Origin of the sequence: Mesorhizobium sp. M0208 (assembly GCF_040322015.1) — a bacterium.
GTDB lineage: Bacteria > Pseudomonadota > Alphaproteobacteria > Rhizobiales > Rhizobiaceae > Mesorhizobium.
In genome coordinates, this window is the sequence record NZ_JAMYSP010000014.1 from 111158 (window position 1) to 160320 (window position 49163).

The window sequence follows — 49163 nt, forward strand, 5'->3', positions numbered from 1 at the left end:
GTGCTGATCAACGCTGCCTTGATGCTGTTTTATTCCTTCGGCGCCATCGGCGGGCCGTTTGCAGCCTCGACGGTGATGCAATTTTTCGGGCCGAGCGCGCTGTTCGTGTTCAGCGCCACCGTCTATGCGATCTTCGTGGCCGTCATCCTTTACCGGATGCAGGCGCGCTCCGCCGTGCCGGCCACCCATCGCAGCCGTTTTACGGCGCTGTTGCGCACGTCTACGGTTTTTGCCCGGTTGGCGAAGCGGAATGCCGATCCCGATGAACCCGCAAAGCCTGGATAGAGGTGCTTGCGCTTGACGAAAGCGCGCGCGGCTGAAATTGAAAGAGACCCTATCCCTTGCCAAAAGCGATTTGATGCACGTCATCACCACTCAGAAAGAACTCGAGACCGTTATTGCCGCTTTCGAAAAGGCGGAATTCGTCACCGTCGATACCGAATTCATTCGCGAAACGACCTTCTGGCCGATCCTGTGCCTGATCCAGATGGCAGCGCCCGGGGTGACGGCGCTGATTGATCCGCTGTCGCCCGACATCGACCTGAAACCGTTCTTCAGGCTGATGGCCAACGAGGCGATCGTCAAAGTCTTCCACGCGGCGCGGCAGGACATCGAAATCATCGTGCATCTCGGCGATCTTGTGCCGCATCCGGTGTTCGACACCCAGGTCGCGGCAATGGTCTGCGGCTTCGGCGACAGCGTTTCCTACGACCAGCTGGTGCAGCGCATCACCGGCGCGCGGCTCGACAAGTCCTCGCGCTTCACCGATTGGCGCCACCGTCCGCTGTCCGAAAAGCAGCTCGACTACGCGCTCGCCGACGTCACCCACCTGATCGAGGTCTACAAGCATCTCAGCGCCGAGCTGGTGCGGGAAAACCGCGCCCACTGGCTGAACGAGGAGATGGACGTGCTAACCTCGCGCGAGACCTACGATCCGCATCCCGAGGATGCCTGGAAGCGGCTCAAGATGCGGCTGCGCAAGCCGCAGGAACTGGCGATCGTGCAGGCGGTGGCCGCCTGGCGCGAACGCGAAGCGCGCGAGCGCGACGTGCCGCGCGGCCGGGTGCTCAAGGACGATGCGATTTATGAAGTGGCGCAGCAGGCGCCGCGCGACGCTGCGGCGCTGAGCAAGCTGCGTACCACGCCGAAGGGCTGGGAGCGCTCGTCGACGGCGACGGCACTGCTAGGCGCGGTAAACGCTGCCCTTGCCCTGCCCAGGGAAGAGATGCCGAAGCTGCCGAAGAGCTTCCAGCCGCCGGAGGGGTCGAGCGCCGCTGCGGAGTTGCTGAAGGTGCTGCTGCGGATCGTCGCCGAAAAGGAGGGCGTCGCATCCAAGGTACTCGCCTCCAGTGACGACATCGACCGCATCGCTGCCGAGGGCGAGGAAGCCGACGTGCCGGCATTGCAAGGCTGGCGGCGTGCCGTCTTCGGCGAGGCCGCGCTCAAGCTGGTGCGCGGCGAACTCGCCATCAGGTTCGACAAGCGCAAGATCGCGGTGTTCGATTTGTAGCCTTGAGCTTGCTCAGACTAAGCCGAGCAGATGCAGCGCCAGCCATATCCAGCCAAGTGCGAGAACGACCGCGCCCAGGTAGAATGCCCTGCTGCGCAGGATTAGCCGATTGCTGGTCAAGTGGACCGATGCGTGAAGATAGCGGGAGACGACAAAGATCCACATCAGTGCCAAAGTCAGATAATTGACGCCATTGGTCACGTGCAGCGTCAAGCATAAGACGTAGAAAAGCACCGGCAGTTCGAACTGGTTGCTCAGATTGTTGGCGACGGTGATACTGGACCCAGGCTCCGTCGAGCGCGTCTTGAACTGGCGGGTCTTGGCTTCGCCCGATCTGACCGCGCCATGGCGGCGCCGGCCCATTACGACATAGACGATATAGACCAGCAGCACCTGCGCCAGCATCGGCCAGAAGATCGCGGTCTGGTTCAAGACGCCCCCTGTCGTTGTCACCCAGCCTTCAAGGCCGTTTCTGAGCCATCAGAATGAAAGCCGCAATGACGGTCACTGGTATCGCCAGCAGGGCGAATTTGGTGACGATCAGCGCCGAGGCGAAGGATAGCGAATCCGGATTGGCCGACAGAAAATCGGACAAAAGACGAGCCACGGCGATGTTCTGGGCATAGTCGGCAAGCGTGTACGGCAGCACCAGCACAGCTGCAAATGCCGCCTGCGTTTGCGCAGGCAGTGCATGGAAATTCTTCAGCCGCCGGCCCGTGGCCAGGATCAGGCTGACCATCGTCAGCGACAGCAGCGCCGGAAACAGCAGGTCGAAGGTCAGGTAATGCCAGACGAGGATAATCTCGCTGCCGCGCCGGCCGAGAGCCGTTAGCCAGGCCATGCCCTCATCCGGGGTGAAACCGGCATAGCGCATGTCGAGCGACGGCAGACCGCCGCTCAATCGGCGAAAATAGAGGAACTCCATCGCCGTCATGATGATGAAAACCGCCACTGTGGCGACACTGAGTGCGGCCGCGTGGCGCGACAGCCGCAGGATCATTGCCGCCAGATTGCGCCAAGACGCATGGCGATCAGGCTCCGCCAGGATAATTCGGGCTTTCGCGGGTAATCGTGACGTCATGGGCGTGGCTTTCACGAAGTCCGGCATTGGATATCCGCACAAAAGTGGCGCGCTCGCGGAAATCGGCAAGGTCGCGGCCACCGACATAACCCATAGCGGCTTTCAGGCCGCCTGCAAGCTGGTGCAGCACGCCAGACACAGGTCCTTTGTACGGCACCTGCCCTTCGATGCCTTCGGGGACCAGTTTCAGCGTGTCGCGCACCTCGGCCTGGAAATACCGATCGGCGGAGCCGCGCGCCATCGCGCCGACCGAACCCATGCCGCGATAGGCTTTGAAGGAGCGGCCCTGATGCAGATAGACCTCGCCGGGGCTCTCGTCGGTGCCGGCCAGCAGCGAGCCAATCATCGCCGCGCTGGCCCCGGCGGCCAGCGCCTTGGCGAGATCGCCCGAATATTTGATGCCGCCATCGGCAATGACCGAAACGCCCGATTTCTGCGCCGTCTCGACTGCCGACATGATTGCCGAGAGCTGCGGCACGCCGACGCCGGCGACGATGCGGGTGGTGCAGATGGAGCCTGGTCCGATGCCGACCTTGACCGCGTCGGCGCCGGCATCGATCAGCGCCAAGGTGCCTTCCGCGGTGGCGACGTTGCCGGCCAGGATGCGAACCGAGTTGGACAGCTTCTTGGCCCGCGTCACGGCATCCAGAACGCGCTGCGAATGACCGTGCGCGGTGTCGATCACCAGAAGGTCGACGCCGGCGTCGATGAGGCGCTCGGCCCGCTCGAAACCGTCATCGCCGACACTGGTGGCGGCGGCGGCGCGCAAGCGCCCCTGCGCATCCTTGGTGGCGTGCGGGTTGAGCTGCGACTTCTCGATGTCCTTGACCGTGATCAGCCCGACGCAATTGCCGTCCCGATCGACCACAACCAGCTTCTCGATGCGGTGCTGATGGAGCAGCCGCTTGGCCTCGTCCTGATCGACGTTCTCCTTGACCGTGATCAGGTTCTCGCGGGTCATCAGCTCATAGACCTTTTGCGCCGGATCGGACGCGAAGCGGACGTCGCGGTTGGTCAGGATGCCGACGAGCCGGTCGACCGTGTGGCCGCCGGTGCCGCCGTTCTCGACCACCGGAATGCCCGAAATGCTGTAGGTGCGCATCAGACCCAGCGCATCGGCAAGCGTCGCCTCGGGACCGATGGTGACAGGGTTGACCACCATGCCGGATTCGAATTTCTTCACCTGCCGCACCTGCTCGGCCTGTTCGGCCGGCGAGAAATTGCGGTGGATGACGCCTATGCCGCCGGCCTGGGCCATGGCGATGGCGAGTCGCGCCTCGGTGACCGTGTCCATGGCGGCCGACAGGATCGGCACGTTGAGGTCGATGTCGCCGGCGATGCGGGTGCGGATGTCGGTCTCGCCGGGCATGACCTCGGAATGACCCGGCTGCAGCAGCACGTCGTCAAAGGTCAGCGCCAACGCGCCGGTGGACGTCTCGATGATTTTTGCCATGGCCAGCCCTCGGAATGCAGGAAGGCGCTCGCCCTGATGGACAGCGCCGACTCGTCTTCTTCCCTTTCAGGATTGGCGCTGGCTCGTAACACGTCCCGTCGCCGTTGAAAAGCCGATGGTTGTGTAGTGGCAAAGCTGCATTTGCCGCAGGTGCTGCACGACTTGCGGTCGCACAAACGTGACGGCAAATTAATGCGACATCCGGGCCAAGCCATGATAACCGCCCTATCTGTCGGTTTGGCCCCCAAGGCCGGCAAGCAATCGCGACGCACATTTCAAGGCCGGATCCATCGTGAACCGCACCATTCCGCTCATCCTGGCGGTCGCTCTCTTCATGGAAAACATGGATTCGACCGTCATTGCGACATCGTTGCCGGCGATCGCCATCGACATCCACAGCAGCCCGATCGCGCTCAAGCTGGCGCTGACCGCCTATCTGGTATCGCTGGCGATCTTCATTCCGATCAGCGGCTGGATGGCCGACCGCTTCGGCGCCAAGAATGTCTTCCGTGCCGCGATCGCCGTGTTCATCGTCGGTTCGGTCGCGTGCGCCATTTCCAATTCGCTGCCGGCTTTCGTGGTCTCACGCTTCCTGCAAGGCATTGGCGGCGCCATGATGACGCCGGTCGGACGCCTGGTGCTGGTACGCGCGACGCCGAAAAGCGAACTCGTTGCCGCCATGTCGTGGCTGACCGTCCCGGCTCTGGTCGGCCCGCTGGTCGGCCCGCCAATAGGCGGCTTCATCACGACCTATTTTTCCTGGCACTGGATTTTTCTGATCAACGTGCCGATCGGGCTGATCGGGATCTGGCTGGCCATGCGTTTCCTGCCAAAGACCGACGCCGCGCAGACGCCGCCGCTCGATTTCACCGGTTTCGTGCTTAGCGGACTGGCGGCATCGGGCATCGTGTTCGGCCTGTCGGTGGTCAGCCTGCCGGCTCTGCCGCCCGTTGCCGGCTTTGTCACCGTAGCCGTCGGTCTGGCGTCGGCGGTACTCTATCTGCTGCACGCGCGGCGCGCCAAGAATCCGCTGCTGGCGCTCGAGCTGTTTCGCAATCGGGTGTTCCGCTCGTCGGTGCTCGGCGGCGGACTGTTCCGCATCGGCATTGGTGCCGTACCGTTTCTTTTGCCGCTGATGTTCCAGATCGGTTTCGGGTTGACGCCGTTCCAGTCCGGCATGATCACCTTCGTCTCGGCAATCGGCGCCATAGGCATGAAATTCGTCACCGCGCTGATCTTCAGGGTCGCCGGCTTCCGCCGTGTGCTGATTTCAGGCTCGCTCATCGCTGCCGCGTCCATCGCCGTCAACGGCCTGTTCACACCCGACACGCCCTATGGGCTGATCCTCGCCATGCTGCTCGCCGGGGGCTTCATCCGCTCGATGTTCTTCACCGGCATCAATGCGCTTGCCTACGCCGAGATTTCGGCCGCCGACACCAGCAAGGCGACGCCGATCACGGCGGTGTTCCAGCAGTTGGCGATCGCGCTCGGTGTGGCGCTGGCCGGCGGCATCCTGGAAGTGTCGACCACGATCCATGGCGGCCCGTTGACGCTGGCCGACTTTCACACCGCCTTCTTCATCGTGGCGGCGGTGTCGGCGGCGGCCTCGCTGTCGTTCATGCGGCTGGCGCCGGACGCCGGCAATGCCGTGTCTGGACATGGCCGACTGACACCGCCGAAGACGCTGGAGCCGGTGAGCCCGCCGGGGAGTTGACCTTTCCTCGTGCTTACGGACGCCGGAGGGACAGCGCCTCCCTCTGGCCTGCCGGCCATCTCCCCCACGAGGGGGGAGATCGGACGTGACGTCGTTTTTCGCCAATCTCCAGTGTTGCAGGATTAGGCGGCGCGCCGAAGCTGCCAATCTCCCCCCTCGTGGGGGAGATGTCCGGCAGCACAGAGGGGGCGCGAAGGACCGCTACAGAGCGATTTTTCACGCCGTGCCGTTTCCGCCTTTAAAATCTTTCGCCAAGAGATAGAGCTCAACCGATTCGTCGCGCGAGGCCGGCGGCTTGACGTGATGGACCGAGCGGAAATTCCGCTTGAGTCTCGCCAGCAATTCGTTCTCGGCGCCGCCCTGAAACGTCTTGGCAAGGAAATGTCCGCCCGGCTTCAATACCGACAGCGCGAAATCGGCCGCCACCTCGCACAGATGCATGGTGCGGATGTGGTCGGTCCGCTTGTGGCCGGTGGTGGGTGCGGCCATGTCGGAGAGCACGATGTCCGGCTGACCGCCCAGCGTCTCGGCCAGCTTCTCAGGCGCCTGCGGATCGAGGAAATCCATCAGCAGCACCGGCGCGCCCGGCACCGCGTCCATCTCCAGGTAATCGATGCCGACGACGTTCGGGTGTTCCGCGGTAGATTTGGTACGTGCGGCGGCGACCTGGCACCAGCCGCCGGGTGCCGCACCAAGGTCGATCACCTTCATGCCGGGCTTGAGCAAATGGTGCTTGTCGTCGATCTCGATCAGCTTGTAGGCGGCGCGCGAGCGATAGCCGTCGGCCTTCGAGCGCTGGACATAGGGATCGTTGATGTGGCGCTGCAACCAACGGCGCGACGATTCCTTCAAGCCGCTTTTCTTCTTGATCTTCGTCTTCAGCACGCGAATGCCGGCGGAGCTCGGTCTTTCCGGTTTTTTGGTCATTGCTTGATTACTTGTTTGAGCATGATCTTGTCCGAAAACCGGCAGCCACTTTTCGGGATCATGCTCTGCCTCGCCCGCTGTTGCGCCAGACGCCGTCATCGGCCATCAACTCGCTCAGTATGCCCTCGCGCAGGCCGCGGTCGGCGACACGCAGCCGTTCGGACGGCCAGACGGCGCGGATCGCCTCCAATATGGCGCAGCCGGCCAGAACCAGGTCGGCGCGGTCGGCGCCGATGCAAGGGTTGGCGACGCGCTGCTGGAAATCCCAGCCGACCAGCTTTTCGACCATGCGGTCGACGCTGTCGCGATCCATCCACAGCCCGTCGACGCGGCGGCGGTCATAGCGTTCGAGATCGAGATGGACGCCGGCAAGCGTCGTCACTGTGCCCGATGTGCCGAGCAAATGGAATTTCGGGCTGGACAGGAGGTGGCTCAGCCGGTCGCGCCCGTCGAAGGCGCGCAGCCGCATTGCGACATCCTCGACCATGGCGCCAAAGATCTCGCGTGTCACCGTGCGGCCGCCAAAACGCTCGGCCAGCGAGACGACGCCGACCGGCAGCGACGTCCACGAGACGATATGGTTGGCAAGCCTTGGCGAGCGCTGACCGGTGAGGTCGATCAGCGCGATTTCGGACGAGCCGCCGCCGATGTCGAACAGCACGACGCCTTGCGTGTCGCGCTCGACCAGCGAGCCGCAGCCCGACACCGCCAGCCGCGCCTCGGTCTGGCGGTCGATGATCTCGAGCTTCAGGCCGGCCTCGCGCTCGACGCGCTCGAGGAACTCGACGCCGTTGGCGGCGGTTCGGCAGGCCTCGGTGGCGATCAGCCTGGCCTTCCTGACCTTGCGGTTGCGCAATTTGTCACCGCAGATCTTCAGCGCCTCGACCGCACGGTCCATCGCGGCCTCGCCAAGCCGACCATTGGCGGTAAGGCCCTCGCCCAGCCTGACGATGCGCGAGAACGCATCGATGACGCGGAACTGGCCATGACGCGTCGGCACCGCGACCAGCAGACGGCAATTGTTGGTGCCGAGATCGAGCGCCGCAAACACCGGCAATTCCTGCAGCGGTGGCGGCGTGCGGGCACCTTGCTCCGGCCTTGCCGGGGCTGAGGGCGGAGGCGCATAAGCCGCTGGCTGGGGCGGACGCGCGGCCGGGGCCTCGTTGGCGGCGGGCAGCGAAGCGCCGGCCGCCAGCGGACGAGCCTCGTCGCGTGCGAAAACCTTGCGCCCGCGCCGGCGCTTGCGCCGCTTCTTGGGTTTGCCGTTCTGATGCGGGCCGTTCTGACCCTTGTGATCGTGGGACGTGTCGCCAGCCTGTCCATTGCCGGACCGGGGCTGCACCTGACGGCCGTAGCGTCCGGCGGATGGGCTTGCCTGGCCGGACGGCGGCGGCGAACCCCTGGACACGCCCACTTCCGGCGCGCCAGCGCCGGCGTCGTGGTCTTCCACTGTCGTTCCTTCCGGCGCCGCGCGAACCGAGACCGGACGCAGCAGGCGCTTTTACATGTTCAAGTTGCCGCCAGACTATCAGCGCACGGCCGGGTCACCAAGAGTGCTCGCGGCGAATTTTGCCGGCGGCATGAAAGCCGGCGACGTCGGTGACCCCTTCTCCCCTTGTGGGAGAAGGTGGCCGAGCGAAGCTCGGTCGGATGAGGGGTGCTGGACGGATCGCGGCATTGAAGATGTAACCCCTTCAAATCATCCTATTTTTTCGAGCCGAGCTCCTTCCGGCACCCTTATCCGGCTCGGCGCTGCGCGCCGATCCACCTTCTCCACAAGGGGAGAAGGGAAGGCGCGAGCGCCACAACGCGCCTTCCCGGTTGAATAGCCGGCTTCAATGAGGCATTTCTGAAATGAACCATTCGGCAACGCGGGCGGTTTGCCTGCTGCGAACCGGAAAACGGGTACGGGCTGCAACGCATGATCGTCAGGCCATGAACTGGAGGCGCTATTTTTGGCCCGTCATCGGCATCGCCGCGGTGGTGTTCTCGCTGTGGCTGCTGCTGCACGAATTGCGCGGCATCTCGCTCGACGATGTCTGGGCCGGCATAATCGCCATCCCGGCGCGCGGCTGGGTGCTGGCGGCGCTGAGTTCGGTCATCGCCTATGCCTCGCTCGCCGGCTACGACCACATCGCGCTGCTGCACATCGGCAAGAAAGTATCGTGGCTGTTCGTCACCTTCTGCTCGTTCACCACCTACGCACTGTCGCACAATATCGGCGGCTCGGTGTTTTCCGGTGCGGTGATCCGCTACCGCGCCTACGGCACCAGGGGCCTGACCGGGCAGGATGTCGGCATTCTGGTGGCGATCTGCTGGATCACCTTCGTGCTGTCGACGCTGTTCGTCTCAAGCATCGTCCTGCTGCTCGAGCCCGAGGTGATCGACCGGTTTTCCGGCATACCGCATCACCGGCTGTCGCAAGCAGCAGGGCTCGCCATGCTGCTCGTGGTGGCGGCCTACATATTCGGCAGTTGGCTGCATCTGAGACCACTCAGGATCGGCAGCTTTCAGCTGCACTACCCGGCGCTGCCGATCGTGGCGCGGCAATTGCTGGTCGGCCCGATCGAGCTGCTGGCAGCGGCGGCGATCATCTTCTTTGCCCTGCCCGCCGCCGGCAATCCCGGCTATTTCGTCGTGCTCGGCGTCTTCCTGGTGTCGTTCTCGATCGCGCAGATCTCGCATGCGCCGGGCGGGCTCGGCGTCTTTGAGGTGGTGTTCCTTGCCGGCTTGTCGCATATGGACCAGGTCGGCGTGCTGGCGGCGCTGCTGGTGTTCCGGCTGTTCTATCTGATCATCCCGCTGCTGATCGCGCTCGGCGTGGTGCTGCTTTTCGAGCACTCGCAATACAGCCGCAGCGAGAGTTGAGACATCAGGGGGCAAGCGCTCCAGACTGCGCGTGAAGAATGGGCAGAGGGTCGCAAGGCCAGGCGCGGCCTGCTGTTTCAAAGCTGCGAAGCTCGAAGGTCACGGCATGGATCCTAGGGTCTCCGCTACGTCGCTTCGCTCCTGCTCCGCCCTAGGATGACGAGGGCGTGTTGGCTTTTGGCTAATCGCAGCTGTTGGAAATTGGCACTGGGACAGTCGCAAATGTCTGGAAACTGGCGCAAATCACAATCCTGGAGATTGGCCGAAATAACACTCCGTTCGTCATCCTAGGGCGGAGCAGGAGCGAAGCGACGTCGCGGAGACCCTAGGATCCATGCCGTTACAGTAGCCGAAGCGCGCAGCGATCCAATGATTTCACTGTCTCGCCACGAAATGTGTACGGATGGGAGGCAACTTAAAAACCTGAAGCAATCGTGTGCCGATTGAAATGCCTACGGCAGGGTTGACTATTTTCCGGCGGCGGCTACAAGGCACGCGCGGCGACATCGCCGCCCTGCCGCGTGGTTTTCAACAGCCGCGCCTGCTGGGGAATAGGTTAACGGTAGACCCACGGACTCTGACTCCGTTAGTCCTGGTTCGAATCCAGGTTCCCCAGCCAACACTTTTTCAAATGAATTCAGAAACTTAGACCGCTCGGTGTTTTCATTTTCCGCGATTTCGTGCCGCGACACGTTGCGACACGTTCCCCTTGATTTGCAACGGTTCCAAATCATTCCCGGCAACTCGACGCGACATGGACGCGACATGAAAGGACATCGTCATGGTCTGGTCTGACCTTCTTCTTTTCGCCCCTGGTATCCTTGGCGTCGGCGCCATGGGCTTGGCAAAGTTGCCCCGATCTCATCGACGTCATCTTCGATACCCCCCGGCCAATCCGATTTCGAACGCTACATGACAGACGCCGGCCGGCGCGGGCTAAGTTATTCGGATTCGATGCGGGAGCTTGATATCAGAACGATCTTCGCCCGGTTGCGGCGCGAGGCCAGCGACGCGGTTGCGCTCGATGTCAGGAATTGGAAACCGATCCTGGATGCCACGGTCCAGAAGTGCCTTACCGACAATCCCGACCATGCCCGAGAACTCATGGGGATGATGGCCGGCTTGAGCTATAGCCACATTCTGTATCCGGCAGAGGCCGCCATGGTGGATGGGCTTTACACGGGACACCGGCGTCGCCGGGGCGGCCTGTCTATCGATGAGCGAGCCGGTCTTCGGGTTTCGAGCTAGGCGGCAAGGAGGTCGAGGACATCTGCTCCAATTTCTATCAACGTGTTTGAATCCGCCAGCAGCATTGCGTGGAAGACAACGGGAGTTGCCGGCTGGCCCCAGGAATGTTGGATGAACGGAAGGAACCGGCGTAAGGCAAGCTGCTCTCTTTCCAATTCTTGATGCTTCGGTATATCTCCGTGAAACAAGGCCTCCAAACTCTGCCTGCCGAGGTCAGCTTCGAGCCCGGCCTTTTCGGGATCGACGGCATAGGGCGGAATATACGGCGCGATGCGGTGTGCGAGCGCATGCCGATAGTCTTCGTGCTGACCGAACCAGCCATCATAACCGGCCAACTTCTTTTGCAATGCGTCCGGGAGAGATTCCCGCACGATGGAATTGCCGGGCCTGAATCCAATGTATGAGGAATTCAGCGGATTGCCATTTGGTTTGATAATCTCTCGTTCTTTCACCCAAACCAATGCAAGGTTGTCGAGCGCGCCGTATACGGCCAGGAGGAAGGCGTGGATGTGGAGTTCCGCGTCCTTCCTGGCGTCATCGTTCGGCACCCCTTCCAGGTCTACCGGGATCAAGTCGAAAACTCGGCTCACACAGCGCCTACACGTATCAAGCCGTCGCCCAAAACCTTGATACGCGTACTCTCTAGCAACGTCAGATGCAAAACCGTGACTCAACGCCCGCGCCTGGAGGTCACGGAGACCACGCAAAACAGGGCTCAATCCTCCTTTAAGCTGTTCGATCGACTCTTCCGAGAAATAGCTTTTCGACATCTGGCCCTCTCAGCATTCCAGGAATCCATTTGAGTGGACCATGCGAACGACTGCCTACTCGGCAAGTTCCTTTACGATCGGATCGAGGCCCGCGACAGATTGAAGACCGTACGCAAGCCTTATTCGCGCCGCCAACCGCACCGCCTCCAACCCTCGCTCTTTGGCGGCGGCATGGTAGTCGAATGGGTTTTGCTCCCAGGTCGAAGCGTAATTCGCGTAGGACTCGGACACTTTTGTAACATTTGAGAACGACAATACCTCATCGGCGATCATAGGCGACAACGCTTTCCAATCCACGTCGGCCGCAATTTCCGGTGGGGTAGGAAGGCGCGTGGAACTCACCCGCTCAGAATACTGAAATTCGCCTTTACCCATGATGAAAGTGTGCCAGCAGTCGACCGCATAGCGCTCCAGTTCTGTTGCGCAGCGCATTGCGCCGTAACGAGCCGCTTGCTTCCTGCCGTACCAACCCTTGAAGATCTCTACGCACCAGGAAGCAACGGCGGATATGATGCCGGTCGCAATGATGGCTGTGATTATTTCCTTGGTTGTCCAGATGCTGTTCACAAGAGATTTCCCCCAAGACGGCGTGGGCGGAGTCGGCGCCCCTGGCTACGGCTTCGTCTCTTCATCAAGAAATGCGGAACCCAGGCCGAAGAGCCCTCCGAAAATTGACGCGGTGTCTGTGACTGAGTCCTTAGCTCCCGTTGCCGTCATCAACGCCTCAGCGACGCGCTGGAGGGACGTCTTGTTCTCAAGTGACCTCAAATCATTGTCGATTTGATTGATATCATCGATGTGCGCAAGGAAATCCTCAATCGACAAGTCCATGGCGGGGAATTCCAGTTTCTTAGCCGCTGATACGAGGAAAAACTCGACGCCATCCGACTTGGGACTCTGTCGGAACGGCGTATGAGCTATGCGATTCCGAAGTTCGCCGCATTTTCGGGCACGCGTCGCCAATGCGTCAAATTTCTGAGCCTGCTCCTTGCCAACGATGAAGAAGTCTACCAGCGCCCTCAGCGTCTTGATCTTTTCATCGAAACCCATGTTTCGACCAACGATCGTAAGACGCGCGCCCTCGATTCCCATCACCTGCCCAATTGCTGCATTGATGCCGACTTCGAGCAGAGCAAAGTACCCCATGAATGCGCCAACCAGCGTGAACGCTCTAAGGTCAGGATCAAGCGTGAGCAGGTGAGACTTGGTAAGCATGTGGCTTCCCCAGGTGACGATCAGGGCCGGCATGGAATGGAACCCTCGTAGCCGCCTTACTTGAGCAGCGTTCTTACTTTAATTGCGCAATCCGATTGCTCTTCATCTGCAGTTCAAACATGGCGCCGCCTTTTACGATCTCTGCCTGCTTTTCAATGGTGATCCAGAGGGCCAGAAGCCGTTCCATCTGCTTCGTCACCGGGGCCTTGTAGAGGCCCTTTGAGAGGAAGAAGCCAACCAGCCGAGAGTTTCGAAAGGCATTGTATTCCAGAGCGTTCCTGGTGATACGCCGGTCGCCTGAAATTACTACCCATCGCCCCTCGGCGCTGCTGGATTGAATCCAGTCGATGTCCTTCACACCCGGACCGTATTTTTCCCGAATATGGATGACGTCATAAAGACCTACAAACAATGCATTCAGGGATTTGGCCAGCGCCGGTGAAAGGTTCTCATCGATGAGGACTTTCACGCCGCTTTCAGGGCGTGTTCGAAACTCACCGCATCGCGGACGACCGCTGGCGGAACTTCATAGAGCCGGGCGACGCGCTCGATCGATCCTTCGGCCTCGACTGCGTCTGCCAGCGCCACGGTAGGCACCCCGGATTTCGCCGCGATAGGCTGGCCAAACGACCGTTCTGGATCGATCACGATTGACGCCCGGCCGTGATATGGCCGCCACCGTGCAACGGCATCGTTCTCGATGTCGAGATCCTTGAATGTGCGGTCGATCACCTGCCGAAAGACATACTGTTTCTTCCGCAGGTCGAGCAACTCGGCCTTCCCGCTCCGTTCGATGCTATCAAGGAAAATGGTGCGCCCATCGGTCTGGAAACGCCGTGTCGAAAATGGCCGGTCGTCTTCGACGCATTCCCTGGCGTATTCAATACAATTTCGGATGGCTAGAAGACCGACGCCGGCTTGGATAAAGGCTTTGACGAACCGTAGTTCGATGAGATCCCGGAACCCGATTTCGAGATGGTCATCATTCTCAACCGGAACCTGAGATTGCCAGAGCGGTTCGATGTCATGGACGACATCGTTCCGGCGATATGAATAGCCCTTCAGCCACCGGTTAACGTTCCTGGCAGACGTCTTGATAAGCAACGCCGCTTCCTGGGCGGAGTACGACCCCACACCAAAAAGAATCGTCCCGTCGCCAGCCTGCCTTACGTTCATGCCTATAGGGTATCCTGATTGTGATTGGCCGCAAGATGGCGGCTCAAAGTTTGCATTCCGAATGGCCTCTCCCGGCGTGATCGGCACAGGGGGCGAATACGCAAGCCTTGCGGATCTGCAAAGTTGGAACACGTTCCAACTTTGACGCCGGGCAACCGTCAACCGGGTGAACGAATTACGGTGACAGTGCACTTTTTACCAGGTCGCCCTCGCCGTTGTGTCTAGATTGACCGCATGGTGCACCCTGCCCGCGTTCCCGGTCTGCCGCCTCCCCCAGCACCGTACGGACGAGCCAAAGTGTCTTCACGTCAGAAGACTATGTGTCCTGCAAGAACTGCTCATCGAGTATTGCCGCGTCGCCGATGTCGCGGTTTTCGATGCGCCCGTGGGCCGCGAGCATCGCCGGGCAAATCGGCAAAGCCGCGAAACCCGGAAAACGAGGCAGGCGAAAGGAAATTAGTGCACAGTCACCGTAATTCCTAGAACCTCTCCGGCAACCCTTCTACTCCCCGACAATGGACGTCGGCGGGCGTGCCGAGGTTATCGGATCGGCATGACGAAGGACGATCCTCCACGCGCCTTCCTCGCGCCGGAATATGGTGGTGACTCGAAGCGCAATCGGCACCAGTTTGTTGCCACCACCGACCTTGGATTGGAACCGCTCGACCTCGATGATGTATCCCAAGTCGGCTGTCGCATACTCCGAGATGCGCTCAAAGCCGGTGGCCTTGCCGTGCCGGTAATTGGTGGCGGCCCGTTCCATGATCTCAGCGGCCTTTCTCCATCCCTTCGCCGGCGGGCCAAAGGGATTGGCAATAATGACGTCGTCCTGTCGCGAGTAGAGGTTTTTCAAGGGCTCGGGATCGCCCTTTACGAAGGCATCCAGAGCCAGATGATCCTGCTCGATAAATTTCGTCAGGTCGGAGGCTAACATCATAACATCGCCACATGACTAAAAAGAGAACTGTATCAAGCGCTTCATCCGCCCTTGCCGTAGGCGTTCGGGCTGGTATCCGGAGTATAGATCAGAATTGCGGTGAGTGCACTTTTTACCACGTCGCCCCGCGGCATGGTGCACCTTGTCGGCGTTCCCGGCCTGCCGGCTCCCCAGCACCGTATGAGTGAGCCAAAGTGTTTTCACGTCCGAAGACTATAAGTTCCGCAAGAACTGCTCATCGAGTATTGCTGCGTCGCCGATGTCGCGGTTTTCGATGCACGCGTGGGCCGAGCATCCCCGGGCAAATCGGCAAAGCCGTGAAACCGGGAAAACGAGGCAGGCAGCGGAAAGAAAATAGTGCACTGTCACCGGAATGCGGATGAAGGGGATTGCAACGGAGGGTTCAGAGCCATCCGAAAAAGGCAGTGCTTGGCTAGGCTTACTGCAATAGCACCGCTCACTAAATTTTTACTGAGACATCAACGTTATTGGAGCACATGGTTTTTCATCTGCAACATGACCTCTACCGCTGACATAAGTGTAGCTTGTACAAATATTCTCTGAACTAATTTGACCAACACACCCAAATGTCGCCCAACCACCAGGCGCATAATGATTTGTCGCCTTCGGGCACTTATACAACTGTATCTTTGACAAGCTTGTTGTAAATCCTTCTAGTGACTGAATTCGGATTTCAGTTCTAACTACTGCTTCACCGATTCTCACCGTTTCCTGCATCAGTTTTTCCGACTCACTAAATTTCAGATCGCTGACGCTTGGCAGTGTGATGAAGGGAGTTGAGCCACCAGAGGTCTGTAACGCTATTCGTACACCTTCGTCGCCCGCTTTCTCGCAAGCTATAGCGGTCCCGGCAGTTTCAACATTTATGGGGTTCGACGGAGGGTCACCAGGCTCATAAACTATTCCACCAATATTGCATTTAACTGAATTTTTTGCTCTTCCGACAACCGAAATACCGGTAATTTGCCTATTCAAAGAACCCGTATTTGCTGTCACACGTAGCGTTCCTGCAAAATCTTGTCCATCCTTAGATACAGTGTATTCAATATATAACGCATTTTCAGAAGACTGGCGCACGCATTCGAGCCAAGACTTAACAGCAATGCTCGCTACAACTGACTCATAGTCCCCAGAAAATGCCGATTTTAGATCAGATGCTGTAGACTTGCAGAACGTAGTCTCTGATATGTTCCAACGACCAGTTGACGACTGTTTTGCGTCCGAGGCATCAATTGAAAGTAGCTTGTATCCCAAGCTAAAACCACTATTTCTTGCTGTAGACTGCGCCTCTCCCACATTGCTGTATTCTCTGCTACACAAATCATCTCTTGTAGAAAACGCAAGCGTGGAATTTATGTTTGACGAAATTTTATCGTAGGCTTTTTCTGTCAAGGCCACGCTGCAATATGACGGGTTTTGCGCGTGAGCATAAGGCGTAACCATAAGGAAAACACTACTCAGAAACGTTGCGCGATTTAACATGCTGATGCTCCTTTTGAGGAACTCAAGAATACCCTGCTCATGAAGCTGCCTGCCACAGGCTTCTTTTGTGATCGATAAACGGCACCTGCCTCCCACGCCGAACCAGCAACGAACGCCCAATCCCCAAGATCTTCCGCACACTCGCGAGTGCCGCCTCGTTCACATCGATATACGCGACGATGTACCACTCGCCGTTTTCTTCCCTGGCCATGCCCAACGGCTCGGCCCGCCATTTGAGCGCGCCATGGTGTGGCATGAAGTAGGTTTCCTGGATGCCGCCGACGGCGCCGAGGCCCTCGTCGAGAGCGTATTCCATCACCGCGCAGCACAGTTGTGTGAGCGTGCCGCGCAGCCCTGCGATGCGCTTGTCGGGAACGACGAATGTGCGCGTCCATTCGGCCCAATCGGGACGCCTCGGGACGCCCGATTTTTCGCACATGTGAGAAAAAACCTCCGAGACCATATGCGGCTCGCTCGTTGGGATCAATCGAGCCGAAGTCACCACGCGACCATCTTCGATACCCAGCAGGTAAGTCGCCGCGTCGGTATCGAATTGGTCTAGCTCGCGACCGTCCGGGCTCGGAGGGCGCCAATGTTTCTGGTGCACGAAGAAATCGTGCCGGCGGCGCAGAAACTCGTCGAATTCGTTTTCATAGAGATGCTTGTTATGCGCATTGACTACGTGGGCCGTTATCATGGCGCGATCCCCCGATCGTTCTCAAAGGGATACTCGCAGTCGCGCTAATATACGTCACCTGTCCGATGGGACAGTTGACGCGCTTAGGGATGGATCAGGCGCCGGCGCACCGCTTCGACGACCGCCTGCGTGGTCGTTGCGACGCCAAAAGCCTCGCGAGCCCGTGTCGAGTGCCATTTGACCGTGCGCTCGGTCAGGCCAAGGATCTGCGAGGTTTCCGACGAGGTCTTGCCGGCCGCGGCCCACAAGAGCACTTCTTTTTCGCGGTCGGTCAGCACGCCCTCATGGTCGTCATCGTCATTGGCCAAGGCCTGGATCGACATGCCCGCGTAGACCGCCATGGTCACCAGTTGCACCTGATGGCGCGGCGAGAGGGTGCAGCACTTCGCGGAGGAGGCGAACGACAGCACGGATTGCCAGTGGTGAATGCTGAGCATCGGCACAGCGAAGCCGCTCCAGATGCCGAACTCCGTCGCCTCGCCGGCGACGCGTCGGGAACCTTCCGTATCCGACCACTTTGCCGGAACTTCGGACCAGAGGAACGGCTTCAGGGTCTTTGCCGAGTAGATGCAAACACCATCAACCGCGGCATGCTCGGCCTCGACATAGCGTTCGAACCAGCCCGCCGGCCAGCCATTCAGTTCAACCATCGGCGCAAGTTTCTGGCCACTGAGCGGCACACCGCTCAGGATAAGATGTTCGAAGCCGAGATTCCTCACGGTATCGAGAAGGTCGCTCAGCAGCGGCCCGGTGGCTGTATGTTTCCTGCAGCGTTCGACAAAGTCGAACACGTCTGAATCGATCATCACAGAGACCCCCGTCTCCACGCCCGAAAACAAAGTTTAACTCAAATTAGCAACTTCGAATACTCCCAATAAGTGTGTCCGCCACGCAGGACGCGTGGACCAAAATCAGCTAAATCAGCCGGATTGTGATCACCAACTGACAGGACCCAAGCATGACGCCAGCATTGCCGAAACGAAACGAGCCGTTCCGGGCCGGCGAAACCGCGCTGCTCTTGGTCGACATGCGGCGGGTCTGGCTCGAGCCGGGTGCTGATCCGGCGCATCTGGAGCGCGGGCCCGATCACTATTTCTACCGGCAGGCGGCGTCGCAAACGATCCCCAACCAGGAGCGCCTGCTGGCGGCGCGGGCCAATGGCGTCGAGGTGATCCACACCATCATCCAGAGCCTGACCGAGGACGGCCGCTTGGTTCCAGCGGCAGCATTCCGGTGCAATCGGAGGACACGGACATCCCCGGCAATGTCGGCCTCGATCCGGAGGAACGAAGCCGGCGTGCCGAAATCATGTTCGCGCCGTTTCATGACCGCGTGGCCGCCCATCTCGACGAGCAGGCGAAGCAGGGCAGAGCGACGCGGATCGCGACGATTCATTCCTTCACCCCGGTCTTCCTCGGTGTTGGCAGGCCCTGGCACGCCGGCGTCCTTTACGACCAGGCAATCGAGTTCGGCCAGGCAGTGCTTGCCGGCCTGAACATCGACGGTGCGCTCAATGTCGCGGCAAACGAGCCCTACGTGATCAGCCGCGACGGCGACTACGCCATACCGGTCCATGGCGAGGATCGCGGCATTCCCGCCGTCCTCATCGAGATCAGGCAGGACCTGCTGGCGAGCCGCACCGGCATCGAGGAATGGGCGAAGCGCCTGGCCGCAGCGTTGCCGGCGCGGCAGAGGCAAGCTTCGTGAACAGACTCGGCTGCGTAAGCGTAACGCGTGAACCCAGGCGCTGGTGAAAAGCTTGGCGAAGTTCCTTAGGAGAAGATTTGCGACAGTTCTTCGACGCTGGTGCCTTCCTTGACCTGACGCAGTTCGACATAGCTGACCGCCGTGGCCACCGACAGCACCATCGACAGTACGGTCGACACCAAGGCTGCCAACACATCTGCAATGATCCCGCCAAACATGACGATGACTGCAAGCATTACCCACTGGATGACCATTGCGATGACCATCAGGATCAAGAAGAGGCCAAATAGCGGCCAGCGGTTGCCCTTGGTCAGGACGCGGCTGCGCGACATCGAACCGAACACGCCAAGCCGCTCCTGGATCAGAACCGGCACCGCCACGCACCATCCGAGCCATAAGATGATGCCGGGAACCAGCAAGGCTATCGACGCCAGGCCTACACCCAGGCCGACGAGCAGGCCAATACCAAGGGTCGGCAGCAAATTGCGGATGGCTATCTGAATGCAGTCGCCAAACGTCGGCCGCTTGCCATTCAAGTCCTCGATCGTCGCCCGCACCAGCGCCGACTGGAGCAGCAGCGCGAAAACGAACGATAGCAATCCCGTAATAACCGTAATCCATGAATTCTGAAACACCATAGAGGGATCGGCCGCGGCGCCGGGGTCGCCATGCAGAACCGCATCTATTTGCGGTTGGCTCCACAGCCGAAGAATAATCGCCGGCAAGCCTGAAAACAGCAGCGCGAGCCCAACGCACAAGCCGATGTTGCGGCCGATTACGGCGAAGCTGTTGTTGAACACCCTGCCGATCTCGAATTTCTCAGGCCGTTCCAGTGTCGTTGAAGCCATGATTTCCCCCCGTGTTTCGCCGTAACAGTATCACGGCGCCCTAACAGTAATTCTGCCAAGATTGACGGTCGCCGTCCAGCCCACTTGCAATTCTTGTGCTGCATTGTCAGTGTCGGCTGGGAACCACAGGTTGCAGGGGAGCGGGTGGCGGTGGCACAGCCAGGCACAGCGGAAGCCGAACGGCTGACCAATCTTCACAAGCAGCTGATCGCCGATGAGTCGATCCAGTTCGACCTGCCGGCCTATATGCCGCCAAAGCCACCCGAGTGGCTGAAGCCGCTGCAGGATTTTTTGTCGTGGCTCGGCCCCTACATGATCTATCTGTTCTGGGGGGCGGTGATATCGGGCGTCGCAATCATCCTGCTTTTGGTCTTCCTCGAGGTGAAAGGCATCGCCTGGCGGCTGCCGTGGCAGCGCGCGCGGCCCGAAGTCGAAGACGAAGAAGCCTGGCGCCCCGACGCCGGCGCCGCGCAGATCCTGTTGTTGCAAGCGGATGCGTTGGCCGCACGCGGCGACTATGACGAGGCGGTTCACCTTTTGCTTCGGCGCAGCGTCGCCGATATTGCCGGCCGGCTGCCGGACTTCCTGCGCCCGTCGCTCACCGCGCGCGACATCGCCAATGCCCCTTCCCTGCCGGGAAGGGCACGCCATGCGTTTACCGAGATCGCCCGCATCGTCGAGGCGGCGCTGTTCGCGCGCCGGCCGGTTGGCGCGGAAGGCTGGCGGCAAGCACGCGGCGCCTATGAACGTTTCGCCTTCCGGGATGCCTGGACGTGAGCGCACCGGCGGTCGAGGCGCAGGAGCCGTTCAATCGAAAGACACTGTTTTGGGGGATTTTCGCCAGCCTGCTTGCGGCGGCCGGTTTCTTCCTGCTGTCCACCTATGCTCCCGATTTCCGGCAACCCCGCAATGGCGGCGCCACGCCGCTGTCGAAGAGCGGCGTCGGCTACGCCGGTCTGGTGGAATGGCTGCGGCTCACCGGTGAAGCGCCCTTGATGGCGCGGACCGAAGATGATCTTGCCAGAGATATACTGCTGATCGTCACCATCTCGCCCGACAGCGACCAGGAGGCGCTCGACCGCATCCTCAATCTTCGCCAGGACCAGAACACGCTCTTCGTGCTGCCCAAATGGCAGATCCTGCCGCTGCAGGGGCATGAAGGCTGGAACATGAAATTCGGGCGATTGCCCGGTTCGGTGGTGAACGAATGGCTTGGCCGCATCGCCGATGCGAAGATCGGTGCCGGCCAGAGCACGGCAAAGCAACTCGACATCGAAGGCAACATGGTTGCCGCACCCGAAGAATTGCAGTGGGTGGCCGACAAGTACCCTCTCATCGCAGCCGGCAATGACAAGGCCGTGCTTACCGAACTAGACGACAAGCCGTTCTATATCCTGACTGACCCCGACCTGATCAACAACGCCGCCCTCAAGGATCCCGAAAAGGCAGCAGCCGCGCTCGGGCTGATTGCCTTGCTCCAGCCCGACGACGGTCCGGTGATGTTCGATCTGACGCTGCACGGCGCGGGGCGGAAGTATGATCTGGCCAAGCTTCTGGTCGAGCCGCCGTTCCTGGCCCTGACACTGACGATCCTGATCGCGGCGGCCCTGGCGTTCCTGCATGGCCTTGGCCGGTTCGGCCCGGCGCGCGCCGACCAGCGTGCGATTGCCTTCGGCAAGCGTGCGCTGGTCGATACCACGGCGATGCTCATGCGGCGTGCCGGCCGGCTGGACGAGCTGGGAGGCCGCTATGCGGCCTTGATGCGGGTGCGCGCCGGCGCGCTGCTCGGGGCACCGCACGGACTGCAAGGCAAAGCGCTCGACCGCTGGCTCGACTCTCGCGATAAGGGGCAAGCTGGCGGCTTTACGACGCGTTCGCAAGCCGCCGGCGAGGCGAAGAACCTGACGCAGATGCAACAGGCAGCAGAGCGGCTGCACGACTGGACGGCAAGGAGGCTCGGTGAACGTCGATGATGTGAAGGCCCTGGCGACACGGATCAGGGAAGAAGTTGCCAAGGCGATTACCGGGCAGCACGATACAGTCGACCTGATGCTGACCGCCTTGTTTGCGGGCGGGCATATCCTGCTCGAAGGTCCTCCCGGCACGGCCAAGACCATGACCGCGCGCTGCTTCGCCCAGGCGCTTGGGATCGCCTACGGGCGGATCCAGTTCACGCCGGACCTGATGCCCGGCGATATCGTCGGGTCGAACATCTACAACTTCCAGACCGGGCAGTTCACGCTGACGCGCGGCCCGATCTTCTGCGATCTCCTGCTTGCCGACGAGATCAACCGCACGCCGCCCAAGACGCAGGCCGCACTGCTCGAGGCGATGCAGGAACATGCGGTCACCTTCGACGGCACCACGCATTCGCTCGGCCGCAACTTCATGGTCGTCGCGACCCAGAATCCAATCGAGCACCAGGGTGTCTATCCGCTGCCGGAGGCGCAGCTCGACCGCTTCCTGTTCAAGCACCGCGTCAGCTATCCCGGCCCCGAAGAAGAACGGGCCATCATCGTCCATCACGGCGGCGGCTCCGCCTCGCACGAGATCGCGCAATACGGCATCACGGCGCAGACAGACCGCGAGACGCTGCAGGAGGCCCTTGAAGTCGTCGGCTCCGTCACCCTTGTCGACGATGTCGTCGGCTACATAGCGGCGCTGGTTCGGGCTACGCGCGAAAATGCCGATCTGGAAGTCGGAGCGAGCCCGCGCGCCGGCGCCATGCTGGCGCGGGCGGCGCGTGCCCGGGCGGCGCTGGACGGACGCGCCTATGTGATCCCCGACGACGTCAAGGCGCTGGCGGTGCCGGCACTGCGCCATCGCGTCATCCTTTCGCCTGCCGCCCAGATCGACGGCCGCCTGGTCGAGCAGATCGTCTCCGACCTGGTCGACCGGACGGAAGCACCACGTTGATCTATCCCAGCGGCCGAGCGGTGTGGGCAGCTGCTGCCGGCGCGGTGCCGGCCTTCCTGGTCGCGCTGGCATTGCCGTCCTTCTGGTATCTGGGATTGCTGTGGAGTTGCCTGCTGCTTGCCTTCCTGGCGGTGGATGCCGCGGCGGGACGCGGACGGGCATCGCTGAATGCCAGCATCGATGCGCCGCAGCTGGTCGGTGTCGGTGGGGAATTCGGCGTGCAAATCACCGCTCGTCACTCGGGGCCGCGCGCCGCCGAGGCTCGCGTCGGCCACGATGCGCGTCTGGCGCCGGTGAGCGGCAGCGGCGGGGCCTTGCAGCCGACCGCCAGAGGCGGGTCGCTCAACCTCCGCTTCCAGGCGCTGCGGCGCGGCATCGCCAGCTTCGACCGTCTCTGGGTGCGCTGGCGCGGGCCGTTTGGGCTGGTCTGGAACCAGGTCGTGCTGCCGGTGGAAAGCAAGATTGCGGTGCTGCCCGACGTCAGCAGCGCTCGCGGCGAAGCGATCACGCTTCTGCAACATGCGGCGCTTGCCGAAGGCCATGCGCAGCGCCGCGCCGGTCAAGGCCGCGAGTTCGACGCGCTCAAGGATTACCAGCCGGGCATGGGCCGGCGGATGATCGACTGGAAGCGCAGCGCCCGCCACGGCAAGCTGTTGGCGCGCGAGTTCCGCATCGAGGAGAACAATAACATCGTGCTGGCCATCGATAGCGGACGCCTGATGTGCGAGCCGGTCGACGGTGTGCCTAAGGTGGACCGCGCCGTGACGGCCGCCTTGCTGTCGGCGTTCATCGCGCTGAAGGGCGGCGATATGGTCAGCCTGTTTGGCTTCGATGCAAGGCCGCGCGTTTCGAGCGGCGCGGTACGCGGCCCCGCCAACTTTGCGATGATCCAGAAACGAGCGGCGGAGATCGACTATTCCAGCGAGGAGACCAATTTCACGCTGGCGCTGACGACGCTCGCGGCGCGGCTCGACCGCCGCTCGCTCGTCATCATCTTCACCGATTTTGTCGATCCGATCAGCGCGGAATTGATGCTGCGCACCGTGGGCCGGCTCACCGAACGGCATCTCGTGCTGTTCATGCTGATGAAGGACACCGAACTGGAGGGCCTGGCCGATATGCCGCCACGCTCCGGCGAGGACGTTGCCCGCGCGGTCGTCGCCGGAGGGCTTTTGCGCGAAAGGCAGGTCGTCATCGGCCGGCTGCGCCTGCTCGGGGCGCATGTGATTGAAGCCGACCACGATCGGCTGGGTCCCGCGCTGGTCGAGCGCTATCTGCAGTTCAAGCAGGAGGACTTGCTGTGACGGCGCCAGTCGTCGACAATGCTGCACGTGGCGACGCGGTACGCCAGTCGCTGGCCAGCTTCCGCCGCGAGCGCGAGGCCGACTGGAAGGCATTCGAGGCGCTGCTGGCGCGTGTCGAGAAGCGTGCGCCGCGGACGCTTTCCGAAGAGGAGCTGCTGTCGCTGCCCCTGCTCTATAGATCGGCGTTGTCTTCCCTGTCGGTGGCGCGCGCAACCTCGCTCGACAATGCGTTGGTCGGCTATCTCGAAGCGCTGTCGCTGCGCGGTTATTTCTATCTCTACGGCGCGCGTCGCGGGCTGCGGCAGCGCCTGGCCGATTTCTTCCTGCACGACTGGCCCGGGGCCATTCGCGACCTGTGGCGCGAGACATTGGCGTCGGTCGCGCTGATGGTGATCGGCATTGGTGCAGGCGCCTGGCTGGTGGCATCCGACAAGAGCTGGTTCGACGCGATCATCCCGCCCGGCCTGGCAGGAGGCCGCGGCCCCGACACCTCGGCCGAACTGCTGCGCAACATGCTTTATGATGGCGACAATGGCTTTCTCTCAGGCTTTGCCGCCTATCTGTTCACGCACAACGTCCAGGTCGCAATCCTGGCCTTCGCCCTTGGCTTCGCCTTCGCGGTGCCGACAGTGCTGCTGATGCTGTTCAACGGCTGTATGATCGGGGCGTTGTTCCAAGTCTACTGGTCCAAGGGACTTAGCATGGAGCTCGGCGGTTGGCTGGCCATCCACGGCACCACCGAATTGTTCGCGATCGCTTTGGCCGGCGCGGCCGGCATGCGCATCGGCACCAGCATCGCCTTTCCCGGCGAATTGACACGCATGGCGGCAGCGGCTCGCGCCGGTCGCATCGCCGCGAACGCCATGGTCGGGGTCTCGGTCATGCTGCTGTTTGCCGGGCTGCTCGAGGGCATTGGCAGGCAGACCATCACCAGCGACGTCACGCGCTACGCCATTGGCGGTGGCATGCTGGCGCTGTGGCTCGGATATTTCTACCTGTTCCGGGCGGTGCGGCATGGCGATCGGTAGGCGCGCCGCCTTCGCGGCCATACGGCCGCTGATCACGCCCGAAGGCGTCGATCTCCGGATTAGGCTCGCCGACGCCGGCACACGGGCCTCCGCCTTCCTTCTCGACGTCGTGTTCATCGCCGTGGCTGCAATCGTGATCACGATCGTCGGGCTGTTCGGAGTGGGAGGCCTTGGCAGCGAGGGGTTTCAGCCGCTCTTCGTCGTCTGGATCATCCTGATCTTCTTTCTGCGCAACGCCTACTTCATCGTCTTCGAAGCAGGCCGGCGCGCGGCTACGCCAGGCAAGCGGATCGTCGGCATCCGGGTCGCGTCGCGCAGTGGCGACGGCCTGTCGATCGACCAGGTCATTGCCCGCAACCTGATGCGCGAGATCGAGGTGTTCCTGCCACTGTCGATCATCGCCGGACGCAGCGGGACCGACCTCGCCGACACGCTGACGACGGTGTTCGGACTGGTGTGGACGCTGCTGTTTGCCTTGTTCCCGCTGTTCAATCGAGACCGCATGCGGATCGGCGACCTGTTGGCGGGGACCTGGGTGGTCGAGGCGCCGAAGCGCGCCTTGCTTGAAGACCTGTCGACACGGCAGGATCCGACGGCCGGCGCCTTCCGGTTCAGCCACGCCCAGCTCGATGCCTACGGGATTGCCGAACTCCACAAGCTGGAGGAGGTGCTGCGCCGCGACGACTATTTCGCCCTGCGGACGGTGGCCGAAACGATCGGACGCAAGATCGGCGCAGCGCCACAAGCCCATGACGCGCGCCCATTCCTGACGGCGTATTACGGGGAGTTGCGGGCGCATCTCGAACGCAAGCTTCTGCTGGGCAACCGCAGGGCCGACAAGCATGCGCGTTAGACCAGGAGTGGAAATGCACGAAAAGCGTGCGCAGCCGCCCATTGCCACCGAAGATTGACGCTTGACCAGTGCCATCTTCTCCCGCAAATTCAGTCTCGCGGGGTTGAAATGCCTATCCGTCCGAGGGTGCTCGTGTTCCCTATCCTCTGGCAGTCGCAAGCGGATGTTGCAAGAAGACTCCTCGAGAGTTCCAGGTTCTACGGAAATCAAGCCTCAAGGAGACTTCCTTGGCCACTTTCGTCACTCAATCCACTTTCCAACGAGCTGGCAGCCAAATGGTGTGGTTTTGGAAGCTCGGAACAGGCGATGCCTACTGGGGGTACTCGGTACGTGCGGCGGTCGTCCTTCGCACGGCCACTTTGCGCTGGGAAAGCCTGTATACCTACATCGACGAGACAGGCCAGACCGAGGTAATCCAGACGAACGTATCGGACGATATGCAAATAAGATTCGCGGCGATAAGTTCTCCCTGAGGAGCCAAGACATGCCAATAGCGCTTCACGCGGTATACGATTCCCGAGGCGTCATCATTGCCGCCTCACGAGTCGATCCCGACGATGACAAGTCGGCCCCGACGCCAATCCCACAGCCCGGCGAGGGCAATTACTACGCGCTAATCCCGCTTGACGAAGCCCACGTCAAAATGCCGCTGGATCAGCTGTGCACAACGACTCGGGTCGACTTGCGACAGAAGCGGCTGATTGCCGAGGACCTTCACTCTCAAGCATAAGTGTTCCTCGCCACCCTGCCCTAGCCCACCCACTTCTCATAATCGGACACCAGCAGATGCAGCGGTGCTGTGTCTTCGTCGATGTCCGCGAAGCGGCCGATCGGCTCGCGAAAAACGTTGTCGGTGAGATCGTCATTGACGGTCGAGACCTCGCCGATCAGCACGTCCTTGCCCTCGGCCCAGAAGGCGTGCCAGACGCCCGGCAGCAGCGTCACGCTCTGGCCTGGGTCGAGCTTCAGCAATCCACCCGCAGGCAGTCTGTGGATGGTTCCGTCGACAGGCACCGATACTTCGGCCTTCGGATCGATGCCGCCATCGCGATCATGCATGAACAGCTCCAGCACCAGTTTGCCGCCGCCACGGTTGATGATGTCCTCGGCCTTGATGTTGTGGCGGTGCATCGGCGACAGCTGATCCTTGCGCGAGATCATGATCTTTTCGGCATAGAGCATGCCCATGCCCTTCTTCATGTCCTCGTAGCGGCCGTTGCGAACAGTGAACAGGAACAGGCCGAGCTCGTCGAACTTGCCCTGGCCGTAATCGGTGATGTCCCAGCCAAGCCGCGACGAGAAGATGGCCGCCGAATCCTGCCGGTGCGCCTTCATCTCGTCCGGGGTCCAGTAGGCGAAGGGCGGCATGATGTAGCCGAACGAACGGATGAAGGCGTCGGCGTCGCGGATGATGTTGTTGATGGCGGAGCGTTTCATGATCATGATCCCTTCTTCAGGCGGTGCCTACAGCGCATAACCGAACACCGATCCGGTGTCGACGTAAACCGCATTCTGGCCTCATGACATCGGCGACGATCAGGGCCATAAGTCCCGACAAATTCCCAAAGGTGACATTCCATGCGCAGCATAGACGACCTCGATACGCCGGCGATCCTGATCGACGCCCGCCGCGCAGAAGCCAACATCGCGCGGGCGCAGGCCCATGCCGACCGGCACGGGCTGAAGCTCCGGCCGCACATCAAGACCCATAAGCTGCCCTACTGGGCGAAAAAGCAGGTCGCGGCCGGGGCCATCGGCATCACCTGCCAGAAGATCGGCGAGGCCGAAATCATGGCCGATGCCGGACTGACCGACATCTTTCTGCCCTACAATATCCTCGGGCGGGCCAAGCTGGAACGCCTCAAGGCGCTGCACGGCCGCGTAACGCTGTCGGTGACAACGGACAGCATGGACACGCTGATGGGGCTTGCCGCCACCTTTACCGATCCCGGCCACCGCCTGCCGGTGCTGGTCGAATGCGACACCGGCATGGGCCGCTGCGGTGTGCAGTCGGCCGGCGAGGCAGTCGCGCTGGCGAGCGAGATCGACAAGGTCCGGGGGCTCGTCTTCAGCGGCCTGATGACCTACCCGGGGGCGGGCCGCGCCGCCGAAACCGAGGCGTGGCTCGCCGATGCGCAGCAAGCACTTGCCGCAGCCGGCCTTGCTTGCGAGCGCATCTCCAGCGGCGGCACACCCGATATGTGGCGTTCCGGCGAGCATAGCGTCGTTACCGAATACCGGCCCGGCACCTACATCTATCTCGACCGCTACCAGGTCGCCAAAGGCGTCGGCAGCCTCGACGATTGCGCACTGACGGTGCTGTCGACGGTGGTCAGCCACCCAACGCCGACACGCGCCATCCTCGACGCCGGCAGCAAGGCGCTCTCCAGCGATACGCTGGGGCTCGCCGATTTCGGCGAGCTGCTGGGCATTTCAGGCGCAAGGGTGACCAGCCTCAGCGAAGAGCACGGCAACGTCACGCTGTCAGGCGGCGCCAAGCTTCGCATCGGCGAGCGCGTGCGCGTCGTACCCGACCATTGCTGCGTCGTCACCAACCTGTTCGACGAGGTGCATCTGATCGAAGGGGACAAGGTGATCAAGACGCTGCCGGTGGCAGCACGCGGGCGTATGGCTTGATACTATCGGTTGGTTACCGTTCAGCCTGCCTCGCGGCAACCCGGCGCATCGAAATGACCCGGCGGCGCCGGATCTCGGTGCGCATCGCCGTCAGGTGCAGCGCGAAGAAAAGCACGGTGAAGCCGAGTGCCATCACCAGCAAGGGCCACAACAGGCTTGGATCTATCGTCGGCCCACCAAGACGGAACACCGACGCCGGCTGATGCAACGTGTTCCACCAGTCGACCGAAAATTTGATGATCGGGATGTTAATGAAGCCTACCAGGGTTATGATGGCCGCTGCCCAGGCGGCGCGCCCGGCATCGTCTAGCGCGCGGGTCAGCGCGATGATGCCGAGATACATCAGGAACAGGATGAAAACCGAGGTCAGCCGCGCGTCCCACACCCACCAGGTGCCCCACATCGGCTTGCCCCAGATCGACCCGGTGATCAGCGCAAGGGCGGTGAAGACGGCGCCGATGGGTGCCGCCGATTTCAGCGCCACGTCGGCCAGCGGATGGCGCCAGACCAGCGTGCCCAGTGCCGAGACCGCCATCAGCGTGTAGCACATCATGGCAAGCCAGGCGAAAGGCACGTGGATATACATGATGCGAACGGTGATGCCCTGCTGGAAGTCCTCAGGCGCCGTGAAGCTCATATAGAGACCGACAGCGAGGACGACGGCGGCGACGCTCGCCAGCCACGGCACAACCTTGTCGGCAAGCCCGACGAACCGCGTCGGGTTGGCAATATCCATCCAGCCGGAGGGGCGTGAAGTCGTGTCGCTCATGCGGCCTTACATAGACCGCCGGCGGAGTTGCGGCAACCACAGCGGCGGTACGTCGTCTCTTCTCCCCTTGCGTGAGAAGGCGGATCGGCACGTAGCGTCGAGCCGGACGAGAGGTGCTGGACGAGTAAGGCGCCAATGATCGCCGTGCGCCGAAGTCTGGATTTTGGATGAGATTTGAGCCAAGCCGGAGCATCCCCTCATCCGACCTCGCTTCGCGAGGCCACCTTCTCCCGCAAGCAAGGGGAGAAGGCAGGCCGCGCTGCTCAGGCGGCTTCGTTCACCGGGCGGCTGAGGCGGCGAACCTCCTCGTCGTTGAGCAGGCCGCCGGCGCGCAGCAGGCTGGCGAAGCGACCGTTGCGCAGCGACAGTTCGGTGAACCCGCCCATCTCGACCACCCGGCCCTTGTCCATGAACACGACCAGATCGGCATCGCGAACGGTGGTCAGGCGGTGAGCGATGATGAAGGTGGTGCGGCCGCGCCGCAACTCGTCGATGGCGTCCTTGACGCGATCTTCCGTCTCGACGTCGAGCGCGCTGGTCGCCTCGTCGAGAACCAGGATGGGCGCGTCCTTCAGCACGGCGCGGGCGATCGCGATGCGCTGGCGCTCGCCACCGGACAGCTGTCCGCCGCGTTCGCCGACGACCGTGTCGTAGCCCTCGCTCTTCGACAGGATGAAATCCTGCGCGGCGGCGGCATTGGCCGCGGCATGGACCTCGTCATAGGTCGCCTCCGCACGGCCGACGCGGATGTTGTCCTCGATCGAGCGGTTGAGCAGGCCGGCATCCTGGAACACGGTGGCGATCGAATGGCGCAGCGACTTGCGGGTCACCGTGCGGGTGTCGATGCCGTCGATCAGGATACGGCCGCTGGACGGGGTAAAGACGCGCTGCAGAAGATTGATGAGCGTTGTCTTGCCGGCGCCCGTGGGGCCGACGATAGCGACAGTCTGGCCGGCCTGGACCTCGAACGACGCGTCGTCGACGCCCTGCCCGGAGTTGCCGAACTCGAAGCAGACATTCTCGAAACGGACGTGCCCCGTGACGTTGACGAGCTCGCGCAGCCCATCGGGTTCGGCGGCGTCGGATGCAGAGTCCTCGAGATGATAGAATTCCTCGAGCTTGGCGCGCGCCTCGGAAATCTGGTTGGCGAACGCCGACATCTGGTCGAGCCGGGCAATCAGCAGCGTGGCAAAGCCGGTAAAGGCGATGACGTCGCCGATCCGCAACTGGCCGTGCGTCACCAGATAGGCGCCAATCAAGAGCACCACCATCATCGAAATCGTCGACGACAGGCGGTGCAGCGCGTTGGCCATCGCCCACCAGTCGAGCACCGGATTCTGTGCGTCGAGCAGGTTCTTGACGTAGCGCTTCAGCGCCTCGGTCTCATGGCCGATGCGGTTGTAGCTCTGCAGGACGGCGACGTTGCTGACCGAGTCCGTCACATGCGCAAACACCTTGTGGTAGTGCCGCTCTACGGCCGCCTGGCCTTCCTTGGTGCGCCGCATCACCAGCCGTCCGATGCCGACATAGAGCGCGCCAAGCGCCAGCAGCACCATCGACATGCGGATATCCATGCTGAGCGCGGTGGGCACCAGCAGAACCAGCGCAACCGCGGTCGACAGATGCTGCCGCATGAATTCGAGCCAGAGGCTGAACAGGGTCTCGACCGCGCGCAGGAGCGTGTGCAGGGAATTGGAGGTGCCGCGCTGATGATGCCAGGCAAGCGGCATGGTGATCACGCGCTCGAACGACTGGCAGAGAACCTCGCTGCGCCGCTGGTGGGCAAAGCGGTCGGCGCCGCGCGCTACCAGAACGAAGGCGATGATATTGAACGCGCCGAGGCCGGCCCACATTGCGAGTGTCGCGAATACCGAGCCGCGGTCCGAAATGGCATCGATCACCCGGCCGAACATAATCGGCTCGAGAATGGCGATAATGGCAAGCGCGACATTCGCCCCGCAGATAAACGCAACGCGTTTCCTGTCGGCAGCGAGATAACCAAGGGCTCGCCAGTAGATTTGCAGAAGTGACACTTCAGCTACTCCGCCAATTATTTATGGTGCAGTGCGTCATTTTTTGACTCGTATCGGTTGACGCGTCGCAAAACAATGCTCGTCTACCTCTTCCGTTCCCATTCCGCGAACAAAAGATGACGACGCTTCGAAATTTGCCGTGATCGTCTAACAGTTTGAGATAAAAGGTGAAATGTCAGCGTTGCGGCAAAATCATGGCAACTGGAAAGCACTGCCACATTTTTAATCAGCAAGACCCCAGGCACGACGTCTAAAGTCGTGTGCAGGCATTCAGCAAGGTCAAACGCAAATATAACCGGTAGAGGCACTTGGAGCGCCCGCGCGTGCCCTGGGGAACCCTGAGCGACGCTCCAAGTCCTTGAATCTAGGTCGGTATTCTAACGACCACCTCGGCATTGTCGCCGGCTTTTGGCTCGAAGGACGAAGATTTGGTCTTCGTGCCATTCACTTCAAGTGAGATGGCCCGGGCCTTTTTGTCGCGGACGACGCGTACCTTGATCTCGGCGCCCAGCATCTTCAGGGTTGCCGAATAGCCGCCCCAATGGCTGGGAAGTCTCGGCGTGAATTGAATGCGCTGTCCGCGGCGCTCTATGCCGAGAATGCTCTCGACCGCAGCACGATAAAGCCAGCCCGCCGACCCGGTATACCAGGTCCAGCCGCCGCGGCCGCCCTTGTCTTGCCCGGAATAAACATCGGCCGCGACGACATAAGGTTCCACGCGGTAGCGCTCTGCCGCGGCTTCATCGCGCGCATGGTTGACCGGATTTAGCATCGAAAGGCAGCGGTAGGCATCGTCGGTGCGACCCATCTCGGCGAGCGCAATAACGAACCATGTCGCGGCGTGCGTGTATTGGCCCCCGTTTTCACGGACCCCCGGCGGATAGCTCTTGATGTAGCCCGGGTCCTTTTCCGTCTTCGAGAAGGGCGGAGTGAACAGTTTTACGATCTTGAGCTCGTCGTCGACGAGCGCTTTCATCGCCTGCCCCATTGCCGTGGTCGACCGCGCCGGGTCGCCCTCGCCCGAAAGCACGCTCCAGGACTGGGCGATCGAGTCGATCTTGCACTCGTCCGATTTGCGCGAGCCGAGCGGCGTGCCGTCGTCGAAGCTGCCGCGCCGATACCACTCGCCATCCCAGGCGGTGCTTTCCAGCGCCCGCTTCAGCACCTCGGCGTGCTTCGTCCAGGCTTGCACGCGCTTGGCATCGCGCTCTGCCTTGGCGACAGCGGCAAATTCGCCCAGCGTCTTCAGCAGGAACCAGCCCAGCCATACGCTCTCGCCCTTGCCGTGCTCGCCGACGCGGTTCATGCCGTCGTTCCAGTCGCCGCCGAGGATCAGCGGCAGCCCGGCCGGGCTGCTGCGCTTGACAGCAAGATCGAGCGCCCGCGCGCAGTGGTCGTAGAGCGAGGCTGTCTTCTTCGAGATTTCCGGGATGAAGAACGCATCGTGCTCGCCTTCGCCCAGCGCCTGCCCCTCGATGAAGGGCAGTTGCTCCTTCAGGATCGCGGTGTCACCGGTCACCAGCAGGTAGCGCGCGGTAGCGTGGGCCAGCCAGACCACGTCGTCAGAGATCATGGTGCGGACGCCGGCCTCGGTGCGCGGCAGCCACCAATGCTGCACGTCGCCTTCGGGAAATTGCCGCCGCGCCGCGTTGAGGATCTGATCGCGCGCCAGCTTGGGGTCGTGCGCCAGCAAGGCCAAGGTGTCCTGCAACTGATCGCGGAAGCCGAAGGCACCGCTCGCCTGATAGAACGCAGAGCGGGCACGGATGCGGCAGGCCAGGCTCTGATAGGGCAGCCAGTGATTGACCATGGCGTCGAGGGCTTTGTCCGGCGTCTCGACCTGGATGGTGTCGAGAAAACCGCGCCATGTGCGCTCGTTGTCGGCCAGCCGCTGATCGAAATCCCTGGAGCGATGGGTCTGCACCAGCGCGCTGGCCTCGTTGGGCGAGGCCGCGTCGCCGAGCAGCCAGAGCAGCGTGACATCGCCACCGGCAGCAATGTCGATGTCGCGTGCGATGGCCGCGCAGGGATCGTCGCCGGCCTCTACGCGGCCCGACAGGTCGGCGCCGCTCAGCACCGCATGCGGAAACTCGCTCGTGCCTTGCCTGCCGATGAATTCGCCGCGGTCGGCGGTGACGGAATGCACCGCACCGTCGGCGGCCAGAAAGGCGATTCGCTCGCCGAAATCGAGTCCATAGGGATTTTGCGCCAGCAATGCGCCGGTTGCGGCATCCCTCGACGGAACGATGCTTGCAGCGGTGCGCGAGCGATGGCCGCCAAGAACCCATTCCGCATAGGCGTAGACGCGCAGCCGCATCGGCACCGAACCCGAATTCTGGATGCGCAGCCGCGATATCTTCACCGGATCGACGGGATCGACGACATGGGTCAGGTCCATCGTCAGCGGCCCGCGTTGTGAGCGGAACGTCGAAAAACCCTGCCCGTGCCAGGTTTCGTAGGTCATTGTCGGATCACGCACCACGGCAGCCATTGGCGAGAACGCCCTGCCACTGGCATGATCGTAGATATAGATGCCCTCGCCCGGCCGGTTGGTGACCGGATCGTTCGACCATGGCGTCAACTGATAGTCGCGGCTGTTGCGGCTCCAGGTGAAGGCAGCGCCTTCAGCCGAAATGTGGAACCCGAACGATGGGTTGGAGATGACGTTGATCCACGGCTGCGGCGTCGTGCGCCGGCCGGCAAGACGCACGACGTAGTGGCGTCCGTCGCCGTCGAAGCCGCCGAAACCGTTCCATTGGTCGAGCCCGCTGCCGTCGACGCGGCCCTCGATCAGTGCCTGGGCGGCAGATGCTTGCGACGTCGGCACCGGCAAGGACGGCTCGCGAAGCGCTGCAAGGTCTGCCGGCTGGAGGGCGGCGTCCCGCGCCTGCAGTGCCGCGGCCTCGGCGCGCTCGATCTGGTCGAAGATGGTGCCGTTGCGCGTATGCAGCACCACCCGAGCGACGGCGAGCAAGGTCCTGTAGGTCGTTTCCTCCATCAGATCGCGTCGCACCGCGAAGATGTGCTGGCGGGGTCCGAGTTCCTTGCCGCGCAACCGGCTGTTTTCGCACAGCGTCTCCACCGCGCGCTGCAGGTCCTGCACGTAGGATGACGCCTGCTCGTTGACGACGACAAAATCGATCATCATGCCGCGAGCGCGCATGTATTCCTGGAAGCGAAGCGCCTGGGCGACGATCTCCAGATCGGCGACATCGGCGATCCTGACCAGGAAAATCGGAAAATCGCCGGATATGCTGGTCGGCCACAGGCTGGACTGCCTGCCGAGCCCGGAGACGATGGATTCGCCGGGAAGGCGCAGGAACGGGTCGGGATAGATCAGATAGCGCGCCAGCTTCTGCACATTGGCGGCGTCGGACAGGCTGAGGCCAAGGTGCCGGGTCTGAACCTGCGAGCGCGTCCAGGCGAGCATCGCCTGGCGGGCGAAGCTTTCGGGATGGTCGAGCCGGGCGATGGCGGCATCCAATTCGGCGCGATGGGTACCGACGACGGTCCAGAAGGTCAGCGAAATCTTCTTGTTGGCCGGCACGCGCACCTGCCGGCGAAGCGAGGCGATCGGATCCAGGGTGAAGCCGGAATGGCCGCCAAGCTTGGCGCTGGGATCAAAGGCAGCCGCCTCGGTGATAGTGCGGCCACGGCCGATGAAGGCGCGCCTGTCGGTTTCCGCCTCGGCGTCGCGCGCCGATCCAGACGGGTCGGTGACGAAGTGCACCATGGTGACGTCGGGTTCATCCTTTTCGCGCTTGCGCCTGGTGGCGAAGATCGCGCCGTTGTTCGGCGCGATCTCGGTTTCCACGAACATCTTCGAAAAAGCCGGATGGGCATTATCGGAGGGCTCGGAGCCCAGCACCAGTTCGGCAAACGAGGTTACTTCGATATGCCGGTCGGCGGGGCCATCATTGTGGAGCGTCACCCGTCGGCCCTCACCATTGCCTTCCGAGATGACGATGCACTCGACTTCCGAACGCAGCGATCCAACCGATTTGACGAAGCTCGCCTTGTCGTCAGAAAACAGCGTCTGCGCCCGCTCGCCGGCGGCGCGCTTCGGCTCGGCGGTGGCCGACCACCAGTCGCCGTTGCTGGCGTCGCGCAGGAAAATATAGGAACCAAGGCGGTCCTCGGTCGGATCCGGCTGCCAGCGCGTGACGGCAAGGTCACCCCAGCGGCTGTAGCCGGAGCCGGTGGCGGTGACCATGACCGAGTAGCGGCCATTGGACATGACACTGGTCGAGCGCAGCGCCCTGAGCGGATCGAGCACGATGCGGGTGTCCGGGCTTTCCAGCTCGGTCTCGTCCTTCGAGCGCTCGTCGGCCTCGGTCCTGACGGTCGCAGTCGGGATGTCGCGCGGCGCCCTTTCCTGCAGCAGCAATTCGGCCGACTCGATCACCGGATCGCTGTGGAAGCGGTCGCGCAGGCGCCCTTCGAAGATCGCATCGGCAACTGCGGCAATCGACATGCCGGAGTGGTGGGCCATGTAGTTGAGCACGACGGCGTGGTCGGTGCCCTCGGGGACGCGTTGCGGCGTGAAATCCACCGCGTCGTAGAAACCGTGCCGGCCCAGCGCGCCCAACCGCCTCAGCCTGGCCAGGTTCTGCACGGATTCATGCGGCGTGAACTGCGCTGCCAGCACGGTCGCGTAAGGCGCGATTACCGTATTTTGGCCAAGGCCGCGCTTCAGGCCGAGCCCGGGCACGCCGAAATTGGTGTACTGATAGGTCAGTTCACGGTCGCGGGCGTTGTAGGCCGCTTCCGAAATCCCCCAGGGAACGTTCTTCGAACGGCCATACTGGATCTGGCGCTTGATGATGAGCTTGCTGGTCTGGTTGAGAATGCTGCCTTGCGGCTCCTTCATCACCAGGGGCGGCATCAGATATTCGAACATCGAGCCGGACCAGGACATCAGTGCGCCCTGGAAGCCGATCTCGACGATCGGCCGGCCGAGCCGGAACCAGTGCTCGGTCGGCAAATCGCCCTTGGCGATGGCGAACAGGCTGGTCAGCCGCGCCTCGGAGGCCAAAAGATCGTAGCAGCTTTCGTCGAGCTGATGCTCCTCGACCCGGTAACCGATCGACAGGAGCTTGCGTTCGGGCCGCATCAGGAACGAGAAATCCATCTCGAAGGCGAAACGGCGCGTGCGCTCGCGCAACGTCAGAAGCTTGGCCCGCAACGCCGCGACGGCGTTTTCGTCGCTGTGCGCGTCGTGCACATGCGCCTCGCAGGTGGCTTCGAGCCTGGCCGCCCAATCGGCGATGGTGTCGCTCTGGGTCGACGCGGCCTCGGTGTGGATGGCTGTCGCGAGCTTGCGTATCTCGCCGGCCAGGACGGCCAGGTTGATGGTACGGATGGACGCCATCTCCGGCTGCGCCTTGATCAATTCGACCGCCCGCCGCATGCCGTCGAGACGGTCGGCGAGCCGCTGGCGCAAGGGCCGCAATTGACGCCGGTCGTCGGGCAGTTCCTCAAGGCTTTCGTCGAGGATGGTGACAGTATCGAGGATGCCTTCGAAGTCGCCCTGCACATGCACCGACGGCGCTTCGGCCCATTCGGCGCAGGCTGCGGCCACAGCCACCAGATGGCCGGCGAGATTGCCGCTGTCGACTGCAGAAATGTAAAGCGGATAGAGCGGCTTCAACGTCGTGGTGTCGTACCAGTTGAAGAGATGACCGCGATCGCGCGGCATGCTCTCGATGGTCGACATGGTCGCGTCGATGCGGTTGACGGCGTCGGAGAGGCTGATCCAGCCGAAGTCGCGTGCCGAAATCACCGACAGCAGGTAGACGCCGATATTGGTCGGCGAGGTGCGGGGCGCCACCACGGGGGCCGGGCTTTCCTGGAAATTATCCGGCGGCAGATGGTGATGCTCGGCCGTCACGAAGGTCTCGAAATAGTGCCATGTACGCCGCGCCACGGTGCGCAGCGCGTGGATGTCGGCGGCCGATATGCGCAGGCGGTCCTCGGTTTCGGCCGAACGGCTGATCCAGCAGGCGATGGCGGGCGAGCCGATCCAGAACAAGGCAAAGAAGAAGGCGACGAAGGCGCCGGTGGAATCGGCCAGCACCGGGACGGCGAGGCCGACGACGCCGATGATCACGGCGCCGTACATGATGCTGTAGTAGGAGCCGAGATCGTTGTCGCTGCCCTTGTGTGCCTGCGAGGCGGTGCGCCATTCGAGCAGGTTCTGGCGGCTGACGAACAGGCGGTAAAGCGTGCGGATGATTGCGTCGCCCATCATCCACGCAAGGTGCGCCATCAGGACGATCTTCAGCGCCACCAGGGCGGTACCGAAGGCAACGTCGCGTGCCAGTGCCGAGAAATGGCCGCGCGGCGTCTGATCGCCGCTCTTCGGCAGGATGGCGTTGACGATGTCGAAAGTGGGCGCCATGAACAGCGTGAGGATCAGCAGCGCCTGCCATTGCGCCGCCTGCGTGAAGGGCAGCAGCGTCCAGCCGGCGATCGCGGCCATCACCCAGAAGATCGGCGTCACCGAGCGGCGCAGATTGTCCACCATCTTCCAGCGCGACAGCGCCGGCACGTTTGAGCGCGGGCCGAGGATGAAGCCCAGAAGCTGCCAGTCGCCGCGTGCCCAGCGATGGTGGCGCGACGCATCGACCGAATAGCGGGTCGGATAGTCCTCGACCAGTTCGACGTCGGTGACCAAGGCCGAGCGCGCCAGGGCGCCTTCGAGCAGATCATGGCTGAGGATGGTGTTTTCCTCGATGCGGCCCTTCAGCGCCGCCTCGAAGGCGTCGACATGGTAGAGACCCTTGCCGGTGAAGGAACCGTCGCCGAAGATGTCCTGGTAGAGGTCCGACACGGCAAAGACGTACGGATCGAGCCCGCGATTGGCGGAAAAGACACGCTGAAAGAACGATGCCTCGTCGCCGCTGGTCAGCGACGCGGTGATGCGCGGCTGCAGGATGGAATAACCTGCAGTAACCTCGCGCCGTGCGACATCGAAATGCGGACGGTTGAGCGGGTGGCAAAGCTTGCCGGCCAGCGCGGCGACGGCGTCGCGGGTGGTGCGGGTGTCGGCGTCCAGGGTCATGACGTGGACGACGCTCTCCGGCAGTGGCACTTCCAACGGCAGGAAGGTGGTGTCGCTGTCGCCGCGCAGCAGAAGGTTCAATTCGTGCAGCTTGCCGCGCTTGCGCTCCCAGCCCATCCAGACGCCTTGCGACGCGTTGTAGAGCCGGCGCCGATGCAGCAGATAAAAGCGCGGTGCGCCTTCCGAGGGATAGCGGGCGTTCAGCCTGGCGATTTCGGCACGTGCGAATTCGAGGATTTCGACATCCGCCGTATCGATCTCGGTCTTCGAGTCCGGCCAGTCGGAAAGCAGCGCGAAATAGACCTCACCCGCCGTGTTGGCGAGGTGATGCACCTCGATGTTGCGGATGTTCTCCTCGACATCGTCGCGCGAGCCGATCAGCGACGGCACCACCACCAGCGTGCGCGCCTCGGGCGGCACACCGTGCCTGAAATCATAGCCGACGAGACGCGTCGGTTTCAAAAACAGCGAGACGACGGTATTGAAGAATGCGAGCGCGCCTTCGCTGGCCGGCACCGCGAACAGGGCCAGCATCAGGACGATCGACGGCACCGACAGGCCGAGATTGGCAAGCGCATTGCCGGAAACGACCAGAAGCAGGACCGTCAGCGCAAACACCGGCACGACGATGCCCAGCCATCCGGTCTTGCGGAACGTCCGGTTCAGCGTCTTACCGATGGTCGGCCGGTAGCCGATCGATCGCTCGAGCTCCTGCCGGCGCGGGCCGACCAGAAAGAAGCCGACGTCGGTGTGAGCGATCGGGCCGCTTTCGGAGCCCGGTGCATCGGCAGCATGGCCGGCGAGCTCGATCGCCCTTTCGGCAACGCGAAATTCGGAGAGATCGGAACGGCGCGCCAGCTCCTCGATCGCAGTCCGGTATTGGTCGCGCGAAAAGAAATCGAGCGCGGCGAAATCGGTGCGTTCGCGCAGCAAGGTGTCGATGCGGCTGACGCCCTCGAACCACACCGTCCAGTCGACGTCGTTGATCAGGCGCAGGCCGCGGATGATGTTGCCGGTGGTCACGTTGCCGCTGGACAGCGTGTGGTGCTCGCTGAGGATGATCTCCTCGGCGTCGGAGCCGGTCCTTTCCAGCTCACCCTCCAGCCATTCCAGCGCCCTGCCGGCATTTTGCGAGCCGTCACGCAGCCGGTAGAGCAACTGGGTGGCGAAGGTGGTGTCCTGCGCATGGGCGCTGTAGTGGGAAAGTATCGCCTGCCGGTCGGCGCTGTCGTCCGTCGCCAGCACACGGTCGGCGACCTCGTTGGCGATCTGGCGCAGTTCCCGCGTGCGATTGACGCGGACCGCGATCCGGCGAAGGTTCTCGATCAGGACGAAGCGCAGCAGCGACGGCAGCGCCCATAATTCGCCAATCTTCAGCGGCTCGACGGACTGGAAGCCTTCGACGATCGCCTTGAACATGGCCGACGAGACGGAACTGTCGGAATGCGCGACATAGGTCCACGCGACCGCCAGGGCGCGCGGCACGCTGGATCCATCCGACAGTTTCAGCGTCGGCAACTGGCGATAGAAGCGGCGCGGCAGGTCGCGCTTGACCTGAAAAATGGTCTCCTCGACCAGGTAGTTGTTGTCGAGCAGCCACTGCGCCGCGGGCGTGATCGTTTCGCCCCTCGCCTGGGCAGCGTTGGTGGAACGGTAGACATCGAGAATCTTCCTGGCGCTGTCGCGGATGCGCGCCTGAAAATCGAAAGGCGTCAGACCGAACAAATCCTTGGCATCGCCATTGGCAAGGGCTGCGCCCAACGCTCGGAGCCGATCTTCCGGCAGGAAATGGGAGCGTATCGGCTCGTCGGTGACAGCCGGGAAGCTGGCGCTCGTCTTTTCGATCTGTGCGAGATTGGTCTGGATATTCATCTAAGGTTCCGTGTTGGGGACGCGGTGCGGCGTCACCGCCACGGCAATGTCCCTAAAACCGGTCCAAATGCAATTGGTTGCATCGCAACACTTGGCCGAAAGTTTGTTTCCGCACCACGACAAGATGCCGTCTCTCGACAACTTCCAGGCGAGCACTATGAGCATCGTTTCGGCTTCTGATCGGCGGAAGATTCAGGCTTTTTCGTGATGCAGCGACCAGCTTACGCGATATTTGGCCGGCGTCACGATCATGTTTGGAAACAGACGTTAATCGTTGCCGGCAGTGCGGTCGATGCGGATCACGAACAGCATCGCCGGCCGGACCGCATCCAGGCGCAGTTCCGGCGCTTGCGCCCCGAGCAACAGCGCGTCGAGCGGCCCAAGTTGCATGGGCGCCGCGCCGGCCACGCTGAGTTCGCCGTCGACGCACAGAATAAGTGTTTCATCGGCCTCGGCCTGGATCTCCGTCGGAGCCGAAATCAGCAGGCGCTCGACCGTGTGGGTCGCCCAGGCGCGGCGGGTCATGACGTTGAGGTCGATGATCGGGCCGGCGATCAGCGTAGCTTGCGTCGGCACGTCGCCCGGAAAGGCAAGCGGTGCGGAAGCCTTGGTGATTTCGACCGGCGGCCGGCCGGCGATATCGAGGACCATGCCCTCGCCTTCCAGCAAGGCCAAGGTCCGGTCGACGCCATCGAAGCCGGAGAACGGGCCGCTGCCCTCGACCAGCGCCATCGAGACACGCCAGTCGAAATCGTCGAGCCCGGCACCTGGCGGCGACACGACAATCTCCGTCGTCACCCCGCCGCCGTTCTTCCACGGCATCGACCGGTATTCGGCTGCCCGAAGGATGCGCAAGGCGCGGCTCAGTCCAAAATGCCGGGCAGGTTGAGCTGGTTCTCCCTGGCGCACTCGATCGCGATGTCATAGCCGGCATCGGCGTGGCGCATCACGCCGGTCGCCGGGTCGTTCCACAGAACCCGCTCCAGGCGCTTCGCCGCCTCGGGCGTGCCATCGGCGACGATGACCATGCCGGCATGCTGCGAAAAGCCCATGCCGACGCCGCCGCCATGGTGCAGCGACACCCAGGTGGCGCCGGACGCGGTGTTGAGCAGGGCGTTGAGCAGCGGCCAGTCGGAGACGGCATCCGAGCCGTCCTTCATTGCCTCCGTCTCGCGGTTCGGCGAGGCGACCGAGCCGGAATCGAGGTGATCGCGGCCGATGACCACCGGTGCCTTCAGTTCGCCCCTGGCGACCATCTCGTTGAAGGCGAGGCCGAGCCGATGGCGATCGCCGAGCCCAACCCAGCAAATGCGCGCCGGCAGGCCCTGGAAGGCGATGCGCTCGCGCGCCATGTCGAGCCAATTGTGCAGATGGGTGTTGCCGGGCGTGAGTTCGCTCACTTTGGCGTCGGTCTTGTAGATATCCGCGGGGTCGCCGGAAAGCGCTGCCCAGCGGAACGGGCCGATGCCGCGGCAAAACAGCGGACGGATATAGGCCGGCACGAAACCTGGGAAGGCAAAAGCATTCTCGAAGCCCTCCTCCTTCGCCACCTGGCGGATGTTGTTGCCGTAATCGAGCGTCGGCACGCCGGCGTTCCAGAACGCCACCATCGCCTCGACGTGCTCGCGCATCGACGCGCGGGCAGCTCTTTCGACGGCCTTCGGGTCGCTGCTGCGCTTCTCGCGCCACTCGGCCAGCGACCAGCCCTTGGGCAGATAGCCGTTGAGCGGGTCATGCGCCGAGGTCTGGTCGGTGACGATGTCGGGGCGCACGCCGCGCCGCACCAGTTCCGGCAGGATGTCGGCGGTGTTGCCGACGAGGCCGACCGATTTCGCCTCACCGGCTTTGGTCCAGCGCTCGATCTTTTCCAGAGCCTCGTCGAGCGTGTCGGCGCGTTCGTCGACGTAACGGGTGCGCAGCCGGAAATCGATGCGGTCGGGATCGCATTCGACGGCCAGGCAGCAGGCGCCGGCCATGACCGCGGCGAGCGGCTGGGCACCGCCCATGCCGCCAAGGCCGCCGGTCAGTATCCACTTGCCCCTGAGATTGCCGCCATAGTGCTGGCGGCCGGCCTCGACGAAGGTCTCATAGGTGCCCTGCACGATGCCCTGCGTGCCGATGTAGATCCACGAGCCGGCCGTCATCTGGCCGTACATCATCAGGCCCTTTCTATCGAGCTCGTTGAATTTCTCCCATGTCGCCCAGTGCGGCACCAGGTTGGAATTGGCGATCAGCACGCGCGGGGCGTCAGGATGAGTGCGGAACACGCCGACCGGCTTGCCGGATTGCACCAACAGCGTCTCGTCGTCGCCGAGCGTCTTCAGCGAGGCAACGATGCGGTCGAAATCGTTCCAGGTGCGCGCCGCCCGGCCGATGCCGCCATAGACGACCAACTCGTTGGGGTTTTCGGCGACCTCTGGGTCGAGATTGTTCATCAGCATGCGCAACGGCGCTTCCGTCAGCCAGGTGCGGGCGTTGAGCTCGCTGCCGCGCGGGCTGCGCACTTCACGGATGTTGTGGCGAGGATCGGTCATGATTGTCCCTTTCGAATGAAGCGCGCCGCGCGTCAGCGCTCGGCCCAGGCGATCGCGGTTTCCAGGATCTTTCTCAGCGTGACGCGGATTGGCGCCGCGAATTCGGCATCGTAAGGCACCGGCCAATTGCCGGGCATGCCCTTGCCTTCGGGCTCGCGCAGATAGCCGCGGTTGGACAGCTCCATCTGCAGCGCGTGGACGCCGTTTTGCGGCTGGCCGAAATGGCGCGTGATCCAGCCGCCCTTGAAGCGGCCATTGACGACGAAGCTCTCGCCGGTTTCGCCCAGAATCTGCCTGACTTTCTCCTGCAGCGTCGGATCGGCGCTCTTGCCGTCGTTGGTGCCGAGATTGAAGACCGGTAATTTGCCTTCGAATAGGCGCGGCAGCACCGAACGGATCGAATGGCAGTCATAGACGACGATCTTCCCATGCAAAGCGTGCAGCCTGTCGACCTCGGCCTGCAGCGCGGCATGATAGGGCAGGAAGAACTTCTCGCGGCGACCGTCGATCTCAGACGGTCCCGGCTCTTCACCTTTGCGGTAGAGTGGATCGCCGTCAAAGGTCTCGGTCGGACAGAGCCCAGTCGTCGTCTGGCCGGGATAGAGCGAGGCGCCGGACGGATCGCGGTTGACGTCGATGACGGTGCGAGAAATCGCCGTATGCACAACGGTCGCGCCGAGGTCTTCTGCGAAGTCATAAAGCTTGTCGATCCACCAGTCGGCGTCACGGCGGCCGAGCCAGGGCGAGATTAGCCGGCTGTCGAGGCCGGCGAGATCGATGCCGGTATGCGGGATCGAAACCAGCAAGGGTGCCGTGCCTTGGGTGACCGTGAGCCAGGAGGGTGAAGTCATCGGAAGTCTCCACGCGACAGAACGCAACTTTGCGACCGTCTTTGAACACCGATCTCGCTTTTTGTCGGTTGCGACGTATTTTGTTCTTGCTTTGTGCCGGCAGCTATGCTACTAATTTGCCTATGGTGCTGATTCAGCCCGACGACCCGCCCTCGAGGCGGGTTTTTTGTTTCTGGCCTTGAAAGTTTCGGTGTTGCCGGGCTGAGGTTGGCGGGACAGCGCCCCCCTCTGTCCTGCCGGACATCTCCCCCTCCAGGGGGGAGATTGGCTATCATCTCTACTTTCGCCAATCTCGTAGGGTGCAGAAAGGGCGCAGTCCCCGAAGCTGCCAATCTCCCCCCTGGAGGGGGAGATGTCCGGCAGGACAGAGGGGGGCGCGACGGAACACGACCCATGCCGGCGTAACGCAGCGACGACGGCTTCACGACGTCACGCCCGGCAGCTTCACCGCGCTTGCCGCTTCCACCGCCGCGCCGCTGCGTACCATGGCGATGGCCTTCTCCATGTCCGGGTGGAAATGGCGGTCGTTGTCGAGATGCGGCACCTCTGCCCTGACCAGCCGGCGCACCGCCTCCAGTGCCGCGCTCGAGGCCAGAGGCGCATGGAAATCGCAGCCCTGTGCGGCGGCCAGCAATTCGATGCCGATGACGGCCGTCGCATTCTCGACCATGCCGATGAGCCGGCGCGCCCCATGCGCCGCCATCGAGACATGGTCTTCCTGATTGGCCGAGGTCGGGATCGAATCGACGCTGGCCGGATAGGCTTTTTGCTTGTTTTCAGAAACCAGTGCCGCGGCGGTGACCTGAGGGATCATGAAACCGGAATTCAAACCCGGCTTGGGCGTGAGAAAAGCCGGCATGCCCGACAGCGCCGGGTCGACCAGCATGGCGATGCGCCGCTCCGACAGCGAGCCGATTTCGCAGACGGCGAGCGCGATCATGTCGGCGGCGAAGGCCACGGGCTCGGCGTGGAAATTGCCACCCGAAAGTGCGGAGTCGTCCTCGGCAAAGATCAGCGGATTGTCGGTGACGCCGTTGGCCTCGGTGGCGAGCGTGTCCGCGGCCTTGCGGAGCACGTCGAGTGCTGCGCCCATCACCTGCGGCTGGCAGCGCAGGCAATACGGATCCTGCACGCGCTCGTCGCCGACGCGGTGCGATTCACGGATGGCGCTGCCGGCCATCAAATTGCGCAACGCCTCGGCCGTCTCGATCTGGCCGCGATGTTTCCGGAGCAGATGGATGCGTGGATCGAACGGAGCGTCGGAGCCTTTGGCGGCATCGGTCGACAGCGCGCCGGCGACCAGTGCCGACTGGTAGAGCACCTCCGCTTCGAACAAAGCGGCAAGCGCATACGCGGTCGAGAACTGGGTGCCGTTGAGCAGCGCCAGGCCTTCCTTGGCGCCCAGTATCACCGGCTCCAGGCCGTGCGAAACGAAGGCGACCTTGGCGGGAAAGCGGCCATGCGGGGTAAAGCACTCGCCGACGCCGATCATCACCGCGGTCATGTGCGATAGCGGCGCAAGGTCGCCGGAAGCGCCAACCGAGCCTTGCGCCGGCACCACGGGAATAACATCGTTGGCCAGCATCGCCTCAAGCAGTTCGATGGTTCGCGGCCGCACGCCGGAGGCGCCCTGTGCCAGGCTGGCCAGCTTCAGCGCCATCATCAGCCGGCAAATTGCGATGGGCATCGGCTCGCCGACGCCGGCGGCATGCGACAATACGATGTTTCGCTGCAGCGTCTCGAGGTCGGCGGCGGGGATGCGAACACTGGCCAGCTTGCCGAAGCCGGTGTTGATGCCATAGACCGGCTCGCCTTTGGCAACGATCCTGGCGACGGCCTCGGCGCTGGCCTTGATCTTCGGCCGGCAGGCATCGTCGAGCCTCAGTGCGGCGCCGCGATAGATGGCGCGCCAATCGGCCAGCGTGGCATTGCCTGGCCTTAGCTTGAGTTCGGTCATTGTCCCCTCCAGATGCGGGCATGCAGCGGGTTGAAGCCCATGCGGTAGACGAGTTCGGCCGGGCGTTCGACGTCCCAGATCGCCAGATCGGCGGATTTTCCGGCCTCCAGCGTACCGGTCTGTCCAAGCAGCCCGAGCGCGCGGGCAGCCTCGCGCGTGACGCCGGCAAGGCATTCATCGACCGTCAGGCCGAACAACGTCGCCGCCATGTTCATGGTCAGCAGCAGCGAGGTCAGCGGCGACGTGCCGGGATTGTTATCGGTGGCAACGGCCATCCTGACGCCATGCTGGCGAAACAGGACGATCGGCGGCTTCTTGGTCTCGCGGATGAAGTAGTAGGCGCCGGGCAGGATGGTCGCCACGGATCCTGCCTTCGCCATCGCCGCCGCACCGGCCTCGTCGGTATATTCGAGGTGGTCGGCCGACAGCGCACCATAGCGCGCCGCAAGTTCCGCGCCGTGCAGATTGGATAGCTGGTCCGCATGGAGCTTGACCGGCAGGCCCGCCGTCTTCGCGGCATCGAACACGCGGGCGATCTGCTCCGGCCAAAATGCAATGCCTTCGCAAAAACCGTCGACGGCATCGGCCAGGCCCTCGGCAGCGATGGCCGGCAAAATCTCGTTGGCGACAAGATCGATAAAGGCATCCTTGTCGCCTTTTGCTTCGGGCGGCAGCGCATGGGCGCCGAGGAAAGTGGTCCTGACCGTCACCGGCCGCTCACCGCCCAGCCGTCGCGCGGCGCGCAACGACTTCTTCTCGTTTTCGAGGTCGAGACCGTAGCCGGATTTGATCTCGACTGTGGTGACGCCTTCGGCGATCAGCGCATCGAGGCGCGGCAGCGACTGGGCGACCAGCTCGTCCTCGCTGGCCGCGCGCAGTGCCTTAACCGAGGAAACGATGCCGCCGCCGGCCTTGGCAACCTCCTCATAGGTGGCGCCGGCCAGCCGCATCTCGAATTCATTGGCACGGTTGCCGGCATGGACCAGATGAGTGTGGCAGTCGATCAGGCCAGGCGTTATCCAGCGACCGTCGCAGTCGATCGCCTCGGCGTTTTCGCGGAGCGCTGCCGGCATGTCGGCTTCTGGCCCGGCATAGACAATCCGGCCATTGCGCACGGCGATTGCACCGTGCTCGACGACGCCTGACCCGGCGCTGCTATCGGCCATGGTCGCGAGGCGCGCATTGCGCCAGAGGCGAACCTCCCCTGCCCGGCTTTTGTTCTCTGCAGCCATCATCTTTTCCGTTTCAATCGGGAGTCATTATGTATATACATATCAAAAGGCACTGCAAGCGCTATCATCGCATGGCAGGCCGGGATTTGGAGAAAAACGTGACGGCAATCTTTGCGGAACAGGCACTTCTGCCCGACGGCTGGCACAGCAATGTACGGATCGTCATCTCCGACGGCAGGATCGCCACGGTCGAGGCGAATACCTCGCTCCTGCCTGGCGACGAGCGCCAGGCCATCCTTCTATCCGGCATGCCGAACCTGCACAGCCACGCCTTCCAGCGCGGCATGGCCGGGCTTGCCGAATTGCGCGGGCCTTCCGCCGACAGTTTCTGGAGCTGGCGCGAGGTGATGTACCGTTTCGCGCTGTCGATGACGCCGGACCAGGTCGAGGCGGTCGCGGCCCAGCTCTATGTCGAGATGCTGGAGGCCGGGTTCTCGCGTGTCGGCGAGTTTCACTATTTACACCACGACCGCGACGGCCGGCCCTATGCCAACATCGCCGAGATGGCGGAGCGCATCATTGCCGCAGCGTCCGAGACCGGCATCGGGCTGACGCTGTTGCCGGTGTTCTACGCGCATTCCTCTTTCGGCGGCGCTGCGCCAAATGAAGGCCAGCGGCGGTTCATCAACAATGTGAACCAGTTCTCGCGGCTTGTTGAGAAATGCCGCGAATCCGTTCGCAGCTTGAATCAAGGCGTTGTCGGCGTCGCCCCGCACAGCCTGCGTGCCGTGACACCGGAGGAACTGGAAAACATCACGGTGATGGCGCCGGAGGGGCCCATCCACATCCACGTCGCCGAGCAGATGAAGGAGGTCGAGGACTGCCTTGCCTGGTCCGGGGCGCGGCCGGTCGAGTGGCTGCTTGCCAATGCCAAGGTCGACCGGCGCTGGTGTCTCATCCACGCCACCCACATGACCGACACAGAGACGGTGCAAATGGCGAAAAGCGGCGCCGTTGCCGGCCTTTGTCCGATCACCGAGGCCAATCTCGGCGACGGCACCTTTGCCGCGTCCTTGTTCATGCAGCATGGCGGCCGCTTTGGCATCGGCTCGGATTCAAACGTCCTGATCGGCCTGCCGGACGAGTTGCGGCAGCTCGAATATTCGCAGCGCCTCGCCCACCGCGCCCGCAACGTGCTGGCGGTGGCCGGTGGCTCGACCGGCCGTGCTTTGTTCGATGCAGCGCTCGATGGTGGCAGTGCCGCGTTGGGCGCCGGCCCCTCGCAGATCGCAGCAGGTGCCCCGGCCGATTTCGTCTCGCTCGACGGCAAGCATCCATCGCTGGCCGGCAAGACGGGCGATACAATCCTTGACGCCTGGATTTTTGCCAACGGCACCAAGATCGATTGCGTCTGGGTGCATGGCAAGAAACTGGTCAGCGGCGGCATGCATGCCAGGCGCGATGCTATCGCCGAGCGGTTCCGCAAGGTGATGACGGCGCTTTCGGCATGAGTATGATCGCGACAATAAGCGCGGATTCTGGAAGCGCGGACGGCGGCGAGGTTCTTTCGCTGCACCAGCGCATCCTGTCGGACATCAGCGAACGGATCCTGTCGGGTGCCTGGGCGCCCGGCCACCGCATTCCGTTCGAGCATGAACTGACGGCCGAATACAATTGTTCGCGCATGACAGTGAACAAGGCGCTGTCGCAACTGGCCAAGGCCGGGCTGATCGAGCGCCGGCGTCGTTCGGGCAGCTTTGTCCGCCGGCCGCAATCGCAGGCGGCCGTTCTCGAAATCCACGACATCCGGATCGAGGTCGAGGCACTTGGCTTGCCCTACCGCTATGAGCGCATGGCGCGAAGCGGAAGGCGCAGCAGCGCCGACGACCGAGCCCTGCTGGAACTCGACGTCGCCGGGCCGGTGCTGGCGCTGGAATGCCTGCATTTCGCCGGCAAGCGGCCGTTTGCCCACGAGCAGCGGCTGATCAACCTGGCTGCCGTGCCGGAAGCCGCCGAAGAGGCGTTTTTCGAGACCGCTCCCGGTCCGTGGCTGATCGGGCGCGTGCCGTGGAGTGCCGCCGAGCATCGCATTCGCGCGGTTGCCGCCGAAAAGCACATCGCGGCGGCGCTCGACATCGAGACCGGCGCGCCCTGCCTGGTGATCGAGCGGCGGACATGGAGCGCCGAGCACCCCGTCACCCATGTCCGGTTCACCTATGCGGCAGAGAACCACACTCTCGTGGCAAGGTTCACGCCATCGCAGGGGTGAGCTCCTAACCCTCCCCCTTGAGGGGAGGGTCGCGGAGCAAATTGCCGCGCGGCGGCATTTTGTGACGCGGGGTGGGGTCGGAGCAACCTCGCCGCCGCCCCCCCCCCGCGCCCGCGGCCCCGCGGGGGGGGCGCGCGCCCCCCCCCCCCCCCCCCGGGGGGGGGCCCACCTCAACTGCCTCGACCTCTGACTGAAAAAGATGGAGCGCGTCGCCGCGGACCCCACCCGGCTCTGCGGGCCACCCTCCCCAC

40 protein-coding genes, 1 tRNA gene and 1 pseudogene (1 of these 42 cut by a window edge) are annotated in these 49163 nt (G+C 62.8%); 18 read left to right on the forward strand and 24 right to left on the reverse strand.

Annotated features, from left to right (window positions below; all coding sequences use genetic code 11):
• Positions 1-285 carry the 3' portion of an MFS transporter gene (locus NKJ17_RS16425; protein ID WP_352689404.1) on the forward strand. 963 nt of this gene lie to the left of the window's left edge, so the window shows 285 of its 1248 coding nt (coding positions 964-1248); the start codon falls outside the window, past its left edge; it ends in the stop codon at positions 283-285.
• Between the two features lie 73 nt (positions 286-358).
• Positions 359-1510 carry a ribonuclease D gene (gene rnd / locus NKJ17_RS16430; protein ID WP_352506534.1) on the forward strand — a complete coding sequence of 384 codons (1152 nt, stop codon included), beginning with the start codon at positions 359-361 and terminating at the stop codon, positions 1508-1510.
• A gap of 12 nt (positions 1511-1522) precedes the next feature.
• On the opposite strand, the gene NKJ17_RS16435 is transcribed toward rnd, so the two are convergent.
• Genes NKJ17_RS16435 through guaB form a run of 3 tightly spaced genes read right to left on the reverse strand, consistent with a single transcriptional unit; the run spans position 1523 to position 4044 of the window.
• Positions 1523-1942: an MAPEG family protein gene (locus tag NKJ17_RS16435; RefSeq protein WP_352506535.1), complete on the reverse strand. Its 420-nt coding sequence runs from the start codon at positions 1940-1942 to the stop codon at positions 1523-1525.
• 28 nt (positions 1943-1970) lie between these two features.
• On the reverse strand, positions 1971-2510 hold the full coding sequence (locus NKJ17_RS16440; RefSeq protein ID WP_352506536.1) for a hypothetical protein: 540 nt from the start codon (positions 2508-2510) through the stop codon (positions 1971-1973).
• A 31-nt stretch (positions 2511-2541) separates the two neighbouring features.
• Complete coding sequence (guaB, locus tag NKJ17_RS16445) at positions 2542-4044, reverse strand: IMP dehydrogenase (RefSeq protein WP_352689405.1); 1503 nt, start codon at positions 4042-4044, stop codon at positions 2542-2544.
• A gap of 292 nt (positions 4045-4336) precedes the next feature.
• Here guaB and NKJ17_RS16450 point away from each other — a divergent pair, with 292 nt between their 5' ends.
• On the forward strand, positions 4337-5758 hold the full coding sequence (locus NKJ17_RS16450; RefSeq protein WP_352689406.1) for an MFS transporter: 1422 nt from the start codon (positions 4337-4339) through the stop codon (positions 5756-5758).
• A 216-nt stretch (positions 5759-5974) separates the two neighbouring features.
• Here the strand turns inward: NKJ17_RS16450 and NKJ17_RS16455 are convergent, their stop codons facing one another.
• Together NKJ17_RS16455 and NKJ17_RS16460 are read right to left on the reverse strand one after the other, a co-directional pair.
• Entirely contained in the window at positions 5975-6685 is a 711-nt protein-coding gene (locus tag NKJ17_RS16455) for an RlmE family RNA methyltransferase (protein ID WP_254817516.1), read from the reverse strand.
• 58 nt (positions 6686-6743) lie between these two features.
• Entirely contained in the window at positions 6744-8135 is a 1392-nt protein-coding gene (locus NKJ17_RS16460; protein WP_352689407.1) for a Ppx/GppA phosphatase family protein, read from the reverse strand.
• A gap of 485 nt (positions 8136-8620) precedes the next feature.
• Here NKJ17_RS16460 and NKJ17_RS16465 point away from each other — a divergent pair, with 485 nt between their 5' ends.
• The 3 genes from NKJ17_RS16465 (at position 8621) to NKJ17_RS16475 (ending at position 10801) form a co-directional block, all read left to right on the forward strand.
• A complete protein-coding gene (locus tag NKJ17_RS16465; RefSeq protein ID WP_352689408.1) occupies positions 8621-9553 on the forward strand; it encodes a lysylphosphatidylglycerol synthase domain-containing protein in 933 nt (310 codons plus the stop codon).
• Positions 9554-10098: 545 nt separating this feature from the next.
• Positions 10099-10172 (forward strand) — tRNA-Gln (locus NKJ17_RS16470).
• A 293-nt stretch (positions 10173-10465) separates the two neighbouring features.
• Positions 10466-10801 carry a hypothetical protein gene (locus tag NKJ17_RS16475; RefSeq protein WP_352689409.1) on the forward strand — a complete coding sequence of 112 codons (336 nt, stop codon included), beginning with the start codon at positions 10466-10468 and terminating at the stop codon, positions 10799-10801.
• On the opposite strand, the gene NKJ17_RS16480 is transcribed toward NKJ17_RS16475, so the two are convergent.
• From NKJ17_RS16480 to NKJ17_RS16520, 9 genes are all read right to left on the reverse strand, one after another.
• Complete coding sequence (locus NKJ17_RS16480; protein ID WP_352689410.1) at positions 10798-11571, reverse strand: hypothetical protein; 774 nt, start codon at positions 11569-11571, stop codon at positions 10798-10800. The genes NKJ17_RS16475 and NKJ17_RS16480 overlap by 4 nt on opposite strands.
• A gap of 54 nt (positions 11572-11625) precedes the next feature.
• A complete protein-coding gene (locus NKJ17_RS16485; protein ID WP_352689411.1) occupies positions 11626-12138 on the reverse strand; it encodes a hypothetical protein in 513 nt (170 codons plus the stop codon).
• Positions 12139-12183: 45 nt separating this feature from the next.
• A complete protein-coding gene (locus tag NKJ17_RS16490; RefSeq protein ID WP_352689412.1) occupies positions 12184-12819 on the reverse strand; it encodes a hypothetical protein in 636 nt (211 codons plus the stop codon).
• A gap of 40 nt (positions 12820-12859) precedes the next feature.
• The gene (locus NKJ17_RS16495) at positions 12860-13255 is read right to left on the reverse strand and encodes a DUF5615 family PIN-like protein (protein ID WP_352689413.1); all 396 of its coding nucleotides are present in this window, start codon (positions 13253-13255) and stop codon (positions 12860-12862) included.
• Positions 13252-13962 (reverse strand): DUF433 domain-containing protein, encoded by a 711-nt coding sequence (locus NKJ17_RS16500; RefSeq protein WP_352689414.1) that lies wholly within the window; start codon positions 13960-13962, stop codon positions 13252-13254. The genes NKJ17_RS16495 and NKJ17_RS16500 overlap by 4 nt, the downstream gene beginning before the upstream one ends.
• Before the next feature lie 502 nt (positions 13963-14464).
• Positions 14465-14899 carry a YybH family protein gene (locus NKJ17_RS16505; RefSeq protein ID WP_352689415.1) on the reverse strand — a complete coding sequence of 145 codons (435 nt, stop codon included), beginning with the start codon at positions 14897-14899 and terminating at the stop codon, positions 14465-14467.
• A 468-nt stretch (positions 14900-15367) separates the two neighbouring features.
• A complete protein-coding gene (locus NKJ17_RS16510; RefSeq protein WP_352506544.1) occupies positions 15368-16402 on the reverse strand; it encodes a hypothetical protein in 1035 nt (344 codons plus the stop codon).
• Between the two features lie 37 nt (positions 16403-16439).
• Positions 16440-17099, reverse strand: a complete 660-nt coding sequence (locus NKJ17_RS16515) for an acyl-homoserine-lactone synthase (protein WP_352689416.1) — start codon at positions 17097-17099, stop codon at positions 16440-16442.
• Positions 17100-17182: 83 nt separating this feature from the next.
• Positions 17183-17905 (reverse strand): LuxR family transcriptional regulator, encoded by a 723-nt coding sequence (locus NKJ17_RS16520; RefSeq protein WP_352689417.1) that lies wholly within the window; start codon positions 17903-17905, stop codon positions 17183-17185.
• A gap of 152 nt (positions 17906-18057) precedes the next feature.
• Here NKJ17_RS16520 and NKJ17_RS16525 point away from each other — a divergent pair.
• Both NKJ17_RS16525 and NKJ17_RS16530 read left to right on the forward strand, forming a co-directional pair.
• Positions 18058-18309 (forward strand): annotated as a pseudogene (locus NKJ17_RS16525) (cysteine hydrolase); the annotation flags it as partial.
• A gap of 23 nt (positions 18310-18332) precedes the next feature.
• Complete coding sequence (locus NKJ17_RS16530) at positions 18333-18806, forward strand: N-formylglutamate amidohydrolase (protein WP_352689418.1); 474 nt, start codon at positions 18333-18335, stop codon at positions 18804-18806.
• 65 nt (positions 18807-18871) lie between these two features.
• Here the strand turns inward: NKJ17_RS16530 and NKJ17_RS16535 are convergent, their stop codons facing one another.
• Positions 18872-19654, reverse strand: coding sequence for a hypothetical protein (locus NKJ17_RS16535; RefSeq protein ID WP_352689419.1), 783 nt, complete (start codon positions 19652-19654; stop codon positions 18872-18874).
• A gap of 150 nt (positions 19655-19804) precedes the next feature.
• Here NKJ17_RS16535 and NKJ17_RS16540 point away from each other — a divergent pair, with 150 nt between their 5' ends.
• The 7 genes from NKJ17_RS16540 (at position 19805) to NKJ17_RS16570 (ending at position 26228) form a co-directional block, all read left to right on the forward strand.
• Positions 19805-20431, forward strand: coding sequence for a DUF4129 domain-containing protein (locus tag NKJ17_RS16540; RefSeq protein ID WP_352689420.1), 627 nt, complete (start codon positions 19805-19807; stop codon positions 20429-20431).
• Entirely contained in the window at positions 20428-21627 is a 1200-nt protein-coding gene (locus tag NKJ17_RS16545) for a DUF4350 domain-containing protein (protein WP_352689421.1), read from the forward strand. The genes NKJ17_RS16540 and NKJ17_RS16545 overlap by 4 nt, the downstream gene beginning before the upstream one ends.
• A complete protein-coding gene (locus NKJ17_RS16550; RefSeq protein WP_352689422.1) occupies positions 21614-22570 on the forward strand; it encodes an AAA family ATPase in 957 nt (318 codons plus the stop codon). Before NKJ17_RS16545 ends, NKJ17_RS16550 begins: the two co-directional genes overlap by 14 nt.
• A complete protein-coding gene (locus NKJ17_RS16555) occupies positions 22567-23874 on the forward strand; it encodes a DUF58 domain-containing protein (RefSeq protein ID WP_352689423.1) in 1308 nt (435 codons plus the stop codon). The genes NKJ17_RS16550 and NKJ17_RS16555 overlap by 4 nt, the downstream gene beginning before the upstream one ends.
• A complete protein-coding gene (locus tag NKJ17_RS16560) occupies positions 23871-24902 on the forward strand; it encodes a stage II sporulation protein M (protein WP_352650541.1) in 1032 nt (343 codons plus the stop codon). The genes NKJ17_RS16555 and NKJ17_RS16560 overlap by 4 nt, the downstream gene beginning before the upstream one ends.
• Entirely contained in the window at positions 24889-25755 is an 867-nt protein-coding gene (locus NKJ17_RS16565; protein ID WP_352689424.1) for an RDD family protein, read from the forward strand. Before NKJ17_RS16560 ends, NKJ17_RS16565 begins: the two co-directional genes overlap by 14 nt.
• 227 nt (positions 25756-25982) lie before the next feature.
• Positions 25983-26228, forward strand: coding sequence for a hypothetical protein (locus tag NKJ17_RS16570; RefSeq protein WP_031193474.1), 246 nt, complete (start codon positions 25983-25985; stop codon positions 26226-26228).
• A 277-nt stretch (positions 26229-26505) separates the two neighbouring features.
• On the opposite strand, the gene NKJ17_RS16575 is transcribed toward NKJ17_RS16570, so the two are convergent.
• Positions 26506-27192: a D-lyxose/D-mannose family sugar isomerase gene (locus NKJ17_RS16575; protein ID WP_352689425.1), complete on the reverse strand. Its 687-nt coding sequence runs from the start codon at positions 27190-27192 to the stop codon at positions 26506-26508.
• A gap of 141 nt (positions 27193-27333) precedes the next feature.
• Between NKJ17_RS16575 and NKJ17_RS16580 the strand changes: the two genes are divergently transcribed.
• A complete protein-coding gene (locus NKJ17_RS16580) occupies positions 27334-28392 on the forward strand; it encodes a D-TA family PLP-dependent enzyme (RefSeq protein ID WP_352506556.1) in 1059 nt (352 codons plus the stop codon).
• Between the two features lie 13 nt (positions 28393-28405).
• Here NKJ17_RS16580 and NKJ17_RS16585 read toward each other — a convergent pair whose 3' ends face one another.
• The 8 genes from NKJ17_RS16585 to hutI form a co-directional block, all read right to left on the reverse strand.
• Positions 28406-29161, reverse strand: a complete 756-nt coding sequence (locus NKJ17_RS16585; RefSeq protein ID WP_254817503.1) for a heme ABC transporter permease — start codon at positions 29159-29161, stop codon at positions 28406-28408.
• A gap of 263 nt (positions 29162-29424) precedes the next feature.
• A complete protein-coding gene (locus NKJ17_RS16590) occupies positions 29425-31194 on the reverse strand; it encodes a glucan ABC transporter ATP-binding protein/ permease (protein WP_254817502.1) in 1770 nt (589 codons plus the stop codon).
• A gap of 364 nt (positions 31195-31558) precedes the next feature.
• Positions 31559-40129 (reverse strand): glycoside hydrolase family 94 protein, encoded by an 8571-nt coding sequence (locus NKJ17_RS16595; protein ID WP_352689426.1) that lies wholly within the window; start codon positions 40127-40129, stop codon positions 31559-31561.
• A gap of 267 nt (positions 40130-40396) precedes the next feature.
• Positions 40397-40984, reverse strand: coding sequence for a HutD/Ves family protein (locus NKJ17_RS16600; RefSeq protein WP_352689427.1), 588 nt, complete (start codon positions 40982-40984; stop codon positions 40397-40399).
• 8 nt (positions 40985-40992) lie between these two features.
• Complete coding sequence (hutU, locus tag NKJ17_RS16605) at positions 40993-42663, reverse strand: urocanate hydratase (RefSeq protein WP_352689428.1); 1671 nt, start codon at positions 42661-42663, stop codon at positions 40993-40995.
• Positions 42664-42695: 32 nt separating this feature from the next.
• Positions 42696-43514 carry an N-formylglutamate deformylase gene (gene hutG, locus NKJ17_RS16610; RefSeq protein WP_352689429.1) on the reverse strand — a complete coding sequence of 273 codons (819 nt, stop codon included), beginning with the start codon at positions 43512-43514 and terminating at the stop codon, positions 42696-42698.
• Between the two features lie 421 nt (positions 43515-43935).
• A complete protein-coding gene (gene hutH / locus NKJ17_RS16615) occupies positions 43936-45471 on the reverse strand; it encodes a histidine ammonia-lyase (RefSeq protein ID WP_352689430.1) in 1536 nt (511 codons plus the stop codon).
• A complete protein-coding gene (gene hutI / locus NKJ17_RS16620) occupies positions 45468-46703 on the reverse strand; it encodes an imidazolonepropionase (protein WP_352689431.1) in 1236 nt (411 codons plus the stop codon). The genes hutH and hutI overlap by 4 nt, the downstream gene beginning before the upstream one ends.
• A gap of 98 nt (positions 46704-46801) precedes the next feature.
• On the opposite strand from hutI, the gene NKJ17_RS16625 reads away from it, so the two are divergent.
• Complete coding sequence (locus NKJ17_RS16625) at positions 46802-48154, forward strand: formimidoylglutamate deiminase (protein WP_352689432.1); 1353 nt, start codon at positions 46802-46804, stop codon at positions 48152-48154.
• Positions 48151-48912, forward strand: a complete 762-nt coding sequence (gene hutC / locus NKJ17_RS16630) for a histidine utilization transcriptional repressor HutC (RefSeq protein ID WP_352506564.1) — start codon at positions 48151-48153, stop codon at positions 48910-48912. The genes NKJ17_RS16625 and hutC overlap by 4 nt, the downstream gene beginning before the upstream one ends.
• The last annotated feature ends 251 nt before the right edge of the window (positions 48913-49163 follow it).

Bases quoted from the DNA above. Each gene is read 5' to 3' on its own strand.
- rnd (WP_352506534.1), top strand. From the start codon at position 359: ATGCACGTCATCACCACTCAGAAAGAACTCGAGACCGTTATTGCCGCT.
- NKJ17_RS16440 (WP_352506536.1), bottom strand. From the start codon at position 2,510: ATGATCCTGCGGCTGTCGCGCCACGCGGCCGCACTCAGTGTCGCCACA.
- guaB (WP_352689405.1), bottom strand. From the start codon at position 4,044: ATGGCAAAAATCATCGAGACGTCCACCGGCGCGTTGGCGCTGACCTTT.
- NKJ17_RS16455 (WP_254817516.1), bottom strand. From the start codon at position 6,685: ATGACCAAAAAACCGGAAAGACCGAGCTCCGCCGGCATTCGCGTGCTG.
- NKJ17_RS16465 (WP_352689408.1), top strand. From the start codon at position 8,621: ATGAACTGGAGGCGCTATTTTTGGCCCGTCATCGGCATCGCCGCGGTG.
- NKJ17_RS16475 (WP_352689409.1), top strand. From the start codon at position 10,466: ATGACAGACGCCGGCCGGCGCGGGCTAAGTTATTCGGATTCGATGCGG.
- NKJ17_RS16480 (WP_352689410.1), bottom strand. From the start codon at position 11,571: ATGTCGAAAAGCTATTTCTCGGAAGAGTCGATCGAACAGCTTAAAGGA.
- NKJ17_RS16490 (WP_352689412.1), bottom strand. From the start codon at position 12,819: ATGCCGGCCCTGATCGTCACCTGGGGAAGCCACATGCTTACCAAGTCT.
- NKJ17_RS16500 (WP_352689414.1), bottom strand. From the start codon at position 13,962: ATGAACGTAAGGCAGGCTGGCGACGGGACGATTCTTTTTGGTGTGGGG.
- NKJ17_RS16505 (WP_352689415.1), bottom strand. From the start codon at position 14,899: ATGATGTTAGCCTCCGACCTGACGAAATTTATCGAGCAGGATCATCTG.
- NKJ17_RS16510 (WP_352506544.1), bottom strand. From the start codon at position 16,402: ATGTTAAATCGCGCAACGTTTCTGAGTAGTGTTTTCCTTATGGTTACG.
- NKJ17_RS16515 (WP_352689416.1), bottom strand. From the start codon at position 17,099: ATGATAACGGCCCACGTAGTCAATGCGCATAACAAGCATCTCTATGAA.
- NKJ17_RS16520 (WP_352689417.1), bottom strand. From the start codon at position 17,905: ATGATCGATTCAGACGTGTTCGACTTTGTCGAACGCTGCAGGAAACAT.
- NKJ17_RS16535 (WP_352689419.1), bottom strand. From the start codon at position 19,654: ATGGCTTCAACGACACTGGAACGGCCTGAGAAATTCGAGATCGGCAGG.
- NKJ17_RS16565 (WP_352689424.1), top strand. From the start codon at position 24,889: ATGGCGATCGGTAGGCGCGCCGCCTTCGCGGCCATACGGCCGCTGATC.
- NKJ17_RS16575 (WP_352689425.1), bottom strand. From the start codon at position 27,192: ATGAAACGCTCCGCCATCAACAACATCATCCGCGACGCCGACGCCTTC.
- NKJ17_RS16580 (WP_352506556.1), top strand. From the start codon at position 27,334: ATGCGCAGCATAGACGACCTCGATACGCCGGCGATCCTGATCGACGCC.
- NKJ17_RS16585 (WP_254817503.1), bottom strand. From the start codon at position 29,161: ATGAGCGACACGACTTCACGCCCCTCCGGCTGGATGGATATTGCCAAC.
- NKJ17_RS16595 (WP_352689426.1), bottom strand. From the start codon at position 40,129: ATGAATATCCAGACCAATCTCGCACAGATCGAAAAGACGAGCGCCAGC.
- hutU (WP_352689428.1), bottom strand. From the start codon at position 42,663: ATGACCGATCCTCGCCACAACATCCGTGAAGTGCGCAGCCCGCGCGGC.
- hutG (WP_352689429.1), bottom strand. From the start codon at position 43,514: ATGACTTCACCCTCCTGGCTCACGGTCACCCAAGGCACGGCACCCTTG.
- hutH (WP_352689430.1), bottom strand. From the start codon at position 45,471: ATGACCGAACTCAAGCTAAGGCCAGGCAATGCCACGCTGGCCGATTGG.
- hutI (WP_352689431.1), bottom strand. From the start codon at position 46,703: ATGGCTGCAGAGAACAAAAGCCGGGCAGGGGAGGTTCGCCTCTGGCGC.
- hutC (WP_352506564.1), top strand. From the start codon at position 48,151: ATGAGTATGATCGCGACAATAAGCGCGGATTCTGGAAGCGCGGACGGC.